Source organism: Flavobacterium sp. N2550, from assembly GCF_025947265.1.
Taxonomy (GTDB): domain Bacteria; phylum Bacteroidota; class Bacteroidia; order Flavobacteriales; family Flavobacteriaceae; genus Flavobacterium; species Flavobacterium endophyticum.
The window spans coordinates 1,672,474-1,729,412 of sequence record NZ_CP110007.1; the positions used below are offsets into that span (position 1 = coordinate 1,672,474).

The 56,939-nt window shown below is 39.2% G+C and carries 60 protein-coding genes (2 of these 60 only partly in view); 33 read left to right on the plus strand and 27 right to left on the minus strand.

Annotated elements, in window-relative coordinates; all coding sequences use genetic code 11:
- From OLM56_RS07270 to OLM56_RS07350, 17 genes are all read left to right on the plus strand, one after another.
- Positions 1-77, plus strand: the 3' end of a protein-coding gene (locus tag OLM56_RS07270; protein ID WP_264528820.1) for a polysaccharide pyruvyl transferase family protein. The gene continues 742 nt to the left of window position 1, outside the view; only the last 77 of its 819 coding nucleotides appear in the window; its start codon lies beyond the left edge, outside the window; its stop codon occupies positions 75-77.
- A 5-nt stretch (positions 78-82) separates the two neighbouring features.
- Positions 83-1,177 carry a glycosyltransferase family 4 protein gene (locus OLM56_RS07275; RefSeq protein WP_264528821.1) on the plus strand — a complete coding sequence of 365 codons (1,095 nt, stop codon included), beginning with the start codon at positions 83-85 and terminating at the stop codon, positions 1,175-1,177.
- Positions 1,174-1,836, plus strand: a complete 663-nt coding sequence (locus OLM56_RS07280; protein WP_264528822.1) for a cytidylyltransferase domain-containing protein — start codon at positions 1,174-1,176, stop codon at positions 1,834-1,836. The genes OLM56_RS07275 and OLM56_RS07280 overlap by 4 nt, the downstream gene beginning before the upstream one ends.
- Before the next feature lie 29 nt (positions 1,837-1,865).
- Complete coding sequence (gene neuB, locus OLM56_RS07285; protein WP_264528823.1) at positions 1,866-2,906, plus strand: N-acetylneuraminate synthase; 1,041 nt, start codon at positions 1,866-1,868, stop codon at positions 2,904-2,906.
- 3 nt (positions 2,907-2,909) lie between these two features.
- The gene (neuC, locus tag OLM56_RS07290; protein WP_264528824.1) at positions 2,910-4,031 is read left to right on the plus strand and encodes a UDP-N-acetylglucosamine 2-epimerase; all 1,122 of its coding nucleotides are present in this window, start codon (positions 2,910-2,912) and stop codon (positions 4,029-4,031) included.
- 71 nt (positions 4,032-4,102) lie between these two features.
- Entirely contained in the window at positions 4,103-4,990 is an 888-nt protein-coding gene (locus OLM56_RS07295) for a hypothetical protein (protein ID WP_264528825.1), read from the plus strand.
- Entirely contained in the window at positions 4,980-6,371 is a 1,392-nt protein-coding gene (locus tag OLM56_RS07300) for a UDP-glycosyltransferase (RefSeq protein WP_264528826.1), read from the plus strand. The genes OLM56_RS07295 and OLM56_RS07300 overlap by 11 nt, the downstream gene beginning before the upstream one ends.
- Before the next feature lie 3 nt (positions 6,372-6,374).
- Positions 6,375-7,808, plus strand: a complete 1,434-nt coding sequence (locus tag OLM56_RS07305; RefSeq protein ID WP_264528827.1) for an MBOAT family O-acyltransferase — start codon at positions 6,375-6,377, stop codon at positions 7,806-7,808.
- Positions 7,809-8,768, plus strand: coding sequence for a hypothetical protein (locus tag OLM56_RS07310; protein WP_264528828.1), 960 nt, complete (start codon positions 7,809-7,811; stop codon positions 8,766-8,768). It begins immediately after the preceding gene.
- A 24-nt stretch (positions 8,769-8,792) separates the two neighbouring features.
- Complete coding sequence (locus OLM56_RS07315) at positions 8,793-9,665, plus strand: hypothetical protein (protein ID WP_264528829.1); 873 nt, start codon at positions 8,793-8,795, stop codon at positions 9,663-9,665.
- Positions 9,662-10,807: a glycosyltransferase family 4 protein gene (locus OLM56_RS07320; protein ID WP_319800583.1), complete on the plus strand. Its 1,146-nt coding sequence runs from the start codon at positions 9,662-9,664 to the stop codon at positions 10,805-10,807. The genes OLM56_RS07315 and OLM56_RS07320 overlap by 4 nt, the downstream gene beginning before the upstream one ends.
- Entirely contained in the window at positions 10,804-12,348 is a 1,545-nt protein-coding gene (locus OLM56_RS07325; protein ID WP_264528830.1) for a glycosyltransferase family 2 protein, read from the plus strand. The genes OLM56_RS07320 and OLM56_RS07325 overlap by 4 nt, the downstream gene beginning before the upstream one ends.
- 108 nt (positions 12,349-12,456) lie before the next feature.
- Positions 12,457-14,430: a tetratricopeptide repeat protein gene (locus OLM56_RS07330; protein WP_264528831.1), complete on the plus strand. Its 1,974-nt coding sequence runs from the start codon at positions 12,457-12,459 to the stop codon at positions 14,428-14,430.
- 182 nt (positions 14,431-14,612) lie between these two features.
- A complete protein-coding gene (locus OLM56_RS07335; protein WP_264528832.1) occupies positions 14,613-15,422 on the plus strand; it encodes an SDR family oxidoreductase in 810 nt (269 codons plus the stop codon).
- Between the two features lie 4 nt (positions 15,423-15,426).
- Entirely contained in the window at positions 15,427-16,344 is a 918-nt protein-coding gene (locus tag OLM56_RS07340) for a helix-turn-helix domain-containing protein (protein WP_264528833.1), read from the plus strand.
- Between the two features lie 15 nt (positions 16,345-16,359).
- The gene (locus tag OLM56_RS07345) at positions 16,360-16,692 is read left to right on the plus strand and encodes a nuclear transport factor 2 family protein (RefSeq protein ID WP_264528834.1); all 333 of its coding nucleotides are present in this window, start codon (positions 16,360-16,362) and stop codon (positions 16,690-16,692) included.
- A 12-nt stretch (positions 16,693-16,704) separates the two neighbouring features.
- The gene (locus tag OLM56_RS07350; RefSeq protein WP_264528835.1) at positions 16,705-17,025 is read left to right on the plus strand and encodes a MazG-like protein; all 321 of its coding nucleotides are present in this window, start codon (positions 16,705-16,707) and stop codon (positions 17,023-17,025) included.
- A gap of 82 nt (positions 17,026-17,107) precedes the next feature.
- On the opposite strand, the gene OLM56_RS07355 is transcribed toward OLM56_RS07350, so the two are convergent.
- Entirely contained in the window at positions 17,108-18,718 is a 1,611-nt protein-coding gene (locus OLM56_RS07355; protein WP_264528836.1) for a T9SS type A sorting domain-containing protein, read from the minus strand.
- Between the two features lie 4 nt (positions 18,719-18,722).
- Positions 18,723-19,532 (minus strand): hypothetical protein, encoded by an 810-nt coding sequence (locus tag OLM56_RS07360; RefSeq protein WP_264528837.1) that lies wholly within the window; start codon positions 19,530-19,532, stop codon positions 18,723-18,725.
- 105 nt (positions 19,533-19,637) lie between these two features.
- On the opposite strand from OLM56_RS07360, the gene OLM56_RS07365 reads away from it, so the two are divergent.
- Positions 19,638-19,973 carry a winged helix-turn-helix transcriptional regulator gene (locus tag OLM56_RS07365; protein ID WP_264528838.1) on the plus strand — a complete coding sequence of 112 codons (336 nt, stop codon included), beginning with the start codon at positions 19,638-19,640 and terminating at the stop codon, positions 19,971-19,973.
- 138 nt (positions 19,974-20,111) lie between these two features.
- On the opposite strand, the gene OLM56_RS07370 is transcribed toward OLM56_RS07365, so the two are convergent.
- Together OLM56_RS07370 and OLM56_RS07375 are read right to left on the minus strand one after the other, a co-directional pair.
- Complete coding sequence (locus OLM56_RS07370) at positions 20,112-20,627, minus strand: hypothetical protein (RefSeq protein ID WP_264528839.1); 516 nt, start codon at positions 20,625-20,627, stop codon at positions 20,112-20,114.
- A gap of 468 nt (positions 20,628-21,095) precedes the next feature.
- Positions 21,096-21,449 carry a winged helix-turn-helix transcriptional regulator gene (locus tag OLM56_RS07375; protein WP_264528840.1) on the minus strand — a complete coding sequence of 118 codons (354 nt, stop codon included), beginning with the start codon at positions 21,447-21,449 and terminating at the stop codon, positions 21,096-21,098.
- 78 nt (positions 21,450-21,527) lie between these two features.
- Here OLM56_RS07375 and OLM56_RS07380 point away from each other — a divergent pair, with 78 nt between their 5' ends.
- The 8 genes from OLM56_RS07380 (at position 21,528) to OLM56_RS07415 (ending at position 30,466) form a co-directional block, all read left to right on the plus strand.
- Positions 21,528-22,268, plus strand: a complete 741-nt coding sequence (locus tag OLM56_RS07380) for an SDR family NAD(P)-dependent oxidoreductase (RefSeq protein WP_264528841.1) — start codon at positions 21,528-21,530, stop codon at positions 22,266-22,268.
- A 197-nt stretch (positions 22,269-22,465) separates the two neighbouring features.
- Positions 22,466-23,461 carry a glycosyltransferase family 2 protein gene (locus tag OLM56_RS07385; protein WP_264528842.1) on the plus strand — a complete coding sequence of 332 codons (996 nt, stop codon included), beginning with the start codon at positions 22,466-22,468 and terminating at the stop codon, positions 23,459-23,461.
- Positions 23,458-24,486: an ATPase gene (locus OLM56_RS07390; protein ID WP_264528843.1), complete on the plus strand. Its 1,029-nt coding sequence runs from the start codon at positions 23,458-23,460 to the stop codon at positions 24,484-24,486. Before OLM56_RS07385 ends, OLM56_RS07390 begins: the two co-directional genes overlap by 4 nt.
- Before the next feature lie 2 nt (positions 24,487-24,488).
- Positions 24,489-25,610: a glycosyltransferase family 4 protein gene (locus tag OLM56_RS07395; protein WP_264528844.1), complete on the plus strand. Its 1,122-nt coding sequence runs from the start codon at positions 24,489-24,491 to the stop codon at positions 25,608-25,610.
- Positions 25,607-26,692: a glycosyltransferase gene (locus OLM56_RS07400; protein ID WP_264528845.1), complete on the plus strand. Its 1,086-nt coding sequence runs from the start codon at positions 25,607-25,609 to the stop codon at positions 26,690-26,692. Before OLM56_RS07395 ends, OLM56_RS07400 begins: the two co-directional genes overlap by 4 nt.
- Entirely contained in the window at positions 26,682-28,031 is a 1,350-nt protein-coding gene (locus tag OLM56_RS07405) for an O-antigen ligase family protein (RefSeq protein WP_264528846.1), read from the plus strand. Before OLM56_RS07400 ends, OLM56_RS07405 begins: the two co-directional genes overlap by 11 nt.
- The gene (locus tag OLM56_RS07410) at positions 28,003-29,019 is read left to right on the plus strand and encodes a glycosyltransferase family 4 protein (protein WP_264528847.1); all 1,017 of its coding nucleotides are present in this window, start codon (positions 28,003-28,005) and stop codon (positions 29,017-29,019) included. The genes OLM56_RS07405 and OLM56_RS07410 overlap by 29 nt, the downstream gene beginning before the upstream one ends.
- Before the next feature lie 52 nt (positions 29,020-29,071).
- Complete coding sequence (locus OLM56_RS07415; protein WP_182494091.1) at positions 29,072-30,466, plus strand: sugar transferase; 1,395 nt, start codon at positions 29,072-29,074, stop codon at positions 30,464-30,466.
- Here the strand turns inward: OLM56_RS07415 and OLM56_RS07420 are convergent, their stop codons facing one another.
- Entirely contained in the window at positions 30,467-31,600 is a 1,134-nt protein-coding gene (locus OLM56_RS07420; protein WP_264528848.1) for a DUF4105 domain-containing protein, read from the minus strand.
- Between the two features lie 90 nt (positions 31,601-31,690).
- Positions 31,691-32,677, minus strand: a complete 987-nt coding sequence (locus OLM56_RS07425) for a PorV/PorQ family protein (RefSeq protein WP_121376731.1) — start codon at positions 32,675-32,677, stop codon at positions 31,691-31,693.
- A gap of 284 nt (positions 32,678-32,961) precedes the next feature.
- Here OLM56_RS07425 and OLM56_RS07430 point away from each other — a divergent pair, with 284 nt between their 5' ends.
- Together OLM56_RS07430 and OLM56_RS07435 are read left to right on the plus strand one after the other, a co-directional pair.
- Entirely contained in the window at positions 32,962-33,678 is a 717-nt protein-coding gene (locus tag OLM56_RS07430; protein ID WP_182494277.1) for a CDP-alcohol phosphatidyltransferase family protein, read from the plus strand.
- A gap of 90 nt (positions 33,679-33,768) precedes the next feature.
- Complete coding sequence (locus OLM56_RS07435; RefSeq protein WP_264528849.1) at positions 33,769-34,626, plus strand: glycoside hydrolase family 25 protein; 858 nt, start codon at positions 33,769-33,771, stop codon at positions 34,624-34,626.
- Positions 34,627-34,702: 76 nt separating this feature from the next.
- On the opposite strand, the gene lptB is transcribed toward OLM56_RS07435, so the two are convergent.
- The 4 genes from lptB to OLM56_RS07455 form a co-directional block, all read right to left on the minus strand.
- Positions 34,703-35,443, minus strand: coding sequence for an LPS export ABC transporter ATP-binding protein (lptB, locus tag OLM56_RS07440; RefSeq protein ID WP_121376728.1), 741 nt, complete (start codon positions 35,441-35,443; stop codon positions 34,703-34,705).
- Positions 35,444-35,513: 70 nt separating this feature from the next.
- Positions 35,514-35,861: a carboxymuconolactone decarboxylase family protein gene (locus OLM56_RS07445; protein ID WP_182494088.1), complete on the minus strand. Its 348-nt coding sequence runs from the start codon at positions 35,859-35,861 to the stop codon at positions 35,514-35,516.
- Positions 35,845-36,672, minus strand: coding sequence for a twin-arginine translocase subunit TatC (gene tatC, locus OLM56_RS07450; RefSeq protein ID WP_182494087.1), 828 nt, complete (start codon positions 36,670-36,672; stop codon positions 35,845-35,847). Before tatC ends, OLM56_RS07445 begins: the two co-directional genes overlap by 17 nt.
- Position 36,673: 1 nt before the next feature.
- Complete coding sequence (locus OLM56_RS07455) at positions 36,674-37,639, minus strand: KpsF/GutQ family sugar-phosphate isomerase (RefSeq protein WP_170148794.1); 966 nt, start codon at positions 37,637-37,639, stop codon at positions 36,674-36,676.
- A gap of 86 nt (positions 37,640-37,725) precedes the next feature.
- On the opposite strand from OLM56_RS07455, the gene recQ reads away from it, so the two are divergent.
- On the plus strand, positions 37,726-39,921 hold the full coding sequence (gene recQ, locus OLM56_RS07460) for a DNA helicase RecQ (protein WP_121376725.1): 2,196 nt from the start codon (positions 37,726-37,728) through the stop codon (positions 39,919-39,921).
- 176 nt (positions 39,922-40,097) lie between these two features.
- Here the strand turns inward: recQ and OLM56_RS07465 are convergent, their stop codons facing one another.
- A complete protein-coding gene (locus OLM56_RS07465) occupies positions 40,098-40,337 on the minus strand; it encodes a hypothetical protein (RefSeq protein ID WP_264528850.1) in 240 nt (79 codons plus the stop codon).
- 103 nt (positions 40,338-40,440) lie between these two features.
- On the opposite strand from OLM56_RS07465, the gene OLM56_RS07470 reads away from it, so the two are divergent.
- The 3 genes from OLM56_RS07470 (at position 40,441) to OLM56_RS07480 (ending at position 44,764) form a co-directional block, all read left to right on the plus strand.
- On the plus strand, positions 40,441-41,493 hold the full coding sequence (locus OLM56_RS07470; protein ID WP_264528851.1) for a DUF2891 domain-containing protein: 1,053 nt from the start codon (positions 40,441-40,443) through the stop codon (positions 41,491-41,493).
- 45 nt (positions 41,494-41,538) lie between these two features.
- Complete coding sequence (locus OLM56_RS07475) at positions 41,539-43,074, plus strand: T9SS type A sorting domain-containing protein (protein ID WP_264528852.1); 1,536 nt, start codon at positions 41,539-41,541, stop codon at positions 43,072-43,074.
- Positions 43,075-43,195: 121 nt separating this feature from the next.
- Positions 43,196-44,764, plus strand: a complete 1,569-nt coding sequence (locus tag OLM56_RS07480; protein ID WP_264529001.1) for an NAD(P)/FAD-dependent oxidoreductase — start codon at positions 43,196-43,198, stop codon at positions 44,762-44,764.
- Here the strand turns inward: OLM56_RS07480 and OLM56_RS07485 are convergent.
- Together OLM56_RS07485 and OLM56_RS07490 are read right to left on the minus strand one after the other, a co-directional pair.
- A complete protein-coding gene (locus OLM56_RS07485) occupies positions 44,761-45,018 on the minus strand; it encodes a hypothetical protein (protein ID WP_264528853.1) in 258 nt (85 codons plus the stop codon). The two genes, OLM56_RS07480 and OLM56_RS07485, sit on opposite strands and share 4 nt — an antisense overlap.
- Before the next feature lie 121 nt (positions 45,019-45,139).
- The gene (locus OLM56_RS07490) at positions 45,140-45,493 is read right to left on the minus strand and encodes a hypothetical protein (protein WP_264528854.1); all 354 of its coding nucleotides are present in this window, start codon (positions 45,491-45,493) and stop codon (positions 45,140-45,142) included.
- A 450-nt stretch (positions 45,494-45,943) separates the two neighbouring features.
- On the opposite strand from OLM56_RS07490, the gene OLM56_RS07495 reads away from it, so the two are divergent.
- Complete coding sequence (locus OLM56_RS07495) at positions 45,944-46,216, plus strand: hypothetical protein (protein WP_264528855.1); 273 nt, start codon at positions 45,944-45,946, stop codon at positions 46,214-46,216.
- Positions 46,217-46,243: 27 nt separating this feature from the next.
- Here the strand turns inward: OLM56_RS07495 and OLM56_RS07500 are convergent, their stop codons facing one another.
- The 14 genes from OLM56_RS07500 to arr all read right to left on the minus strand — a co-directional run.
- The gene (locus tag OLM56_RS07500; RefSeq protein ID WP_264528856.1) at positions 46,244-47,035 is read right to left on the minus strand and encodes a hypothetical protein; all 792 of its coding nucleotides are present in this window, start codon (positions 47,033-47,035) and stop codon (positions 46,244-46,246) included.
- Positions 47,036-47,102: 67 nt separating this feature from the next.
- Positions 47,103-48,209, minus strand: a complete 1,107-nt coding sequence (locus tag OLM56_RS07505; protein WP_264528857.1) for a hypothetical protein — start codon at positions 48,207-48,209, stop codon at positions 47,103-47,105.
- 457 nt (positions 48,210-48,666) lie between these two features.
- The gene (locus OLM56_RS07510; protein WP_264528858.1) at positions 48,667-49,539 is read right to left on the minus strand and encodes a DUF4145 domain-containing protein; all 873 of its coding nucleotides are present in this window, start codon (positions 49,537-49,539) and stop codon (positions 48,667-48,669) included.
- A 51-nt stretch (positions 49,540-49,590) separates the two neighbouring features.
- The gene (locus OLM56_RS07515; protein WP_264528859.1) at positions 49,591-50,343 is read right to left on the minus strand and encodes a hypothetical protein; all 753 of its coding nucleotides are present in this window, start codon (positions 50,341-50,343) and stop codon (positions 49,591-49,593) included.
- Positions 50,344-50,453: 110 nt separating this feature from the next.
- The gene (locus OLM56_RS07520; protein ID WP_264528860.1) at positions 50,454-51,320 is read right to left on the minus strand and encodes a hypothetical protein; all 867 of its coding nucleotides are present in this window, start codon (positions 51,318-51,320) and stop codon (positions 50,454-50,456) included.
- Positions 51,321-51,519: 199 nt separating this feature from the next.
- Positions 51,520-52,266, minus strand: a complete 747-nt coding sequence (locus OLM56_RS07525; RefSeq protein WP_264528861.1) for a nuclease-related domain-containing protein — start codon at positions 52,264-52,266, stop codon at positions 51,520-51,522.
- Positions 52,267-52,432: 166 nt separating this feature from the next.
- Positions 52,433-53,095, minus strand: coding sequence for a hypothetical protein (locus tag OLM56_RS07530; protein WP_264528862.1), 663 nt, complete (start codon positions 53,093-53,095; stop codon positions 52,433-52,435).
- 109 nt (positions 53,096-53,204) lie between these two features.
- Positions 53,205-53,642: a hypothetical protein gene (locus OLM56_RS07535; protein ID WP_264528863.1), complete on the minus strand. Its 438-nt coding sequence runs from the start codon at positions 53,640-53,642 to the stop codon at positions 53,205-53,207.
- A gap of 41 nt (positions 53,643-53,683) precedes the next feature.
- Positions 53,684-54,112, minus strand: a complete 429-nt coding sequence (locus tag OLM56_RS07540) for a hypothetical protein (RefSeq protein ID WP_264528864.1) — start codon at positions 54,110-54,112, stop codon at positions 53,684-53,686.
- A gap of 35 nt (positions 54,113-54,147) precedes the next feature.
- A complete protein-coding gene (locus tag OLM56_RS07545) occupies positions 54,148-54,621 on the minus strand; it encodes a biopolymer transporter ExbD (protein ID WP_264528865.1) in 474 nt (157 codons plus the stop codon).
- A gap of 79 nt (positions 54,622-54,700) precedes the next feature.
- Positions 54,701-55,105 carry a hypothetical protein gene (locus OLM56_RS07550; RefSeq protein WP_264528866.1) on the minus strand — a complete coding sequence of 135 codons (405 nt, stop codon included), beginning with the start codon at positions 55,103-55,105 and terminating at the stop codon, positions 54,701-54,703.
- A 14-nt stretch (positions 55,106-55,119) separates the two neighbouring features.
- The gene (locus OLM56_RS07555; RefSeq protein WP_264528867.1) at positions 55,120-55,950 is read right to left on the minus strand and encodes an alpha/beta fold hydrolase; all 831 of its coding nucleotides are present in this window, start codon (positions 55,948-55,950) and stop codon (positions 55,120-55,122) included.
- A 67-nt stretch (positions 55,951-56,017) separates the two neighbouring features.
- Positions 56,018-56,404: a VOC family protein gene (locus tag OLM56_RS07560; RefSeq protein WP_264528868.1), complete on the minus strand. Its 387-nt coding sequence runs from the start codon at positions 56,402-56,404 to the stop codon at positions 56,018-56,020.
- A gap of 200 nt (positions 56,405-56,604) precedes the next feature.
- Positions 56,605-56,939: the 3' portion of an NAD(+)--rifampin ADP-ribosyltransferase gene (gene arr / locus OLM56_RS07565; RefSeq protein WP_264528869.1), read on the minus strand. The gene runs 76 nt beyond the window's last position; only the last 335 of its 411 coding nucleotides appear in the window; its start codon lies beyond the right edge, outside the window; its stop codon occupies positions 56,605-56,607.

Consider the following 56,939-nt stretch of genomic DNA (forward strand, 5'->3'; position numbering starts at 1 on the left):
CCGTCCAATCGACTGCCACACCAGAAAAAATTAAAGAAATACAGGATGGCCTGATGGAAACCTGTCCGTTTAAATAATAGTTATGGCTAAAGTAATTTTGATATCCCAATTCCCGCTACCGTATTCCAAGATTGGAAGCTGGACTACTTTGTACCAAAACTACCTAGAATGCAAGCACTCCATCGACTATATCATTTGCGAGCAGCCCGAAACCCGATTCCCAAACATACACTATGAAATCGTAGGGCAGACGCTGACACTCAAGCTTAAGAAAAAATACCATAAAAATAATTATATCGGCTATCTAGAAGCGCTTGAAAAGATTCTGGCAACTGGAGAAAAGCATATTATTCAGGTTGTTGATAATTTTGGAATCATCAAGCCGCTACAGGAATTTCTAACCTCCAAAGGATTGAAAAACCGATGCTACATACAGTTTTTTTATCATGGCTTCGCGCCCTTTTATGGCAATCTAGACAGCCGAAATTTCTACGAGTTTATTGATGAAATGGTACTCTTGACTTACGATAGCTATAAAGCACATAAAGAATATTATACGATATTGCCGTGCCGATTTTCGGTATTGCACAACGGAATTGATACCGACAAATTTTACAAAATAACTCCTGAGAAAAAGAAAGCGCTTAGAGAGAAACTAGGATTTACCTCCGAAAAAATCTTTATCTGGTGCTCGCAGGACCGACCTAAAAAAGGACTGGATCTGGTGCTGGATGTATGGAATCGCATACAGGAAAAGCATGACAACTGTACATTGCTTGTCATAGGAACCAATAGAAAAGAGACTATAAAAGGCGTTGTTTTTTTAGGGAAAATCCCTAATAGCGAGCTTCCTGACTATTACCAAGCTGCCGATGCCTATCTGTTTCCGACACTATGGCACGAAGGATTTGGCCTGAGCTTGATTGAAGCCCTGCATTGCGGGTGCTATTGCATTGCTTCCGCTTTGGGCGGTGTTCCAGAAGTACTACAGCATGGTAAATTAGGCAGACTGATTGAAAACCCGCATTTTATTTCAGAATGGATAGAGGCAATTGAAGAATTTCTGTCAGAAAGCAGTAGTTATCCTTCTATACCCAAAGAACTTTATTCCAAAGAAACATGGAGCCAAGGTATGGAAGAAAGAATCTTTGATGCTAAAAAAAGCCTAGAACGATGAAGACGATAGCCATTATTCCAGCGAGAGGTGGATCTAAAAGACTGCCAGGAAAAAACAGAATGCTGTTGGGCGGTATCCCGCTCGTGGCACACAGCATTTTATATGCCCAAGCGGACAGTCGTATTGATGCTGTATATGTCAGCACAGACGATACCGAGATTAAAAAAATAGCTATAGCCTATGGTGCGCAAGTAATTGATAGACCACAACATTTGGCAGGAGATTTAGAACCGACAGTAACTGCCTTAAAGCATGTACTGGAATCATTAGAATCGAAACCTGAAACGGTAGTGTTGCTGCAACCGACCAATCCGCTTCGGCCTAAAAATTTGCTGCAGAATGCTCTTGAGATTTATGAAAAAGGAAGATACGAAAGCCTTTTTACTGTAACCCAAAGCCACCAAAAACTAGGCAAAATTAAAGAGGATAAATTTATACCATTCAATTACGAACCGGGACAACGAAGCCAAGACCTAGAGCCTTTGTATTTTGAAAACGGATTATTGTATATCTGCAAATCGGAACTAATCCTTAACGATACGATTATAAGTGGAGAAGCCTATCCAATGTTAATCGACCATGCTTTTGGCAGTGTCGATATCGATACCTTAGAAGATTTTGACTATGCGGTTTACCTGCATAAAAAACATACCCTATAAAACATAGTAAAACCCCTGAACATACAATAATGAACCCATACATAGAAATTGCAGGAAGAAAAATCGGACCTGATTATCCGCCGCTGGTAATTGCAGAAATAGGCATCAATCATGAAGGTTCTCTGGACGTTGCAAAAGAAATGGTAGACGCTGCACATCGAGCGGGCGCAGAAGTGGTAAAACACCAGACGCATATCGTAGAAGATGAAATGAGCGGAGCCGCCAAAAAGGTAGTGCCGGGCAATGCCACGGTTTCTATATATGAAATCATGGAACGTTGCGCTTTGAACGAAGCAGATGAGCGGGAACTCAAAGAATACGTCGAAAGCAAAGGCATGATCTTTATCTCGACACCTTTTTCTCGTGCTGCAGCCGAACGCTTGAAACAATTTGATATTCCAGCCTATAAGATCGGTTCCGGCGAATGCAATAATTATCCGTTGCTCGAACATATTGCCAGCTTTGGAAAGCCGGTCATCTTAAGTACCGGAATGAATACCATCGAAAGCGTCAGTAAAGCAGTTGCTATTTTTGACAAACACAATATTCCCGTAGCGCTTCTGCATACGACCAACTTATATCCGACACCGATTCATTTGGTACGTTATGGTGCCATGACGCAACTGCATGACGCATTTCCGAATAAGGTTTTCGGTCTAAGCGACCATACGCTGAACAACAATGCCTGTCTGGGTGCCGTGGCCTTAGGCGCTTCCATCTTAGAAAGGCATTTTACGGATCATATGAACCGAACAGGACCCGATATCATCTGCAGTATGGATGAGACGGCTTGCCAAGAACTGATAGCAGGCAGCCATGAGATCTGGCAGATGCGAGGAGGCAGCAAAGAACCGGCAAAAGAAGAACAGGTTACTATCGACTTTGCTTTTGCTACGGTCTGCTCTATCCGACCTATAGCAGAAGGGGAGGTTTTTACAAAAGAAAATATTTGGGTAAAGCGCCCTGGAACCGGAAAGATTCTTGCCGAGCATTTCAATAATATTCTTGGAAAAAAGGCAACAAGAGCCATAGAAAATGATGAACAGCTAATTTGGAACGATATTCAGTAAGCCGTGAAAAAAATACTTTTCCTTACCGGAACCCGAGCTGATTTCGGGAAAATCAAATCCCTGATCCAAATATTGGAAAAAGACTCAGGATTTGTGCCCTATATTGCCGTGACCGGAATGCACCTGCAGGAAGAATACGGTTATACGCTTATTGAAATCGAGCGCTGTGGCTTCCAGAATATCCATACGTTCTCTAACCATACAGACGAGACGACGATGGATCTGACTCTCGCAAAAACTATCGAAGGATTGTCTGCCTACGTAAAAGTATGCCAGCCCGATCTGATTGTTGTTCATGGCGACAGAGTAGAAACCTTAGCAGGAGCTATCGTAGGTTCTCTCAATAACATTTTGGTGGCACATATCGAAGGAGGAGAAATTTCGGGAACTGTTGACGAACTGATCCGCCATAGTGTCAGCAAGCTGTGCCACGTGCATTTTGTATCTAATGAACAGGCCGCCAAAAGGCTGATTCAGATGGGAGAGATGGCTTCTTCTGTCTTTATCATCGGTTCTCCTGATGTTGATATTATGTTTTCTAAAAATCTTCCTGAGTTGGAGATCGCGAAAAGTTACTACGGAATCGGGTTTGACGATTTTGCCATCGCGATGTTCCATCCCGTAACGACCGAAGCAACACACATGATTCAGTATTCGGATAACTTTACCCAAGCTTTGCTCAACGACCATCATAACTATGTCGTTATCTATCCGAACAACGACTTGGGAAGCAAGGCTATCCTAAATTCTTATGAAAAATTGAAAGGACATCCAAGGTTCAGGATATTTCCGTCCTTGCGTTTTGAATATTTCCTTACGCTGCTCAAGAACAGCCAATTCATCATAGGAAACAGCAGCGCTGGAATTCGGGAAGCGCCGTATTATGGCATCCCGATTATCAATATAGGCACGCGTCAGCAGAATAGGGCCGTGCATTCTGATATTATAAATACAGATTACAGCATTGAAAGTATAAGCGAAGCGCTCAAAATTGTCGACAGCCATCAAGTACAGCTGCAGCAAGAAGATTTTGGTGCAGGGAATAGTGCCGAATTGTTCCTTGATTCCCTAAAAAATCAAGATATTTGGCAATTGAACCATCAGAAACAATTTAGAGATTTATAGATGATATTGGATTCGCCCAAAAACACATTTTTACGATCTGCAAAAGATAATGTCTTTTATCTTCCATCCTGATGCAGCAATTTATAAGAAAAATAGGTGTTATCCTGCTGACAACCGTGCTGTTGCTTTGTCTTTTTGACTGGGCCTACACAGAAGTATACACACGTTCAATTCCGCGAAACAAAACAAAATATGTGCTGGGCCTAAAGGACCAGAAAATCGATTATGTCTTTTTAGGATCTTCAAGAGTTGAAAACCATATAGATACTCAACTTATCAAAACATTGACCTCGAAGAAAGTCTTGAATTTAGGGATACAGGGTGCCAAATTAGATGACAATTATCTTTTGCTGCAGTTGCTTATTCATAACAATGTGAAAATAGGAAAACTTTTCCTGCAGGTCGATTATATTTTTAATACAGAATCTATATCGACTATCGTAAGTTCGGAATCGCTTCCCTATATCCGAAAAAACGAAATAATCCGCAATCACCTCGAAAAAAGCAACCCCGATTACTTGGCTTACTATTACCTTCCGTTTTATCGTTATCAGGTGAATGATTATAAGATAGGCTTCCGCGAATTCTTTTCTTCGGTGATAGGCAAAAAAAGCAAGACTGATTTTACAGACGGTTTTGTCCCAAAGCAGGTCAAGTTCATAAAAAACAACAATTTCAAGCTGCCCGATAGCATTATTGCCCAAAACAAGGTTTTTAATCAGATCGATCAGCTTTGCAAAGATAAAAACATCGAAGTTGTTTATTTTTGTGCTCCGTTTTGTTCTACTGTGCGGCAATCGGATTATATTGATAAGCTCAAGCGCAAGATCCCCAGCCTGAAAGATTATTCTAAAACGCTCGATGATACGCTTTTTTATAATTGCGGACACCTCAATGAGGAGGGCGCCAAAGTTTTCACAAGAATGCTAGTCAAAGATTGTATGCAACATGAAAAATAAGATTTTTATATTGTTACCCGACGGGATAGGATTGCGCAATTTTGCCTATTCTCATTTTTATGAATTAGGATTGGAAGAGGGTTTTGAGCCTGTCTTTTGGAACAATACGCCTTTTGACTTGACTGCCGAAGGCTATCAGGAAGTAAAAATACGACATGCGAAAACACATCCGTTGACCGACATCTATAAAAATGCGCGGAAGCATATCGAGCTGAGCTTGAATATCCAAAAAAGCAATGACAAGGTATATGACGATTATCGTTTTCCTTTTTCGTATAAGAATATAAAAAGCGCCATCAAGAGCAGTGCGACACGTCTACTGATAGCAACACATACTTCAAAAAGCGGACTGGAAAGGGTACGCGAAAAAATAAAAAAACTGGAACGGACCACTCCGTTTTACCAGCATTCGCTTGAAACGCTGCAAAAAGAAAAGCCAGCTATGGTGTTTTGCACCAACCAGCGTCCGGTATTGGCCATTGCTCCACTTTTGGCCGCAAAGGAATTAGGTATCCCAACGGCTTCCTTTATCTTTTCTTGGGATAATCTTCCGAAGGCCACGATGGTGGTAGAAACGGATTATTATTTTGTCTGGAGCGAGCACATGAAAAAAGAACTTTTGTATTATTATGACTATATCCGACCAGAGCAGGTTTTTGTGACAGGGACTCCTCAGTTTGAACTTCATGCTGACCGAAATGGCTTGCAGTCAAGAGAAGCGTTTTTTGAGACCAACGGATTGGACATTGCCAAAAAATACATCTGCTATTCGGGAGATGACATTACGACGTCGCCAGACGATCAACAATACTTGTCGGATACAGCCAAAGCCGTTCGGCAATTGAATGCTGAAGGATATAATCTAGGCATTATTTTCAGACGCTGTCCGGTAGATTTTTCAGCTCGTTATGATGCTGTTTTAGAAGAAAACAAAGACCTTATCACCAGTTTATCGCCGCTTTGGAAAAAAATAGGCGAAGGCTGGAATACCATATTGCCAACAAAAGAAGATATCTTGTTGCAGCAGCATACGATCTTCCATACAGAAATGGTAGTGAACTTGGGTTCCTCTATGGTTTTTGATTATGCGTGCTATGACAAGCCGTGCAGTTTTGTCAATTATGATACAGCCCGTACGGCGAATACGAACTCTTCGGTCAAGAAAATTTATAATTATGTACATTTTCGTTCCATGCCAGCTCCTGAAGCCGTAGTCTGGCTACATTCGCCTGAAGCAATCGCGGACCAAATCCGAACAACATTGCAAAACCCAAAATCTAACATTTCTCATGCGAAAGAATGGTTTGAGGTCATCAACCAGCAGCCGTTCCAAGATGCGTCCGTAAGAATCTGGAATGCCATTCGCAACATAATCCACTAATCTATGTTTTTTAACTCCTTATCCTTTGCGATATTTCTCCCTATAGTTTTCTTTCTGTACTGGTTTGTCTTTAACTCGTCGAAGAAGGCACAAAATACACTGCTGATTATTGCCAGCTATTATTTCTATTCTTGCTGGGACTGGAGGTTCTTGTTCTTGCTGGTCTTTTCGACCGGGCTAGATTATTTCACGGCATTGAAAATAGAAAACAGTCGCTCTAAAGCGGAAAGGAAGACTTGGTTCTGGATCAGCGTAGGTGTCAACCTAGGGTTTCTGGGCGTCTTTAAATATTATGACTTTTTTGCGGTATCATTTTCCAGACTGATTGAGGGTTTTGGCATGCAGGCAAATCCGTTTCTGCTTAACCTGGTCTTGCCAGTAGGTATTTCGTTTTATACTTTCCACGGACTTTCTTATATCATCGATATTTATAAGGAACGAATCAAGGCAGAGCGTAATTTTATTGATTATGCACTTTTCGTAAGTTATTTTCCGCTATTGGTCGCAGGTCCTATTGAGCGGGCCACGCATTTGCTGCCACAGGTCAAAGTCAAACGCAATTTTGACTATCAGCAGGCCAAAGAAGGAATCCACCAGATCTTGTGGGGATTGGTCAAAAAAATAGTGATTGCCGACAGCTGTGCGCAATATGCCAATGCTGTTTTTGACAATTATGAGAGCATGAACAGCCTGTCTTTGGTTTTAGGGGCGGTTTATTTTGCGTTCCAGATTTATGGCGATTTCTCGGGCTATTCGGATATTGCTTTGGGCACGTCTAAGCTATTCGGTATCAACCTGCTTAAGAATTTCGATTATCCTTATTTTTCGAGGGATATTGCCGAATTTTGGCGCCGCTGGCATATTTCGCTTTCGTCATGGTTCCGCGATTATCTTTATATTCCGCTAGGAGGAAGCCAAGGAGGCATGTGGATGAAGATTCGAAATACGTTTATCATTTTTCTAGTCAGCGGCTTCTGGCATGGTGCCAACTGGACTTTTTTGGCTTGGGGATTCTTAAATGCATTGTATTTCCTGCCACTGCTCTTGAGCAATAAGAACAGAACGCATACCGGAAATATTGAGCGTGTAGGCTTTATCCAAGGCATGAAACTGATTCCACAAATCGGGCTGACTTTTGCGCTGACCTGTTTAGCTTGGATCTTTTTCAGAGCCCGAACAATCACAGATGCTTTCGGCTATATCAAGAGAATGTTTTCTAACTTGCAATTCAAGCCGCAATATTTCAATATCGAGCGGTATAACTTTGAGCTGGTCTTGATGCTAGTCTTGTTTGTAGGTTTTGAATGGTTTAACCGTTATAAGATCGAGCCGATTTCAGGAAAATACAGCTATCCTAAAATCTGTTTGGCCATCATGGTACTGCTGCTGTTTGGCGTCTATTCGGAATATAAAAGCTTTATTTATTTCCAGTTTTAGATGAAACAGTTCCTGCTTTATATCGTACAGATTCTTGTCGGCTCTTTCCTGCTCTCTTATGCGGTACAGCTGGCGGCTGATTCTGGATTAAAGAAAATGAAGAACACACTGTTTTCAGAATGGAATGCTATCTTAAAAGGCACCATTAATGCAGACATGGTAATCTTAGGGTCTTCGAGAGGCGTGGTTTCTTATGATCCAGACTTGCTTTCTGCGGCTTCAAATAACAAAGTGCATAACCTTTCTTTTAACGCAGGTTCTTATAATCTGCAAGAATTGAAATATAACCTGTATGCAGAACACAATAAAAAACCTAAAATAATCTTGCAAAATGTCGACTTGGCTCATTTTACTCCTTCTGCTCAGCTTCCAGAAGAACATCAATTCTTGCCCTATCTAGACGATCAAGGCCTTAAAAAAGGATTAGGTTTATTTGATAGCCGTTATTTGTGGGTAGATCGCATTCCGTTGCTGAAATACAATACCCAAAAAAGGTTTCTTGGGATTGGTTTAGGGTCTTTTTTGGGAAAGAAGTTTAAAAACAAGGATGCTGTAACTGACGGGTTTTCTCCAAAATCCATTGCCTTTAAAAGGGACGTCCATAATCTCAAAAGACTTTCGGATCCTGCTTTTAAAAGGTCTTATGAAAAAGACTTGGCACAGATGAAATCGTTCGTGAAGGCAAGGATTAAAGATTCTATTGCAGTTATATTGGTTTGGGCACCAGAATATAAAGAGAGACTAGCAGTTGGCAGACGTCTGACACAGCCATTAAAACAGGCGCTGGCTGATTTTGCTAAAGAACAAAAGGGAGTTTGCTTTTTGGATATGTCTGAGGATTCCCTATCGCAGTCTTCGGATTATTTTTATGACACCTTTCACCTGAATACCAAAGGGGCTCATTTGTTTTCCGCTACATTAGCGCAGAAGATTAAGGATTTGGAACGTAATGCATATTAATTTGAGACCCAGGCTTTTCTATTCATGAAAAAATTTGTCTATTATCTTTTAGGTTTGTTGCTCGCCATTTTGCTGGCCGCTTACTTGCTGGATTATACTTTTACTGCATTTTATGCCAACAGCAAGCCTCGAAATAAGATTGCCTTGGCGTATACTGGTACTGCACAGGAATATGATGTAATTTTCTTGGGTTCGTCGAGAGCGAATAATCATTTTGTACCGCAATTGTTTATCGACAGAGGACTTACGGCTTATAATTTCGGAATGAGCGGCTCGCGGCTGGAAGAAAGTGCGTTGCTGTTGCAGCTGCTCTTGGCAAAAGGCGCAAAAATAAAGAGCCTTATCGTTGAGGTAGACCTCAATATTAATTCCAACGGTTATTCTGAAGGAACACGGGCTAATTTTTATCCTTATCTGAACCAATCAGACTTGATCAGTAGCTATTATAAAAATATAGCTGATTTTGACAAATTGTACTACCTGCCTTTTTACCGCTATCTGAAATATGACGCAAAAATAGGGATGCGGGAATTATTTTTTACGGTTGCCGAACGGCCTTCTAAAAATTTACAGCATTATGGATTTTATCCTTTAAAAAATACAGGAAACAACATGAAGTATGACCTTTCGAAGCATTATCCAAAAAAGAATCGAGCCTATGAGACAATCAAAAAAATATGCAGCGAAAACCATATCCGATTGATTGCCGTAACGACGCCTATGTGCGAGAACGTAAAAAATATCGCTTATTTTGAAGAAGTAGTGCAATTGTATCCAGAAGTTCATAATTTTGAGGATGTCGTGACGGACGAAGATTGTTTTTCTTCTTGCGGACACATGAACGAAAAAGGAGCTACGGTATTTACCCAATTTCTACTAGATAAATTTTTTAAATGATGCACATCGCCTTTCTTACTCCCGAATATCCACATGAAAAAGTCTTGCATGCTGCCGGAATCGGAACTAGCATCAAGAACCTGGCTACGGCATTGGTACAGGAAGGAGTTGCTGTCTCGGTTTTTGTCTATTCTCAAAAAACAGATACTGTTTTTGTAGAGGATGGCATAAAAATACATTTGATACGGCACAAGAAGTATCGCTATTTTGGGTGGTTTTTCTATCGTAAATACCTACAGGATTATCTGAACCGATTTGTTTCTCTTGATAAAATTGACCTTGTCGAAGCTCCCGATTGGACAGGTATTGTTGCTTTTATGAACTTGAAGGTACCTCTGGTTATTCGTTTTCATGGAAGCGATACCTATTTCTGCCACTTAGAAAACAGGAAACAGAAACTAAAAAATTTATGGTTTGAAAAGCTTGGAATGGCCAAAGCGAAAGCGTTTATTGCTCCTACACAATTTGCAGGGGCGCTTACGCAACAGCTCTTCGGAATCAAGGACAAAGCGATACGAGTTCTGCATTACGGAATCTTGCTTTCTGATTTTGCCAACGAAACTCCCGAAGATTTTGAACCGGGACTGGTGGTATACGTAGGGACACTTATCCGTAAAAAGGGCGTGCTGGAGCTTCCTGCTATTTTAGAGAAAGCAGCCGAAACCTATCCAAACATAAAGCTGGTCTTGATTGGTGCTGATTCTTTTGACATCCAGACAGGATCACCTTCTACATGGCAACTGTTATATTCCATGTTGGACGAATCGCTAAAAAACAAAGTCAGCTATCTAGGCAAGGTACCTTATGCTCAAGTAAAGGGCTACATGCAAAAAGCCAATGTATGCGTCTTTCCGACTTTTGCAGAAACACAAGGCATGGTTACCATTGAATCTATGGCCATGCAGAAAGCGGTTGTCAATAGCAATATTGGCTGGGCACAGGAGCTTATCATAGACGGTGAAAGCGGATTTCTCGTGCATCCGAAGGATCATGTTCTGTATGCTTCCAAAATCACGGCACTGCTGGCAGATAAAGAGCTTGCGCTACAAATAGGTCGTAATGCCCGAGTGCGTACCGAGCAGGTTTTCGACATACGAAAAACAGTCTTGCAGCATATTGAATTTTATCAGCAGCAGCTATGATCATCCTCTATCATAAAAATAATAAGGTGACAGAGGCTTGGAATGATTCGGATTCTAAGGCGGTGCTTATAGAGGCAGTTTCTATTGCTAAAGCGCTTTTTGAGATTGCATCTACGTTTCCTGATTCTTTGGTGCTTTGGTGTCACGAGTCGCAAAGAGAGCATCTCAATAAGAAACATCTTTCGGAAGTATTTCATCATAAAAAAATAATGGCTTCGTACGCTCCGTCGTCTGGAAAGTATCTTCCAGAAAGTATTGGATATGCGGACGAAAGTCTTTTTGCTAACTCAAACTTTAATTCGACCTTTGCCAGCTGGCGGATGAGTTCTATGGTTGGAGGGCTGCATAGCAGCGTACTGCTGTGTCTTGAAAAACACATAGTGCCTGATCGGGATTTTGATTATTTCTTGCATTCTCTTGCAAAACTTGCTATGCCTCTAGGGCTATTGTGCTATTCTGAACCTCGGCTGCTCGCGAATGGGAGTGCTGCTTTTGAAATAGCACCGACAGGCAAGGCGACTCTGTTTCGATTTGTAAGGCAGCATTACCGGCTGAGGTGGATCTTTTTGTTGCGGCTTAATTTTGTAGTGCATGAAAAGAAACTGCCGCTGTTTTCTTTTTTTAAGAGCTTTTTTTATCAAAAAAGAAGGCTGCCGAGCACTATTTTTGATCAGATTCCCGTGCAATCTTCCAAAGAAATCATGAAATCAACGACTTTTGATGTAGTGATTCCTACCATCGGGAGGGAAAAATACTTGTATGATTTTTTGCGGGACTTATCGGAGCAAACGCTGCTGCCGCAACGAGTCATTATCGTAGAACAGAACCCTGAAGCGGAGAGCCAAAGCGGACTGGCGTATCTGCAGTCTGAGTCTTGGCCTTTTTTGGTTTTGCATACATTTACGCACCAAGCGGGGGCGTGCAATGCAAGGAATTTAGCTTTGGCCCAAGTAGAAAGCGAATGGGTCTTTCTGGCCGATGATGATATTCGCATCAGTAATGATTTCTTAGAGCAAGCGGCTGTCGAGATACGGCAGTATGGGAATAGCGCGTATACATTGCAATGTTTGCAGGCGGGCGAAAAGGCCGTTTTTGACAAGGTATTTCAATGGAAGACTTTTGGTTCGGGATGCAGCATCGTCAAGAGGAGTGCCTTAGAAGGTCTTCAATTTGACATGCGTTTTGAATTTGGTTTTGGCGAGGATGCTGATTTTGGAATGCAGCTACGAAAAAGAGGACATGATATCTTGTATCTCCCGCACCCGCAAATAATGCACCTCAAGGCACCGATAGGTGGCTTTAGAACAAAACCGAAATTAGCTTGGAAGGATGATAAGCTATTGCCTAAACCATCGCCCACGGTCATGCTCTACAAGCTGCTGCATGAAACGCCATGGCAATTAGACGGTTATAAGACAGTTTCTTTTTTTAAGTTCTATAAGCACCAGCCCATACGCAATCCTTTTGCCTATTTTAAAAACTTCAAAGCCCGATGGGCAGCCAGTTTGCACTGGGCCAATAAGCTGCGCGACAAAAAATAGCTTCGACGGAGTGCATTGTTGGCGCAAACCTAACATTCCATGCCAGTAGCTATTCTTTTAATTTTTTATATTTGAGGCTCAATTTAATAACCGTATCTATTTTCCTCCATGCATAGAACAACCAAACGAACTGCATTAGTAGTACTCTTATTTGCATTTTCTGTTTCCTATTCCCAAGACAAGATTATCGATTCGATAAAGACTCTAGTAAACAATCCCAAGCTTCACGATACGACTAAACTAAGGGCAGTATCGGATGCCATGGATTACTATAGTGAACACGATAAGAATTATTATGTCTTGAATGCTATGCTGGGAAAGATTGCGGTAAAGAATTATAAAAAAAGCAATCCTCCCGAACTGAAGAAAAAATACACCATGTGGCTCTCCGGCTACTATTCTACTGTAGGAACAGAGTACTCTTTTACAAAAGAACGCGAAAAAGGATTAGCGTATCACGACAAGAGCATTGCCCTTCTTAAATCGGTAAAAGCCTATGATGAGATGTACAGCGAAATGATCGTAAAAGCATCACTTTATGTGCGGATGAACCAAGACGATAAGGCAATACCGCTGATATTTTCGGCAATCAAATATTTTGAAAAAGATAAAGAATATTATGTAGATGATATGGCCTATGCGTATTCTGCTTTGGGACAGATTTATATCGGCCAGAAGCAGCATCAAAAAGCGATAGCCTATAATGAAAAAGCCATTCTGTATTATGAAGATTCGTATGCACAAGAGCCAAATGACCACACCAGCTATCTTAAATGCTTGGCTTATGGTAATATAGCCTATTCCTATTCATCGCTCCATCAGTTCGAAGAAGCAATAGACTATTGCAATAAGGCATTGCAAATATCCAGAAAAATAAAAAACCATACTATTACGGGCCTTCTTTTATCTCGATTGGGAAATGCCAAAATGCATCTCAATAAGCTTGACGAAGCAGAAAAAATATTTAACGAGATTTTGTCTATAAAAGAGCTGGCAGAGGCAACAAACGATGCCGCTTTAGCCAGTGCTCATTTCGGACTTGCTAGTTTATATATCAAAAAAGGAAATCTGACCCAAGCGGGTCTTGCTGCAGAGAAAGGTTTTGCGCTAAGCAAGAAAACAGGAAGCAAAGACCTTCAAGAGCAAGGTGCCCATCTTATTTATGATATCAGCAAAGCGACTAAAAATTTTGAAAGAGCGCTTGAAATGTACCAATTTCATGAGAAGATAGTCGATTCCAGTCAGATTCAAGCCTCTAAAAATGAGCTGGAACAACAGCTTCTTAAATACGATTTCGAGAAAAAAGAACTGAACTACAAGTTGGCTTCGCAAAAGAAAACCGCAGCCAAAAACAATTGGCTCATCGGGCTTTCCGGAGCACTTCTGGCATTGCTATTAGGAGGTTATTTTTATTACAGAAATACCAAACAAAAGCAGGCGATTGCCGGATTGGAGAAAAACCAGATCAAGCAAAAGCTGCTCATCACGCAGATGAATCCGCACTTTATTTTTAATTCGATTAGTAACATCCAAGCATTGATCCGTGATAAAAAAGACGAAGATGCTATAAACTACCTGAATAAATTTTCAGTATTGACCAGACAGATTCTGGAGAATTCAAACGAAAATTATATTTCGTTAGCCGAAGAAGTGGGAATGATGGAAAATTATTTGCTCATCCAGCAGCTCTTATACAGCAACAAGTTTGGCTTTACGATTGCAATCGAAGAAGGAATCGATACCGAATCGCTGTTTTTACCGCCAATGCTGACACAGCCGTTTATTGAAAATGCCATAAAACATGGCTTGGCAGACAAAGACCAAAATGGTACCATTGCCATCCGTTTTTACCTAATAGATGCCAAACTGTTTTTTGAAATCTTGGATAACGGGAAAGGATTTGACAGCTCAAAAACAATAAGCAATCACAAATCGCTAGCCATGACCATTACCAAAGAAAGATTGATTAATTACACCAAAAACCAAAATTTTGTCGTGCAGACCGATACTATAAAAGACCAAGACGAGAAGGTTGTAGGGGCCAAGGTTGTTTTTGAAATACCTTACATTTACGAGGAGTAAGATTATCCGCAAAACAAAAGCCCGACATGAAAGTGTCGGGTTTTTTTATAGAAGTTTTTTGATTTTTATTATAGCTAGTGCTTAGGGACATCCGTCATTTTGGCTACTACAAATGGAATTATGGCAACATGGGTGCGATGGCTTCTGCTGAACTTTGTCCTATAACTTTTAAACAACAAAAAATGCAAAAGACAATTTTTATTACAGGAGCATCATCAGGATTAGGCAAAGGAGTGGCCAAATTATTTCAAAGCAAAGGCTGGAACGTTATTGCTACCATGCGAAATCCTGACAAGGAAACAGAACTGAATTTGCTAGAGAATGTTACGCTCTTGCCCTTGGATGTTACGAATGTAGCCAACATCCAAGAAACCGTTAAGATAGCGACGCAACAACATGCTATTGATGTAGTGTTTAACAATGCGGGCTATGGGCTTATCGGAGCACTGGAAGCTTTGTCTGATGAGCAGCTGGTACGTCAGATTGATACGAATTTGTTAGGAGTTATCCGAGTGACTCAGGTTTTTGTTCCGTATTTCAGAGAAAAAAAGGAAGGCTTGTTTATTACTACGACTTCTATCGGCGGATTGCTGACATTTCCTTTGGATTCTATCTATCATGCGACAAAATGGGCACTAGAAGGTTGGAGCGAAGGCATGTCATATGAGCTAGGACTTCATAACATCGGAATCAAAACAATTGCTCCTGGAGGCATCAAGACTAATTTTGCAGGAAATGCCTTGGATGTGGCCCGACACCCTGCATATGAGGCGGGTCTGGAGAAACTGTTCGGATTGATGAATCCGTCTAATTTTGAACCCGTAGAATGGATTGCTGATGTAGTGTATGAAGCGGCTACCGACGGCAAGAACCAGCTGCGTTATGTTGCCGGAGAATTTGCCAACGAATTGTATGCAAGAAGGCTAGAAATCGGTGCCGAATTAGCGGTGAAAGAAATGAACGCGATGGTATTCGGGGATTTAGTAAATTAGCTATATGAAAAAAGAGCCTAACAGTCCGGTAAAAATAAATTCAATTTCGGAGCTGCACCAAATGCTCGGATTGCCGAAACCACTGCATCCGCTGGTCAGCCTGGTTGATAATACCAAGATGGTATTGGACAGGTCGTATCTTAAAAGTTCTTTTTTGTTTAACTTCTATAAGATTTCCTATAAGAAAACGCTGAAAGGAGTTATCGGCTACGGACAAGGATATTATGATTTTGATGAAGGCGGTATGGTCTTTACGGCTCCAAACCAGTTGATCTCAATCATCGGCGATGATACGGAGTATAAGGGATATTCGTTATTGATGCATCCTGATTTTATCAGGAATTATCCTTTAGGAAAGAACATCAAATCCTACGGTTTTTTCTCGTATGAAGCCAATGAAGCCTTGCATTTATCAGACAAGGAAAGGACGATTATCCTTGGAGTACTGGATAGCATAGAGCAGGAACTGAACGGAACGATAGATGATTTTAGCCAAGACCTGATGATTTCGTATATCGAAGTACTACTGAATTATGGCAATCGCTTTTATAAAAGGCAGTTTATTACGCGCAAAGCGGTAAATCACGACTTGCTGGCCCAGATGGAAGAAGTGCTAGAGTCCTATTTTGAACAAGAGGAGCCTTTGAAAAACGGACTGATAACGGTAGACTATCTGGCGCAGCACCTAAATGTATCGCCAAGATATCTGAGCGATATGCTGCGTTCGTTGACGGGACAGAATGCGCAGCAGCACATCCATGAAAAGCTGATCGAAAAGGCGAAGGAATACCTTTCTACTTCCCAGCTGTCGGTAGCAGAAGTAGCATACCAACTGGGTTTCGAGCATCCGCAGTCGTTCAGCAAAGTCTTTAAAAAGAAGACGAATGTAACGCCTTTAGAATTCAGGGCTTCTTTTAACTAATACACAACTACAGGAATGGATATCACATCGTTTGTTTCAGATTGGATCAATAAAGGCAATGCTTACGATACCGAAGGCTATCTGGAAAGTTATTGGGAAGATGCCGTACTAGACGACCCGTCTGTCGGGAGAACGTTTAAGGGTCATGCCGGAATTCGGGAGTATTTTACGAGCTATTTTATAGGATACCAGACACAGACCCGACTCGTCAAGTTGGACATTCAGGATAACAAAGCGTATCTGGAAGTGGAATTTACCGGAACGTTTCCCGAAGGAAAAATAGGAGGACTGTTTGACCTGACCTTTCGCGAGGGAAAAATAGCAACAGCAAAAGCAGATTTACTTTAATATATTTAAAAAATGGAAGAGAACAATCTTGACACTATCATAGCGCGCTCTTTGGCGTTACGAAAAAAATATCATGAGCTGGAAGTAAAGCATCATGGGAGCGAATGGACCGTAGAAGAAGATGCTTTGGCATTCTTGACCGATGCGGGTCTAGTGGGCCGCAATACGATGTCACAGCAAGGCCGCTGGCCAAAAGGAGATACGGCTACCGAACTGGAACACAAATTGGGCGAAAGTATCTGGTGGCTTATTGTTTTGGCGGATAGGATGGATGTCGATATCAAAAAATCGCTGGATACTTTTTTAACCGAGACGGAAGGACTTTTAAAATAAGAGATTATTCTGCTAGCTATAAAATAAAAATCCTGATAGTACTATCAGGATTTTTTTTAGGCTTATAATTCTCTACAATTAGTTAGTTTACACTGACGATTTTTGAGAGCTGTTTCGTACCTAGATTTACTTTTAGTATGTAATTTGCTTTTGATAGCTGTTGCACGTTGACTTGCGGAGTGCTTTCTTTTAAGATCAGCCTTCCAAATAAATCATAGAGTTCCCAAGAGACTAATTTTTCCTTGCCGGTATCTATGTTAAAATAGGAATGTGCTGGATTCGGGTATATTTTTATATCGGTAACGAACATTTTATCCTCGACTGCCTTTTGGTTTCTCATCGCGATTTCACCTAGTGGCGCTTTAAAGGCTGGCAAGACGCTATTGCTTGTATAAGCATAAAAATAACCATTGTCTATAAGAGTATTGGGTTTGATCAGCAGGTCGCCAGTTCCTTCAATCTTGATACCGTTCCAATTTTCATTGTCTGCAGAGCTGATGTTTCCCGATTCTATGATATAATGGCTGTCGTTCTTGACAATGACGCGGCTTTCGGCAGGCATGATCATGTTGCAGGTGCTCTTGAGTGTCGCGCCATTTTCTACCTGTACGTTGGAATAGATTCTGAAATTCAAGTCCCAAGTTTCATCGGAGTTGACCTTAAATACATCGTGGGTATAGGAGTCTTCCGTAAAATATTGCCTTACGCTAGAGATAGAAGCGTATCGGTACATCTTTCCGATCTCATCCTTACTGATGTAATTGTGGTTGGTATTCCACTGGGCATTCATCACGTGATCGTTGCAACCTTGATGGTATAACATGAGGCTGTGTCCGAGTTCATGCACAAAGCTAGAATAACCTACTCCCACATACCAGCCTCTTACATCGCTCCAAGGATAACCTTGCTGGGTGACGCAGTGTTTCATAGACAAGTACTTGGTATACATATCCGGCCAAAACTGCCTTGATTTTTGGCTCAGGTTGTACTCGCTAGGAAATTCTGAAGCGGCCCAGCCTGTTTCTGCAATGCCCGATGCACAGTTGCCTTGTGCCAGCTGTTCGTAAAGCTCACCGTTATTGGCGAATACGACATTGATGCCTTCGCGGATAGTCGGGTCGTTGTCGTAATAGGAGTAATAATAATTATAGCCCGGTATCAGGATACTATTATTGCTGTAAGGACCTTCAGAAGGAACGTAGCCTGTCACCAGAAAATTCCATGCCGGATCGACCTTCCAGACTCTGTTGACAATTACCCTTATCCTCGAATCATAGACATGGTTTGCCGGATTGGGATCGTAATTGTAGCAGGTCACGTCTTGCGGAATTTCGATATGGCCCAGCCTATAATTCATATTGGCAATAATATCATCCCAGACCAGCTGGTGCTCAAGGTTGTTTTCTTCAAAGTTGCCGGTTCCATCTGGTTTGGTCAAGAAGATAAAGTTCAGCTTGATGTAGATGATGTCCTGGGTAGGCTTTGGGACATAAAGGCTGTTCTGGCTGTAGTATTGGGAAGTGTTTCCGCAATAAGAAAAAGGCGTGTTTTTCTTCTCCAACAAATTGTTGCTGTCAAGATGTTCGTGATCTGCTTTATCGGATATGCATTGCATCCTCAGCAGATTTTCTGGCGGGTTTTGCGCCCAAGCCGCACAAGAGCAGAAGAATAAAAAAAGTTTTATTTTTTTCATACTGCTATTGTTTAGAAGCGTTGTTTTCTAAGTTTTTGATCTTGGCATTGCTTTCTTCCAAGTCTTTGTCTAGCTTGATGACATAAAGCGTAAGCTCTTCTATCTTTTTTAATAGCAGAGCGTTGAATTCTTTCAGTTCCAGTCCATTGTCTACGACTTCTTTGGCAGTAGGGACTTCCGGCAGGTGTTTGTTTTCGTTTACGAAAGCTTCGAGTTTTTTAAGGTCCATCAATTCGTAGTCTTTTTCGAATACATAATCGGCCCAGCCATGCTGGTCTGCAAATTCTACTTTTATTTTTTCAGTCTTGATTCCTTCTTTGACAAAAAGACGGTAGCCGGTACATTCGGCGCAGTCTACATTAATAGTACCAAGACCTAATTTGCCGTTGGCTTTTAGCGTAAAGAACTGCTCATATTGCGTAGGGCTTGTCATGCCAGAAACATCTAGCACGCCAGGGTTTTCTGGCTGATATTGGGTGTATCGCAAAAAGAGAAGCGACATTCCGTTGCCGATGTTTGTAGCATTGTTTCCGATGTAAAATGCATCGCTGTTGACGTCGGCAACAACTTGAGTTCTGCCGCCTACTTTAAAAGAAATAGTAGGATCGGGTGCTGTGGCTACACCAATGCTTCCGTTGGCGGCTACGCGAAATCTTTCTTTGTTGGCGGTTTTGACTACCAGATCGGTAGCATCGCTAGTTCCTACATATTCTGAAGTAGGGTTTGTGCCAGAGTTTCCGGTCAGTTTCCAAGATTGGGCAAGAGCAACATTAGCTGCGATCAAAGCGCCCACGATAAATAGTTTTTTTTTCATTTGGTATGATTTAGGGTTGTTGTTCCTACTCTGTTAAGGCTTTTCGGATACCGCCTAGAATTGATTTATTTTTCCTAAATTTCCGTTAAAAAAAAATACAGTGCAATGAGTCAAAAAAAACTGACTACCGAAAAGTTGCTGAATACCATAGAGATATGTCCGGCGCAAGGGCTTCTGCGAATGCTTTCGGGCAAATGGAAACCTGAAATATTTTATCTGGCGATTGAGTCGGATTTGCGATTTAATAGTTTGCTGCGTATGATAGAGGGTTCTAATAAGCAGTCGCTGGCAGTGGCTCTAAAAGAGCTGGTAGAAGCAGAGCTGCTCGAAAAGGTGGTCGTCAAGCAGAAGCCGTTGCATATTGAGTATTTTTTGACGGAAAGAGGAAAATCGCTGATTCCGGTGTTTCGGCAATTGGAACGTATTGCTGTGGAGCGGTAGGTATGGGTTTGTAGTTTTTTTTGTAGTGGCATCTTATGCCTTGTTTTTCAACACCTTAAAAATGCCAAGTTAGATTAAAGAATAAAAAATTATAGCGATGCAGATATTAAAAATAAGACCGTTTTATTATACCTAATGTTATTTACAAATTGGAAAAACAATCTTATAAAAATCTAAATTTCTTTTCTTTGAAAAATTAGTTTTTTTATGGTTTGGAGATAAATTCTTTTCATTGTAGAAATCTAGTCTCACAAAACAAAGCAAGAAACTATTTACTGAGGCATTTAATTTTCTAATGATTATATTCTCAGAATATTCTTCATTAGAGATAAAAGGACAATCATTATAAATAGGTTTCATTTCTAATTCTTTAAGACTTAAAAACCGATAGAATTCATCACTGTAAACATAAGCTCTGCCTTCGTCTATCATTTTTTGAATATCTAAGTTTTTTTTATTTCTAATATAGTTTTCATTTATTAAAAACATGCCATCGGTATTTTTAAATGAAATTATGACAGGGCTATCAAGTACTATGGTATCTCTCGTAATAAAAAAGTTTTTATTCTCTTGGGCATTCACATTATTAAAAAGTAGTAAGCCTAGTAATAGTATATATTTATTTAATTGCTCCATCTTAATATCTGTTGGCATTTGTGGTCATTGTAAATCTACATTATATGCTTTCTTTATTATAAATAGCGTGGATTTACTATCCGTGCTCTTAAAAGAAGATTACTGTAATTTAGTTTTGTTGACATGATTAATAGTATAAAAACAAATCTACAGTTTTTATGGTTGTACTTTTGTTTTTTTCTACCCTTGTGGCACACATTGCAAATCTGCGTTATTGGGGGCTGTCAACTCTGTTAGAAAGGTTGTTTCAAGTTGAAAGAAGCCGTCAACTCTGTTAGACAGGCTGTTTCGAGTTGAAAGAAGCCGTCAACTCTGTTAGACGAGCTGTTTCGAGTTGAAAGAAGCTATCAACTCTGTTAGACGGGCTGTTTCAAGTTGAAAGAAGCTGTCTAACCAGTTAGACAGGTTAAAGCAAAGCTGCTTTAAGCTGTTGAACGTGGTGGATAAGTTGTGTAAGTTGCAAATCTTGCTATCGAATATATTGGCTTACTTAAAAAGTATCCCAGTATCCCCTTCAATTATTTTTTTTCTGTGTTCTCTGCCCCAGTCAATCATCGTCAAGATAATGGTGCCAAAAGTCCTGCAATATTCCGTCGGCTCATATTCGATAAGGACAGGCGTATCGTTATAAACTGTCCTTTTGACCAGCTTGTTCATTTCCATGTCTTTTAATTCTTTAGACAGCATGCGGGTAGTAATGCCGGGAATACTGCGCTCAATTTCGCGGAAACGCTTATTGCCATTGCAGATGGAGTTGATAATAGGCAGGCGCCATTTTCCGCCTATGACATAGAGCGTATCTTGCAATGCTCGAAGTTCTTCTTGCTGGTTTCTTTCCATTCTTTATTGGTATACTCTGTGATACTGATTACAAATGTATATCAATATGAAATACCTTTGGCAAAAAATACAAACAAAATGAATTTAAAAAACAAAGTAGCCATAGTAACAGGCGGGAACAGTGGAATTGGACTTGCCGCAGCAAAAGAACTTATAGCACAAGGCGCTACCGTAATTATTACAGGCAGAAGAAAAGAGGCGATTAACAAAGCGGCGAGCGAAATCGGAGCCATTCCATTTGTAGCAGACCAGTCTAACCTGCACGATATTGACCTGCTTGGAGAGACGGTTGAAAAACAATTTGGCAAAGCAGATATTCTGTTTATCAATGCAGGAATTACGGGTACGCCAGATCTAATAGAGGAAGCAAACGAAGCAAATTTTGACAGTGTGATGAATATCAATTTCCGTGGAGCGTATTTTACGTTGAGCAGGTTTATTCCTTTGCTGAATGATGGCGCGTCGGTTGTTTTCCTGTCTTCCAACACGGCAACCCTGCACAGTCCGAAAAGCTCTATTTATCAAGCCAGCAAGGCGGCTATAAATTCTATAGCCAAAACAGCGGCAGCAGAACTGGCACCGAGAAAAATCAGGGTCAATACCATAAGTCCGGGCCCTACAAGGACCGATGTGCTGAACAAATCGTATGGCGAAGAAACAGCAGCTTCTATCTGGGACCATCTTGCCGACGTAGTGCCGCTTAAAAAAGTAGGAGTGCCTGAGGATGTTGCCAAAATGGTAGCGTATTTATGTGGCGAAGGAGCTTCGTATATTACGGGTGCCGATTTTGTAATGGATGGCGGAATGACCTTGAATTGATAAGGGATTTTAAAAAAGATACTATCTGGTTTTTTAGTTACTGGCGCGAGCAAAAGCTTGCGCCTTTTTTTATTCTATTTATTATCGCTTTCCACCGTAGCTATTTACAGGAAAAGGCGGATGACGGTATTATAGAATCATGCGTTGCAGATTTTGGCTTCTAAATTTCTATATTTGTTCCATCTCAACGGAACCGCATGAAATTTTCACTTGTTATCTGTACGTATAAAAGGGCGATGCCCTTGCTGACTCTTTTGGATTCAGTACAAAGGCAGACCCGCTATCCGAATGAGATCTTGATCGTAGATGGAAGCCCAGATGGTTATACCGAGCAAGCACTAGCAAAGAAAACCTATGAGTCGCTTTTTTATCATAAAGTAGCTCCTGAGGACAGAGGCTTGACCCGCCAGCGCAATTATGGAATCGACAGGGTTGCCAGCGACACGGAGATAATCTGTTTCCTAGATGATGATACTGTGTTGGAACCCGATTATTTTGAAGCAATCCTTAACGTATATAAAGAGTATCCCGAAGCACTTGGTGTTGGAGGCTATATTGTTAACGAGACAGCTTGGCTGCCTGTTGGTGAAAATTATCAGCCTAAAACAAATGAATTTGTTTATGACGGATGGAAACGCAAGGATGGATCCCGTTTTGCGGCGAGAAAAAAACTAGGATTAGACAGCAATGTGCCGCCCGGTTTTGCGCCAGAGTACTCGCATGGACGGAGTATCGGCTTTTTGCCTCCTTCGGGCAAGGTATATGAAACACAGCAGTTGATGGGTGGTGTTTCTTCTTTTCGCAAAGATGTCTTTGGCCGACTGCGGTTTTCGACCTATTTTGAAGGATATGGATTGTATGAGGATGCCGATTTTACACTAAGGCTCTCAAATACCGGCAAATTGTATGTCAATACCAACGCTAAGCTGGCGCATTATCACGATGCTTCAGGAAGACCCAATGCCTATCGGTATGGCAAGATGGTCGTAAGGAACGGTTGGTATGTATGGCGGGCAAAATATCCGAAACCTTCTGTTGAGGCCCGGATGAAATGGCATAGCATTACGCTGCTGCTCACCCTGATTCGATTGAGCAATGTCTTTACTTCCAAAGACAAGAAACAAGCCTTTATGGAATCTCTGGGAAGAACTATGGGTTGGTGGAGCTTAATTTTTTATAAACCAAAAGCATGAGCCTCCTTTTAAAAAAAATACGAAAGAAAGTCAAAGAGTTTAAGGGATCTTATTCTGAGGTTCGATATTATGGGGCGGAAGCACCTGTGCTTTATATTGACTTAAAGCCAAATACAAAGGTCAGGAGCTATCTGAATTTGATTTTTTTACTGAAGCAATCGTACTCGCAGCCTATCGTGATCCGATTTTCGCTATTCCACCTTTTTATCCTTTCAAAATGGTTTGGCAAGATAGACAATCTCTATTTCTCAAAACCTTTTAAAAAGACCAAGGTTTTTAGAAAGTTCTCGCATAAAAAGAGTGCTGATTTTAGGATGGATTATGAGTACCAGCGTGTTTATGAAGCGACAGACTATATTCCTAATGTGATTCCGTATATCATGCATCCGCAGAATTACATCAGCAGGCTAGAGACTATCGACAGCAAGCATGTTGGTATCATCATCAGCGGTAATTTTGAGCGAAAAATTTATGATAATCCTACATTGATGGAGAAGTTCGGTGTACTGAACCGTTCTGTGATCTACGATAAACTAATTTCACTACCAGAATGCCGCATGATTACAGGCGACGAGCTGGTAAATAAGTATAAAACAAATGAATATCTAGACAAGCTGGTACTGATGAAATGGCAGTCTGGAGCTATTCCTTCGGCAAAATGGCGCTACTATCTGTCTACGGCAAAATTTATCTTTTGCGCTCCAGGCATGACGATGCCGTTGTGCCATAATGTTATCGAAGCCTTGTCGGTAGGAGTAGTTCCGATCTTGAATTATAAAGATTGGCTTAATCCTAGCCTCACTGATGGGGTTAATTGCTTTACGTATGACGACCTTGATTCTGTAGAAAGCGTCGTCAGAAAAGCACTTGCGCTAGACAGCCAAGCCTATGAGGCTTTGAGAAAGTCGTGTATGGAGTATTATACGGCCTATTATTCTAAATTTGATTTCGAAAAGTTCCGAAACGGCCGACTGACTCTAGTAAACGAAGATAAAAGGAACCTGCCCAAATCTAAATCCGTCTAACCATGAAATTCGCGATAATCACGCACGTGCCACACTTGAAAGAAGACCATCGGCTGTATGCCTATGCTCCCTATGTGCGTGAAATGAATCTATGGAACCGTTATGCTGATGAAGTGCTTTTGGTAGCTCCGCTGACGCATATAAAACCAAATCCGATTCATTTGGCGTACGATCATACAGCCATTACGTTTTTAGAAGTACCTAATTTTACAGCTATCGGATTAAAAGCAAAAGCGCTGGCGTTTGTAAAGATGCCTAAAATTTTATGGACCATATACAGCGCTATGAAGGAAGCCGACCATATCCATCTGCGCTGTCCGGGCAATATGGGACTGTTGGGTTGTTTGGTGCAAATCTTTTTTCCGAAGACTTCCAAGACTGCAAAATATGCAGGAAACTGGGATCCGAAATCAAAGCAGCCGCTGAGCTACAGACTGCAAAAATGGATTTTGAGCAATACGTTTTTAACTAAAAACATGCAAGTATTGGTATATGGCGAATGGCCGCAACAGAGTAAAAATATCAAGCCTTTCTTTACGGCAACCTATCAGGATAACGACAAAAAGCCTGTCGTTGCAAGAAACTTGGACGGCAAAATAAAACTTTTATTCGCAGGGACATTGGCCAAAGGCAAAAGGCCTTTGTATGCCGTGCAACTGGCAGAAAAGCTATTTCGCAACGGACAGGACGTGCAATTGGATTTTTTTGGAGATGGTGCAGAAAGAGCCTCCTTGCAGCAATATATTGTAGATAACCGATTGGAAGACATCATCTTCTTGCGTGGTAACCAGACAAGAGAACAGCTCCAAGAAGCTTATGAAAAGAGCAATTTTTTGATATTGCCTTCGCAAAGCGAAGGATGGCCGAAAGTTGTTGCGGAAGCCATGTTTTGGGGCTGCGTGCCGGTTTCTAGTGCCGTGTCTTGCGTGCCGAATATGCTTGATGAAGAAGCAAGAGGAGTGCTGTTAGAGATGGACATTGAAAGAGACAGCCAAAAGATAATCAACTTGATACAACAGCCGGAAGTATATCAGAGGAAAGCAGAAAAAGCCGTATTTTGGTCAAGAAAGTATACGTTGGACTATTTTGAAAATGAAATCAAGCAGCTGCTAAAAAGACCATGAAGATTCTTCAACTCATAGATTCGCTTGAAGCGGGCGGTGCAGAGCGCATGGCTGTAAATTATGCCAACAGCTTGGGTTCAAGAATTGAATTTTCGGCATTGGCGGCTACGCGAAAGGAAGGGCCTTTAAAAGAACGGCTGAATGAAAACGTTTCGTATTTGTTTTTAGAGCGCAAGCGTACCTTCGACCTCAAAGCAGTTTCCAAGCTAAAGAAATTTATAAAAGAACAGCAGATACAAATCATTCATGCGCACGGAACTTCTTTTTTCTTGGCAGTATTGCTAAAATTGACCTATCCGAAGATCAAGATTGTTTGGCACGATCATCATGGAGGAAGGGCAGCGCAAAGCATCTATAAAAATAAAATGCTTAAAAGCTGTTCTCGATTCTTCGATGCAGTGGTTGTCGTCAATATGGAATTAAAAAGCTGGGCCATGGCGAATCTGATGGTCAAAAATATTCTGTATCTGCCGAATTTTGCCGTCAAAGAGGGAAACGAAGAAAAACGTACGATCCTGAAAGGTGAGGACGGAAAGAGAATCGTCTGCCTTTCAAATCTTAGGAACCCGAAAAACCATATAGCACTTTTGGAAGCCTTTTTCAAACTAGGGTTGAAAAACAAAGGATGGAGCCTGCATTTTATCGGGAAAGAGTATAACGATGATTATTCTTTGCAGCTGAAGCAATTCATTAAAAACAATGATGTAGAAGAAGCCGTTTTTATTTACGGTAGCGCTCCTGATGTCTACAATATTTTAGAGCAAGGGTCTATAGGCGTACTGGCATCATTGTATGAAGGATTTCCGGTAACTTTGCTAGAATATGGACTTTCTGATTTGGCAGTGGTATCTACAAATGTGGGCTATTGCTCAGAAATAATACAAGACGAAAAGACCGGACTTGTTTTTGACCCTACGGATAGAAAAAAACTAGAGATCCAATTGGACAGGTTGGTTCGCGATAAAGAATTCAGGACAGAGATGGCTGCTGCTTTGAGCGAATCAATACAATTAAAATATTCTGAGGAAATAGTAATGAATGCTTTAATATTGCAATATCAAAGAATTGTAGATGCAGAGTAGCGGAAAACAGATAACGTATATCGGGCTGATCGGATTGCATATTGCGATTGGTTTTGCCGTATACCTATTTCCGTTTTTGTCTAAAGTTTATGGCCTGCTTGCCGTATTGACGGGTTTTTTGATTGTTTTAAAAACATCCAATAAGCATAACGAAGTACTGTATATTTCCGGATACATGGTTGGAATAGAGGTATTGCTCCGAATGACGGGCGGTAATTTCCTGAACGAGTTTTCGAAGTATTCCATTACCTTTTTCATGACTTTGGGAATCCTTTATAGCAGTTTTTCTAGAAGTTCTATTCCTTATTGGATCTATCTCTTAATTCTGATTCCCGGAGTCGTAGTTTCTACAACAACTCTGGATATAGGAACAGATGTCCGAAAAGCCATAGCCTTTAATATCACAGGGCCTGTGTGTTTGGGGGTCAGTGCAATTTATGCCTACAGGCGAAGAATTTCTTTGGAAGAATTGTCTAATGTATTGCTTGCCGTCGTCTTGCCTATTCTCTCTACTGTCTGCTATTTGTTTTTTTATACGCCCGATGTAAAAGATGTGGTTACAGGAACTTCTTCCAATTTTGAAACTTCGGGAGGCTTTGGGCCCAATCAGGTTTCGACTATTCTAGGGCTAGGATTTTTTATCTTTTTTGCCAGAATGCTCCTAAATTCATCGAACAAAAGATACTTGTTTATCAATCTGTTTTTTGCATTGGTAATTACCTTTAGAGCGATTGTTACTTTCTCACGCGGAGGCGTGATTACCGGAATAGCAATGATTGTAGTGCTTTTGGGGACACTCTATTTGCTGGCGAATGTACAGACCAAATTAAAACTGAATATTGTGATTATCCTGACAGTCTTGGCAGGAATGGGAGTCTGGGCGTACAGCTCCTTACAAACCAGCGGTCTGATTGATAAACGATATGCCAACCAAGATGCGGCCGGAAGAGAAAAAACAGACCGGCTCGGAGGAAGAGAGCAGATCGCATCGACCGAACTCCAGATGTTTTTAGATAATCCTATTTTAGGAATCGGAGTCGGAAAAAACAAAGAATATCGCGAAGAAACGACCGGAATAAAGGCAGCCTCGCATAACGAGCTGACCCGCATGCTGGCAGAACATGGTTCTTTGGGTATTTTCGCAATCCTGATTCTTTTCTTTACGCCGCTTGTGCTGTATGTCGACAACAGGCAGCATTTCTATCTCCTGTCCCTTTTTATCTTTTGGCTACTGACCATCAACCATGCGGCCATGCGGCTCGCAGCCCCCGCTTTTATCTATTCGCTAACCCTATTAAAAGTATATTCTGTTGAAAAACCTGCTGTACATAGGGAATAAGCTGTCAGGTCATGGTTTTTCGGTAACCTCTATCGAAACGCTGGGGCCGCTTTTGGAAAGCGAAGGCTATGATCTGGTATATGCTTCTTCAAAAAAGAACAAGATGGCAAGGCTGCTCGATATGCTGTCGGCAACAATCCGATTGCGAAACATGGCCGACTTTGTGCTTATCGATACCTATAGTACCTCAAACTTTTGGTATGCCTTCTTGGTCAGCCAGCTGGCGAGGATTTTGGGTGTAAAGTATATAACGATGCTTCGAGGAGGCGACCTGCCAAAAAGACTAGCAAATCACCCAAGATTGTGCGCTATGATTTTTAATCATGCGTATAAAAACGTAGCGCCTTCTGGTTATCTTCTGGACCACTTTCAGAAGCAAGGTTTTAGGAACATGGCTTACATTCCAAATACAATAGAAATTGATAACTATCCTTTTAAGAAAAGAGCGATCGAGCAGCCAAAGCTTTTATGGGTCAGGGCTTTTGCGTCAATTTACAATCCGTTTATGGCTGTTGAGGTGTTTAAGGTTATAAAAGAACAGTTTCCGGAAGCAACATTGTGCATGGTCGGTCCGGACAAAGATGGTTCTCTGGAGAAAACAAAAAAGCTGGCTTCGGCATACGGACTCGATATTAAATTTACAGGAAAGCTATCAAAAGCCGACTGGATACGCCTTTCGGAAGGCTATGATCTTTTTTTGAATACGACCCATTTTGATAACACGCCTATCAGCGTTATCGAAGCCATGGCTTTAGGACTTCCTGTTGTCAGCACGAATGTCGGAGGCATTCCCTTTCTGCTCGAAAACAACAAGACGGCACTCTTGATCAATGATGGAAATATAGAGGCCATGGCTGAGGCAATCAAAGCCATCGTAAAAGACAAAAATACCGCAGACTCTCTAGCCCAGAATGCTCGCCTGAAAGCGGAAAGTTTTGATTGGCAGGAAGTAAAGTTATTTTGGAAAGAAATTTTGCATGAGCAATAGATTTATATTTCTAAAATAATGTTAAATTGCATGCTTTCCCAAACCTATAATAATGCCTCCTTTAAAGAAAATACACTTTGAGATTTCTGAAAGAAAGCTCCTGCTACGGTTATTTGATGTTTTGACAGTTGTTGGAGCGCTTTATGTTGTTGGATTACTCTTCAAGTTTGACTATTTTAGTATTTCTAAGGCTAATTTTTATTGGACAATTGTTTTAGGATTATACCTGAATATCTTGGGGACAGTTTTTGAAATGTACAATCTCCAAACGGCAAGTAACCAATACCAGGTTATCAAGAGCATACTGCTCACGTCTTCTACAACGGTTTTGTTCTTTCTGCTGACGCCTATATTCACGCCTGTACTTCCTTCAAACAGGCTCCAGATTATCTATTTTTTCTTGGCGATTACCTTGGCGCTATTTGGATGGAGGATTTTTTATCAGTCCTTTCTGGCTTCCCACAGATTTCTAAAAAGAGTAGTCATGGTCTGCGACAAGAACCAGCTGGAAGAACTCGTGATGTCATTGGTAAAAGTAGATCCGCATTACAAAATACTCGGATTTGTCAATACCGATTCTAAAGGCGAAATCGTATCTGACTTGCCAGACATTGAAAATATAGAAATTCCAAAACTGAATGACTTTATAAAGAAGAATGCTATCTCTGAAATCGTCATAGCTTCGCAAAAGACAGATGGGATAACGGTTGATTTGTATAATGACCTTTTGATGCTTCTTGAAAAAGGGTTTGTCATCAGAGAATATACGCAAGTATACGAGATGATAACACAAAGGATTCCCGTGCAATATGTTGATAGGGATTTTTACCGTTATTTTCCATTCAGTCGCAGCAACCATAACAAGCTGTATCTGCTGCTGGTCAGGCTGCTGGAGATTATAGTATCGTTGTTTGGAATTGCAATCGGACTGTATCTGCTGCCTTTTATTTATGTGGCCAATTTTATAGGAAACAAAGGTTCGCTGATTTATATTCAGGAACGAGTCGGCAAAAACGGAAAGGTGTTCAAGATTTATAAATTTAGGACGATGGTAAAGAATGCAGAAACAGATAAGGCTGTTTTTGCAACCCAAAATGATAGAAGGATTACAGCTTTCGGGAAGTTTTTAAGAAAGTCAAGAATCGACGAATTTCCTCAATTTATAAACGTCTTGAAAGGCGACATGGCTGTCATCGGACCGAGACCCGAAAGACCTTTTTTTGTGGAGCAGATTGCTAGCCAGATGCCATTCTATCAGACAAGACACGTTATAAAACCTGGATTAACGGGCTGGGCTCAGGTCAATTATTCGTATGGAGATTCGATTAAGGATAGCCTGATCAAGCTGCAATATGACTTGTACTATATCAAGCATCGAAGCGTCTTTCTGGATATCAATATCACGATCAAGACGATCAGTACGATTCTCTTCTATCGCGGGCAATAGCTAGCCGTTTACCGGTTTTATCTTTCTGTTTTTTCTTGCAAATCGAGCCAAGCCAATGGTTGAGGTAATCAATAGTGCCATGAATAATAGCAATTGTGCCTTATTGATAATAATGACGAGGTAGATGGCGATGCAAGCCAAGTTAAATAAAGATAGGTTGGAGATCCACTTACGATTTTTCTTTTTGTAGAAATACAGCAATACGAGCAACGTAGGGTTAAATAGCAAGACGTTGTAGTTCCAGCGCACTTCTTCATGCAGGGAATAAAAACCGACTAGCGATAGGAAAACGCCCAGCAATCCTAAAATCGCAAAATAAAAAGCATACACCTTGTTGTTTTTCAGTACGACAACCAAAAGAATCAAGGCAGAAAAGAAATAAATGTTGTTCCAGAAAGAAAAAGCCTTTTCGGGCTTGGCTTCAAAAATCGTCTTCGTTTCAGAAACTAACGGCTTGCCTTCATAAGTAGTAGTCTTTAAGACATTCATCAATTCCAGAGGCAAAAAAAGAGCCTCCGCTTTTTTGTCGGTTTTCGGTCCAAAAATAATATTGATGCCTAATTTCTGAAAAAAACTGTTTTCTAAATAAGGATTAAGTATTTCTCTGTAGGTTATCGTGACAGGCTTTTTCGTGGTAATGACTTTGCTTCCCAATACATCATTGACCTTGTCGATAACCATAGTAGTACAATTCTTGTCGATAAACTTGTAGGTATAGAAACGCTCATCAGAATACAAAGTCTTGTTCAGCTCATCCAACAATTTCTGCTTTTGGATAGTCGTCAGGTTAAGTACCTGCTCATAAATAGAGCGATTTTCCTGTCTGTAATTGTACTCAAAGCCCGGATAAGCATCTGTCGCTACAAAATATTGAAGGTCGCCTTTTACGAATTTTGCCAGAAAATAAGGCGTATCAAAATCAAAGTAGCCAAAATTATAAATGTTGTCCAATCCGCGCTGTGCATCAAAAATGCGTATGGCAGTATGTCCGTATAGAGTATGCGATTCGTTCGCCGTGCCGATAGTCAGTATGCTTACTTTAGAAGAATCCGATAAGATAGCGCTTTGAGAAAAACCTTTGAATAGGGGACAGGCTAAGGATAAGAAGAGGATAACAAGTCTAATTCTTGACATAGGATAAAAATTAAAACACAAATATCCGCAAAACAAACCAATAATTTAGGCTGTCAGGCAAGCTTTTATAAATTCTTAAAGACAAAGAAATTATCTTCTGAAGATGCCCAAATCTACTTTTACAGAAAAGATATTCGAATATAAAGCCACACTCTGGTCGCCGATATCCGTCAGCGCATAATCAACTTGGATGCCTTTGTATTTGAATCCGAGGCCTATGTTAGGCTGGAATCCTACTTTTTCGCTTCCGTCTAGTTGTTTTACATTCTGGAAGTTTCCGACACCGCCTCTCAAAAAGACCAAGTCGGTATAGCCAAATTCAAATCCGACAGCAGGATCGATACTTACGACGTCGGTAGAAATTATATCATTTGTTCTGGCAAAGCTCATGTTCAAGTTTGCCGCGGCCATAATGCTATAATCGTATCGGATGATGAATTTCTTAGACAATCCTAGTTGTGCTTTTGGCAGGGTAATTTCGGAGTCTTCTGGCAATTCTTGGTTTTCACCCGGAATGGCATCCTTGATTTTATTGTAGGCTTCTTCGTCGATGTTCCAGATGTTATAAGTAGTCGTGATGTCTCGCACCATAAGCCCGAATTTCCAGTCGTTTCTTTCAAACTGAAGCCCTACGTCAAAACCAAATCCCCAAGAATTGGCAAAATCACCGATAACCCTTCTGATTACCTTAGCATTCACACCATATTGAAATCCAGGAATCTTTAATTTTCGGGCATATGAAAAAGTTACGCCATAATCTGCAGTAGAAAACAAGCTGATTCGGTTGTAGTCGATATTTCCTTCGCTGTCGATCAATTCGGTCGTGTTCAAGATATCATCTACTCCAAAACGAATTACAGACAATCCCCAAGCGCTGTCATCATCAATCGGCATGGCAAATCCGGCATAATCGTACTGAGCAATGTTGGCAAAATAGCTGGCATGCATCAGAGAAGCCTGTTTGTCCTCCAAATGAATCAATCCGGCCGGATTCCAATATCCAGAATTGACATCGCCTGTGCTGGCAGTCACGGCATTCGACATACCTAAAGCGGCTGCATCGACACCGATATTCATAAATTCATTGGAATATTTTCTAACCGCTTGGCTGTAAGCGAAAGAGCATACTAAAAGGAAAGAGGCTATAAGGGGTTTTTTCAAAGCAAATTGTTTTTACAAACCGAAATCTGTATTCTTAAATTATCGTCCAAAAATATAAATTTTTATTGAGCTTCCTTCTTCGGCATCAACAATAAATCCGAGCAAAGCAATATCAAGTAAAAATCTGTAATAAGAAACGCACTGCACTATAAACTTATTGTGCTAAATTTGCAGTCTTGCCAACTAAAAAACAACAAGACATGCGAATTAAGGCTCAAGTTCCGAACATCATCACATTGCTCAATCTTTTTTCAGGATGCATTGCATTGATTTTTGCTTTCCATCAAGATTTTAAACTTGCCTTTTTCTTTGTCTGCCTTGGTATCTTTTTAGATTTCTTCGATGGCTTTTTTGCCAGGTTATTTAAAGTTTCAAGTCCGCTAGGTTTGCAATTAGATTCGTTGGCCGATATGGTAACCAGCGGTGTTGTTCCCGGACTTGTGATGTATCAGCTGATGAACCAGGCTTTGGGCTTTCCTTCTTCCGATTTGCCTATGATGTTCTTTCCGTTTTTAGGCTTTATCATTACACTCGGTTCTTGCTATCGTTTGGCGAATTTCAATATCGATACGCGCCAGACGGATTCTTTTATCGGACTTCCAACACCTGCTAATGCATTGTTCATACTGAGTCTTCCGATTATCTTGCTTGATAATAACTATGAATTTGTTTCACAGGCTTTGGGCAATGAGTGGGTTTTACTCGTGATTTCTTTGCTAAGTGCTTTTATGCTGAATGCCGAGATTCCGTTATTTTCATTAAAAGTAAAAAGTGCCAGTTTTGCCAAAAACAAGCTTCAAATTATTTTTCTAGCCGTATCGCTTCTACTTTTGCTGTTTTTTAAAGCACTAGGAATTCCGTTGCTGATTATTTTCTATATCCTATTGTCGATCGTGACAAATAAGAAAAAGGCTTAAAATTCGTTTTCTTCTTTTTTAATGATGGAAGGACTGTTTTAATTTTCGGTCCGAAGTCTGACAATTCCCAAAAACGTTTATTTTTACTGAATGAAGAAACCAGCTCCAAGAAGAAAACCTTCGACAGTACGCAAGTCCAAAAAGAAAAAAAGCTTCTTTTCTGGAAACGTATTGAAGTTTTCTATTTGGGCTTTTTTTATTCTTTTGGTTGCCGGAACCGCTTATCATTATCGAGAAGGACTGGCGTATTATTTCAGTTTTAAGACCGACAAGAAACTTTCTGACGAAGAAAAGCGAATTGCAGATGTCAGAATCTACCAAGTCCTCAGCAAGCACGAAAATAAAGTATATGGCTTTGATGTGTCAGAATACCAAGGCAAGGTAGATTGGGAAAAGACAACTGCTATCGAAGAGACTTTTCCGTTGGGATTTGTCTTTATACGGGCGACTGCCGGAAAAAATAGGGTGGATGCCACCTTTAAGGAAAATTGGAAAGAAGCCAAAAAGCACAAGCTTATTCGAGGCGCCTATCATTATTACCGTCCGAATGAAAATTCTATAGCACAGGCCGAAAATTTTATCAAGAATGTAAAGTTGCGCAAAGGCGACCTGCCGCCTGTTTTGGATATCGAGAAATTACCCAAAGAACAGTCGATTGACAGTTTGAAAATAGGATTGAAAAGATGGCTGAAAAAGGTAGAAAAGCATTACAACGTAAGGCCGATTATCTATTCTGGCGAAAGTTATTACAATGATTTCTTGAAAGAAGAATTTGAAGGTTATACGTTTTGGATTGCCAACTACAATTTTTTTGAAGAAACCATCAAAGACGAATGGACGTTCTGGCAGTTTACCGAAAAAGCAACCGTTCCCGGTATTGAAGGAACTGTAGATGTCAATATCTATAACGGAACACCCAAGCAGCTACAGTATTTCACCATCAACTAAAAATAGAAAAACCCAAAAGTGATTTTAAACTTCTGGGTTTTGTATTATCTGCAATCTAAAATCTTAAATCTGCGATCTAAAACTCCAATTTCTTCTTACGAAGCTCAAAATTCTGTCCAAGATATACTCTTCGAACCATTTCATCTTGAACTAATTCTTCTGGAATACCCGCTTTTAAGATTCCTCCTTCAAACATTAGGTAGGTTTTGTCGGTAATAGCAAGCGTTTCCTGAACGTTGTGGTCGGTAATCAGGATACCGATATTTTTGTTTTTTAGCTGTGCTACGATTCTCTGGATGTCTTCTACTGCAACAGGATCGACACCTGCGAAAGGCTCATCCAATAAGATAAATTTCGGGTCTGTTGCTAAGGCACGTGCGATTTCAGTACGTCGTCTTTCACCACCCGAAAGCAAATCGCCGCGGTTGGTACGGATGTGTCCCAAGCTGAATTCAGCTATAAGACTTTCCATTTTAGCTTCCTGTTCTTGTTTGGAAAGATTGGTCAGTTGTAGTACGCTTAAGATGTTATCCTCAATGCTCAATTTTCTGAAAACCGAAGCTTCTTGAGCCAAATATCCGATACCGTTTTGCGCTCTTTTATACATCGGATAATCTGTAATTTCAGTATTGTCCAAATAGATTTTACCACTATTTGGCTTGACCAAGCCTACGATCATGTAAAAAGAAGTCGTTTTTCCGGCACCGTTTGGTCCTAAAAGACCAACGATTTCGCCTTGATTTACTTCTACCGAAATGCCTTTTACGACACTTCTTCCTTTGTATGTTTTGACCAGATTATCAGCTCTTAAGATCATATTCCAATGTATTGTAAATTACCCGAACAAATAAACAACTATTCGGAGTAACGTTCCTACTAATTAACAATTATTTATTTTCTTCTAGGGCTTCCCAAAACTCGTAAGCTCTTCTCAAATGCGGGATTACTATGGTACCGCCGACCAAAGTCGCGATGCTCATGGCTTCCATCATTTCTTCTTTGGAGATGCCTTCTTTGTAGCAGGTTTCTAGGTGGTACTTGACGCAGTCGTCGCAACGCAATACCGCAGAAGCTACAAGTCCTAGTAATTCTTTGGTCTTGACGTTTAAAGCACCGTCCATATAGGCGTTGGTGTCAAGATTGAAGATTCTTTTGATGACTTTATTATTATCGTTAAGCAATTTTTCATTCATCACTTGACGGTAATCGTTGAATTCTTTAACTAGATTGCTCATCTTTTAATTTGTTTTTTTGTACCCAGCCCGAAATAAAGATGCTGAGCTCGTATAATATTAATAATGGAATCGTAACAATGATCTGGCTTACCACATCTGGCGGCGTCACGATGGCCGCAATGATCAAGATAATAACAATAGCATACTTCCTATATTTTCTCAAGAATACAGGGGTTACCAAGCCTAATTTGGAAAGGAAGAACATGACGATCGGCAATTCAAAAACCAATCCGCAAGACAGCGTCGTGCTTCGTATTAATGAAATATAAGAATCAAGGTCAATGTCATTATGAATCTGCGTACTCACCTGATAGCCCGCCAAGAAGTTGATGGAAAGCGGCGTGATGATAAAATAGCCGAACAATACGCCCAAGAAAAACAAGAAAGAAGCAATTGCTAAAAATAACTTGGCGTTCTTTTTCTCTTTGTCATACAGCGCAGGGCTTATGAATTTCCAACATTCCCAAAGAATAAAAGGGAAAGCAATGATAAAACCAGCCGTAACGGATGTCCATAAATGCGCATTAAACTGCCCAGACATGACACGGCTTTGTACGTCGAAATTAATTTTGTAATCACAAAAACCATCGCCGTCGCTACCAAAAAACTTACTGACTTCACAGAACCAACGGTAGGTAATGAAATTAGGATTTTTTGGTCCGAATATAATCTCATCAAAGATAAAATCACTGAAAAAGAATGCGACGGTCGCAGCGATTATTATAGCCAATGTGCTTCTGATCAATAACCATCGGAGTTCTTCCAGATGGTCGAGAAACGACATCTCATTTACGTTTTTCTTTCTTGCCATGTTATACGATTCCCTCTTTTAAAATATCGTGAAGGTGAATTACTCCTAAATAATTGCCGTCGTCAACAACGACCAACTGTGTTATTGAAAAATCTTCTAAGATGTTTAAAGCGTCAACAACCATGTCGTTGGATTTAATCACTTTAGGATTCTTGGTCATGATGTCTTTTGCCGTTAGGTCACTGAAAGTATCTCGGTCGTTTAGCATTCTTCGGATGTCTCCGTCAGTAATGATACCGATTACCTTTTCGTTTTCTACAACCGCTGTAACGCCCAGTCTTTTTTCAGAAATCTCAACAATCACTTTCTTGATGCTGGAATCTGGAGAAACGACCGGTTTGTGCGTCGTATCTAGCATATCCTTTACGCGAAGCAAAAGCTTTTTGCCCAATGCGCCGCCAGGATGGTACTTAGCAAAATCCTCGCTTTTGAAATCGCGAAGCTCCATCAATGCAACAGCCAAAGCATCGCCAATAACAAGCTGTGCCGTGGTACTGTTTGTCGGTGCAAGATTTATAGGATCGCACTCTGATTCAACATACGCATTTAAGACATAATCGGATTCTTTTCCGAGGAAAGAAGTTAAATTTCCAGTTATCGCAATTAAAATGTTTCCGAAACGTTTTAGCAAAGGAACCAAGACTTTGATTTCGGGACTGTTGCCGCTTTTTGAAATGCAGATGACCACGTCGTCTTTCTGTACCATTCCCAAATCGCCATGAATGGCTTCGGAGGCATGCAAGAACATTGACGGAGTTCCAGTAGAATTAAGCGTTGCCACAATTTTTTGGGCGATGATGGCGCTTTTTCCGATTCCGGTAACAATCAATCGTCCTTTTGACTTGAAAATGATTTCTACGGCTTCGGCAAAATCGTTGGTGAGGAGCTCTGAAAGATTTGCAATTGCTTTACTTTCAGCTAATATTGTTTTTTTGGCAGAGGCCAATATTGCTTCTTTTTCTATCAAAACAGATTTTTTATAAAATTTGTGGTTATAAAAGAAAGTTGTATCTTTATGTTGTGCAAATTTATGTAAAATACCATTAAAAAAGAATGAATTCAAACGAAATTGACATCCACAAAGAATTAAAAAAATATTTTGGCTTTGGCCAATTTAAAGGATTGCAAGAACAAGTTGTCAAGAGTATCATAACCCAAAATAATACATTCGTTATTATGCCCACGGGTGGCGGAAAATCCCTCTGCTACCAGCTGCCTGCCCTGATCAAGGATGGAACAGCAATCGTAGTTTCCCCGCTAATCGCACTTATGAAAAATCAGGTCGATGCTATCAGGAGTCTTTCTTCTGAAAACGGAATCGCCCACGTTTTGAATTCATCACTTACCAAGACCGAAATTGCCCAAGTCAAAAAGGATATCGTTTCGGGAATCACCAAATTATTATACGTAGCGCCTGAGTCGCTTACTAAAGAAGAATACATACAGTTCTTGAGAAGCGTGCCGCTTTCGTTTGTGGCTATAGACGAAGCACACTGTATTTCGGAATGGGGACATGATTTCCGTCCGGAATATAGAAACCTGCGAACCATCATAAAGCAGCTGGGCGACATTCCTGTCATAGGATTGACTGCTACGGCTACGCCAAAAGTGCAAGAGGATATCTTGAAGAATTTGGATATGGTGAACGCCAATACGTTCAAGGCGTCTTTTAACAGACCAAACCTGTTTTATGAAGTACGTACAAAAACTAAAAATATAGAATCGGATATCATCCGTTTTATCAAACAACATAAAGGAAAATCGGGAATTATTTATTGCCTGAGCCGTAAAAAGGTAGAGGAAATTGCGCAGGTATTGCAAGTGAATGGTATCAGTGCGGTTCCGTATCACGCAGGATTGGACGCTAAAACACGTGCCAAACACCAAGATATGTTCTTGATGGAAGATGTGGATGTCGTTGTAGCAACGATTGCCTTTGGTATGGGAATCGACAAGCCAGACGTTCGTTTTGTGATCCACCATGACATTCCGAAATCATTAGAAAGTTATTACCAAGAAACGGGCAGGGCAGGACGTGACGGTGGCGAAGGTCATTGTTTGGCCTACTATTCGTATAAAGATGTAGAAAAATTAGAAAAGTTCATGTCAGGTAAGCCAGTAGCTGAACAAGAAATTGGTTTTGCGTTGTTGCAGGAAGTCGTTGCTTATGCTGAAACTTCGATGTCGAGACGTAAATTCTTGCTGCACTATTTTGGTGAAGAATTCGACAGCGAGACTGGCGAAGGAGCCGATATGGATGACAATGTTAGAAATCCGAAGAAGAAAGTGGAAGCAAAAGACCAAGTGGTCAAATTGCTGAAAGTGGTTCGCGATACCAAACATTTATACAAATCAAAAGAGATTATTTTTACGCTGATAGGCAAGATTAATGCTACGATAAAAGCGCATAAGACCGATACGCAGAAGTTCTTTGGTAGCGGTTCTGATTTTGAGGAACGTTATTGGATGGCTTTAATCCGTCAGGTTTTGGTAGATGGCTATCTGTCAAAAGATATTGAGACGTATGGCATATTAAAACTTACCGAAAAAGGCGCTGCCTTTATCCAGAATCCGACTTCATTTATGATGTCGGAAGACCATGAATATAACGAGACGGAAGACGAGGCTATCGTTACGGCGGCAAAATCATCAGGCACTGCTGATGAGGCTTTGATGGGCATGTTGCGTGACTTGCGTAAAAAAGTAGCTAAAAAGCTAGGTGTTCCTCCTTTCGTGGTTTTCCAAGATCCGTCTTTAGAAGATATGGCTTTGAAATATCCTATTTCTATTGAAGAATTGGGAAGCGTTCATGGCGTTGGGGAAGGAAAGGCTAAAAAATATGGAAAAGACTTTGTCGAGCTGATTGCCCGTTATGTGGAAGACAACGATATTATCCGTCCGGATGATTTGGTAGTGAAATCTACAGGAGCGAACTCGGCGTTGAAATTATATATTATCCAGAACGTTGATCGAAAACTTTCTTTAAACGATATTGCCAAAGCCAAAGGATTGGATATGGATGTCTTGCTGAAAGAAATGGAGCAGATCGTGTATTCTGGAACGAAATTGAATATCAAATATTGGATTGACGACATTTTGGATGAAGACCAGCAGGAAGAAATCCATGAATATTTTATGGAGTCACATTCAGACAATATAAAAGATGCGTTGAAAGAGTTTGATGGCGATTATGACATTGAAGAACTTCGATTGATGCGGATTAAGTTTATTAGCGAAGTAGCGAATTAACTTGGGATTTTTGATATAAGATTTTAGATTTATGGCTTAAGATATGAGATTTCAGGAAGTAGTGCTTTCTGAAATCTTTTTTTTGGTTCAATTCGAAATCAAAAGTCATAGAATATGAAATACCCTATCAAAAAGTACAAGCCCGAAATCAAAAATCAAAAATCATAAATCCAAAATTATTCCTCCCAAACTTCTCCACGGTGCGGTTTCAAAGCATCACGAACGGCAATCATATTTTCTTCGGCAACGACCATATAGGCAATGGCGTGCATGTCGTTGAGGGCTTCGAATCCGGTGATATTTAGCGGTAGTTTTTCGGCTTGGATGAATTCTTTAAGATGGATTTCGTGATGCTCTGCTGTTTTAGCGCCCGCAGGTCCTCTGAAATCCCAGATGAGTTTTATTTTTCTTGACATGGGTGTGTTCTGTTTAGGAATGCAAATTTACAAACTTAAAATGGCTTGTTCTTTTTTTGCGGCAAATTAGCCGTAAAAGTTTATTTTTGGGAAAAGATGCACCATGAAATTATCTTACTACTTTTTTCTTCTTTGTTTCCAATTCGGGTTTTCGCAGGAACTGACGTTAGAAAAGGCGAACCATCTGGCTACACTGCCCATCAAGTGTTTGCAACAGGAATATCCGAACAAATTAGGTCAGTTGTTGCAAGACAGTACCGAATTGCAGTCGCCTAAAGCATTGCATCCTGCATTTTACGGTTGTTTTGACTGGCATTCGTCGGTACATGGGCATTGGAGCTTGGTGTATTTGTTGAAGAAGTTTCCGAATCTGGCAAAGAAGGAGGAAATCATCAGCAAGCTGCGTACTAATCTTTCAAAAGAAAATATCCAAAAGGAAATCGATTATGTTTCTAAGGCGCATGAAAAGTCGTTTGAGCGTACGTATGGCTGGACATGGCTGTTGAAACTGCAGTTGGAGCTAGAAACTTCTTCGGAACCGTTTGCCAAAGAATTGGCAGGCAACTTAAAGCCTTTGTCTGACCTTATTATTCAAAGGTATATCGAATTCTTGCCTAAACTATTGTATCCGGTGAGGGCGGGAACGCATTCGAACACGGCTTTCGGGCTTAATTTTGCTTGGGATTATGCAGTGTATTCTAAGAATGCGGCGTTGCAGAAAAGCATCAAGGAGAATGCCATCAGGTTGTTCCAAAAGGATAGGGAATGTCCTTTTAATTGGGAACCGAGCGGGACGGATTTTCTTTCGCCTTGCTTGGAAGAGATTGGAACCATGCAGCGCATTCTGCCTAAAGCGGAATTTTTAAAATGGTTAAAGGATTTTTCTAAGCCACTTTTCGACAAAAAGTTTACTTGGGACGTAGCACGGGTTTCGGACAGAACCGACGGACATTTGGTGCATTTGGACGGCTTAAACTTTAGCCGTGCTTGGAATTTGTATTACCTAATCAACCAATATCCTAAGGAGTTTTCGCATTTGAAAGCGCTGGCAGACCATCATCTTGATTTTTCGCTTCCTTCTGTCGTAGATGGCAATTATGAGGGCGAGCATTGGCTGGCTTCGTTTGCGTTGAGGGCTTATGAAGAAAAAAAATAATTACTGTAAGGTTTTTTATATATTTGAGCGAAAAACAATAATTATATGAAACATAATTACTTAGGAAAAAATTTATTTTACATAGTACTTCCTTTACTATTGATTTCTGTAAAAGGAAGCGCCCAGTATACGGTAACTTCGATACCGCATCAGGCTTATACTATGACAGCAGCAACTCCATTGTCTAATATAGATGATCGTAATTCGCCAATTATAACGCTGCCTTTTAGCTTTACTTTTTTCGGGACTACTTATAATCAAATAGTTGTATCTGCCAATGGATACATCGATTTTAGACTAAATCTTCCGAACGAAAATGGGCCTTGGCAGTTTTCGGGTCCTATTCCAAATGTAAACTTTCCTGTAAAGAATTCTATCTTGGCTTGCTATCACGACTTGAATAACACTAACGGAACGGGATCCATTACCTATTCGGTTGTAGGGGCTGCTCCTTACAGAAAATTTATATTGATGTATAACAATCAGCCTCATTACGGCGGTTGTTCCAATGTAAAAAGTACATTTCAGGCGGTACTTTATGAAACATTGAATACTATAGATGTGCAGATCGTAAGCAAGCCTCTTTGTGCTTCATGGAATAGCGGCAATGCTGTAACTGGAATTATCAATACTACTGGAGCGATTGCCTATACGCCTCCGGGAAGAAATACAGGGTCTTGGACAGCGACGCAAGAAGGATGGAGGTTCAGTCTTCCGATGGAAACCAATACATATAAATATACTAAATGTGATCCGAACTTAAATGGTCTTGAAACTTTTAATCTTCAAGTGGTTAAAGATGATTTGATGGCTCCCGATATGGTGTTTTATGAAACCTTATTGAATTTGCAAGATCAAGCTTTTCCGATGCCATTAGTCTATGATAATATTATTCCTAATGAGCAAGTTCTTTATGGTGATAATAATGGACAGGTTACAAAAGTAATTCTTAGAGCCATCAATTGTAATGTGGATTATGATTTAGATACGGTAGCCACGGCTTTGGAAGATGCCAATGGTGACGGAAATCTAGAAAATGATGATACGGATGGAGACGGTATTCCAAATTTTTTGGATAATGATGATGATGGCGATATGGTCTTGACTTCTTTTGAATATGTCTTTAATTCTGGAAGAAATTCAAATGAGACGAATTCTATTATGGATACAGATAACGACGGAATCTTGAACTATTTAGATAATGATGATGACGGTGACGGTGTGTTGACCATTAACGAAGATTATAACGGAAACAATAATCCTGGTGATGATGACACGAATGCGAATGGCATTCCTGACTTCTTGGAATCTTCAGTAGCTTTAGGTGTTGACGGGCCTGCTCTTAACAGCTTGATTTCGTTGTACCCGAATCCGGTTTCTAATATGTTGACTATTGATAACAGAACGAACGACGTTATTTCGGACATTTCTATATTCTCGATTAACGGAATGTTGGTGAAACAGGTTTCGAATGCTGGAAATAGTACTTCTATTCCTGTTTCTGAACTGCAAACAGGCATGTATTTTGTGAAAATGCAGGTAGGCAATCAGGTTATGAACTACAAGTTTATCAAAAAATAAAACTTTTATTTACGTCTTTTAAAAAGGTTTGGCAAAAGCTGAACCTTTTTTTATGCGATCTCTAATTTATGAAAAGCCATTAATTGATGGCAAGAAAATAATCTTTTTCTACCTTTGCGCCATGCCAAGAGAATTTCAAATACAGGTGACGCCAGAGGTGGCTGCCAATCCGCAATTATTGACCGAACATGTTGCCAAGCTGATGCAGGTAAAACCTGCAGAGATCAGGCATGTTGCTATCATCAAGCGTTCTATTGACGCGCGCCAAAAGGCAATCAAAATCAATCTTAAGATTCAGGCGTACTGGAACGAGGCGTATGAGGAAACTAAAATTGGATTGCCTGATTATAAAGACGTGTCTGGAAAGCAGGAGGTGATTGTGATCGGCGCGGGGCCTGCGGGCTTGTTTGCGGCGTTGCAACTGATTGAGCTGGGACTAAGGCCTATCGTGCTGGAACGTGGCAAGGACGTGCAGGAACGCCGTCGAGATTTGAAGGCAATTAATAGGGATCATATCGTAAATGAGGATTCTAACTATTGTTATGGTGAGGGAGGCGCTGGAACGTATTCTGACGGCAAATTATACACGCGTTCTAAGAAGCGAGGCGATGTGGACCGTATCTTGGAATTGTTTGTAGGCTTTGGAGCTTCGGAAGAGATCTTGATAGAGGCGCATCCGCATATCGGGACGAATAAGTTGCCGAAGATTATCAAGGCGATGCGCGAAAAGATTATTGAGTTTGGCGGCGTGGTGTTGTTTGATACGCGCGTGACGGATATTTTGGTGAAAGGGGATGCTGTTGAAGGTGTGCAGACACAAAAAGGCGACGTTATCAAAGCGGAGAAGATGATTTTGGCAACAGGACATTCGGCACGCGACATTTTTGAACTGCTGGATCGAAAGAAAATATATATAGAGGCCAAGCCTTTTGCCTTGGGCGTTCGTGCGGAACATCCGCAGACGCTGATTGACAGCATACAGTATAGTTGCGATTATAGGGGAGACTATCTTCCGCCGGCGCCTTATTCGATTGTGAAGCAGGTGAATGGAAGGGGAATGTATTCTTTTTGTATGTGCCCGGGCGGGGTGATTGCGCCTTGTGCTACAAGCCCTGGTGAAGTGGTGACGAATGGCTGGTCTCCGTCTAAACGAGATCAGGAAACGGCCAACTCGGGTATTGTGGTGGAGCTAAAACTGGAAGATTTTAAGCCTTTTGCTAAGTTTGGGGCTTTGGCAGGAATGGAATTCCAAAAAAGTATCGAACAAAGGGCTTGGCATCTGGCGGGAGAGACGCAACGGGTTCCGGCACAGCGTATGGTAGATTTTACGCAGGGCAAGGTTTCGGCGGATATCCCGAAGACTTCGTATGTTCCGGGGACGACTCCTGTGGAACTGGGGCAGGTTTTTCCGGGCTTCTTGACACAGATTTTGCGCGAGGGGTTTGTTCAGTTTGGGAAGTCGATGCGAGGGTATATGACGAACGAGGCTATTTTGCATGCGCCTGAATCGAGAACTTCGTCGCCGGTGCGGATTCCGAGGGATGCTTATTCTTTGGAGCATGTGCAATTGAAAGGCTTGTATCCGTGCGGAGAGGGTGCGGGTTATGCGGGCGGTATTATTTCGGCCGCTATTGATGGCGAGAAATGTGCGTTAAAGATTGCGGAAAGCTTGGGCATTGCTACGGCCTAGGCCAATTGGGCTTCGGAAGGCATGAAAGAAGCTTCTAAAGGCGTGAAATGAATTTCTAAAGGCATGAAAAGAGTTTCTAAAGACGTGAAAGGAGTTTCTAAAGGCATGAAATGAATTTCTAAAGACGTGAAAGAAGTTTCTAAAGGCGTGAAAGGAGTTTCTAAAGGCGTGAAATGAATTTCTAAAGGCATGAAATGAATTTCTAAAGGCGTGAAAAGAGTTTCTAAAGGCGTGAAAGAAGCTTCTAAAGGCATGAAATGAATTTTTACTCACTATAAACTACTAGCAGGGCGCATTTTTCTTTTTTCGGCAGCCCTACACTAAAAAAGCCTCTATTGGATAGAGGCTTTTTTTGTTTATCACGTATTGTACTTATTATGGGCAAGGAGGGGCGGCACATTGCGCATTTAATGTTGATATGTTATCTCCTGCGATCAAAACTCCGGGACTGCCAACCGTAACCGTTACGACTGTAGCCGTTTTTGGGACATTAAAGATACGCCCGCCGGTGGCGGCAAGAACTCCGTCAAGATACCAATTGATGGTTCCTGGAGGCAGCGGGTCTCCTGCAATCTTTACCCTGATATGCGTTGTTGTACAGGATGCCACGCACAAGGAGTTGGCAAGCATCTTTTTGTGAGTAGCGGCTTCTTCTTTTTTAAGGTTACTGCTGGGTGATGTAAACCCGAACAGTAGTAAGGGGATTGCTAATAAAAGTAGTTTTTTCATAAATGGTAGTGTGTAAAGGTTAATATAAAGTTCAAAACAATCAAATATAACGGATTGATTTTTAGTATGCTTACGGGTTTCCGTAGGTTGCAAGAAAATAATTGTATTTACACTAATATTTATTGCTACCACGCATAAAAGCATTGTGCCTAGAAAGAAAATAGTTTTGAAATTAGGGAAAATGCTTTTAGATAAAAACAGTTTTTGTTTATTTTGTAAAGTATTGTAAATTAATTGGTTGATTTTGTTGCATTTTTAAATAAATATGTATGTTTGTGATGCAAACTTCATTTAATACTTATGCTACAAATTAAACAAACTCTGTTTAGGAAAAGACCTTGGAGAGGCAAACGGGTGAAAGTCCCGGGACGGATTATTGTGGCATTCGTGTTTAATAATTGAAGTTTGCGGTGACCTCTCCTTTTTATTAATTTATAATCCATACAGAAAATGCAAACTTCAAAACGTCAAGGTGAAGGCAAATCTACAGCCGACACAGCGAGTGATACACGAAACGTATCGAAAATAAAGGTGTGGTTAACACCGTCTCAATGTGAATTTATTGATTTTGTGCTGTTCTACGGGGCTTCGGAATTGTCGAAGTCTTTGCGGATCGTGCATGATTTGGCTTTATATCATTCTGATGTGCCTATTGGTGCGGAGGAAAAACGGGCACTTTTTGGAGTGAGGTGTTTGGGGAAGAAATTGAAAAAACCGCTGTGAGGCGGTTTTTGTTGTATTGGAGGTTGACTATTTTTCGTCAGAGTATATAGTTTTTAAAATTTCTGGTAGTTTATTTCGAGGGAATAACACGAAAATGCCTAAGATACAAAATGCAGTAGCAAATAAGAGCCAATAATTTTCTTTATAAAATACATAAAATAATGAGACGATTGTCATTACTAAATATAGAATCCAGCCTATTTTAAATATTATAAACATCATCGATATCGATAATAATGAATTATTAGTTGATTTATGTACTGCGAGATTCATAATAAAGCTAATATCATCTAAGACTTTAATCTGTCCTGCTCCTTTAATTTTTCCATCTATTAGAATATCTGATGATCCTTCACCTGTATGATAAATTTTTATTGAACAACCTTGATTTGGATCTATATAATCAAAAACAATTTCTATAAAATTCTCGTTTTTATCGATGATAAAATTATTAGTACTTTCTACTTGTGATAAGATTTCGACATCAAAAATTTCGACATTTTCAACCGATGAGATTTTTAGCTTATCTAACTCAACAATATCAGATTTATCTATTGTAATATTACCAGAATTCCAAATGGCGATTTTGCTAATGGTCAGATTTTTAAATTTTTTACCTTTATATATTACTTCTAACCCTTCTAAACTACTAATATCTTCATTTATCAAATTAAAACTGTGAATGAAATAATTAACTTTTTTTATGTTTTTAGCTTTAAAATAAAAAACAAAAGCCAAAATAAAACCTGCTAAGCCTATAATGAATGCGAATAAATTTAAATATTCTTCATTTTGATTTATAACCTCTTTTATATCCATATGATTTTACGTTAATTATTGATTGAAGTTGTTATAGACAATATTTGATTAATTTTAAAGTTAAATCTTAACTATTGTTAAATCTTGTTTGGTTTTTATCTACAATATAATCACGTATACGAACTTTATCTGGGTATAGAAAATCATTCTTGGTTACTTCGTCAATTTTCTCGACGTCAATATACGTCGGTTTAATGTCTATTTCGATAGTTCCTTCGCGATTAAAATCTCGGGCTCTTAATTCCCAACATGCCGTAACTTTAAATGTTTTGCGGTTAGGTAAAACTGAAACTTCAAAATATCTATTGTCTTTTTGAATTAGAGGTTTGTCATTGCTTGGTCTATAAGTGATACTTTTATTTTTATTATCAATAAAAGTTGTTAATGATAAATTTGAAATCAATAATGAGCTTTCATAAATTTTGCGAATCCCCCTTTTAAATTTAATTATAAAATACCAATCCTCAATAACTGCTAAACCATTATTCTCCATATTTATTTCAAAATTACACCAAGACTTATTAATTGAGTTGGAATAAAATGGGGAATTTATTAAAAAAGGTTTTAGTGAGGCTTCTAATTTAGACTGAAAAAAATCTCCGGGTAATCTCTCAACTAATACAGATTTCGTTGTTTGTCTTTCAAATATTGGATTTAGTATTAGGTCGTCTTGGAAGTCATTAAATGAAACTTTAAAATCAAATTTTGTTTTATGTGTACCCTTTAGGTAGAAATTTAAGATGTCTTGATTTTCTTCAAGTAAGTCAACAATATCTTCCCAACAAAATAAATGTATTTCAAATAAATTTTTGCTTTGATTTTCGAAGTTTTTTATTCTAATAAATTCTTCAATTTTAGAATCTTTATTCGCAGTTGTGGCAATAATATATACTGCTAAACTAGGCCGAAAGTTCGTTGCTTTTAAGATTTCATTTTCAATTTCATTTTGACTTAATTTTGCGTTAGAGTATTCATCCTTACCTTTGCATTGAATTCCCCAATAATTAGTTTCTCCTTTAGGAACACCATAAATATCTACACCGAATTGATTTTGACCTAGTCGACCATTTTTTTTTATTACGCTTGGAATACCCCAAATTTCACCCCATAGTTTCTTACACAGAGTTTCAAAGTCTTGCCAGTTTTCGGGTTTACTAATTGCTTTTTTCATCATAGAATAACACGTAACTCATGGATATACATGGGTTTCAATTGCAAATGTTTATAATGGTTTGAAATCAAATATATTGAAATATTTAATTCAGAGTAAATTCTTACGAAAGTATTTGATGAAGGGTAAGTTTTTGGCGATGAAATGTTTTGTTATGAACGATACACGAAACGTATCGAAAGTACAGGTGTGGTTAACACCGTCTCAATGTGAATTTATTGATTTTGTGCTGTTCTACGGGGCTTCGGAATTGTCGAAGTCTTTGCGGATCGTGCATGATTTGGCTTTATATCATTCTGATGTGCCCATTGGTGTTGAGGAAAAACGGGCTCTTTTTGGAGTGAGATGTTTGGGGAAGGAATTAAAAAAACCGCTGTGAGGCGGTTTTTATGTTTGATGGAAATCGTAACACAAATATTCGATTAGTACTGAAACCTCCATTTTGCAAAATGATGTACTGCTATACTTTTATAAAATGTTGAACTGGAGTAGTTTCAATAGTTGAATTTCTTATAGCACCAATTGTAAGTGCTGGAATAGTACCGTTGTTAATTTCATCAACTACTTGTTGAGTGAAATTTGAAATATAACTTGTTTCTATACGACGAAAGTCTTTGCCAAAAATTTCTTTAACAGATTTCTCATCACCAGAATTTGCTTTGAAAAATTTCCGCAAAAGTAAATTTTTAAAATCTTCAAAATTATTAATAATTGTATCAAGATGCTGATTCGCTTCAATATCTATAAGGTAAAGATTATTTAGTAAATGCTCTACAATATCTAATGCAATCCTAATTTTAGACTCTTTTGGAACTTCCATCTCGTGAACTGAATCATTTCCTAAAAAACGTATACTATGTAATCTATTTGCGTCTCGTTCCGTGATTAACTTATTACGCAGTAAATTGTTAATCTTTTGTTCGAGCGTTCTGCCTTGAATAGCTTGTTCTATTGCTACTGCTTCAATAACTGCTCTTAAGCCAACACCAGATAATAAATAACAATTTGATTTGATAGCTTCCAAAGATTCGAGATATACAATTCGTATTTTATCAGGAATGCTATAATAATTTTTAATTATATTGTGACCATTTATTGAGAGAGGATAATGCTTTTTATCTTCATAATAAGTTTCATATTCATCATAACCAGAAAACATGCTTTCATCGCCGTAAACTGTTCTGAACTGAATATTATCACATCCTTTACATTGAATAACATCATAATTACGATGCCAATGAAAGTCATCGTCATGCTCACTTCCAGTTTTTTTTGTATATAAAATTTCATGGTTAGTAGGTAATTCACAAATTGGGCAATAATCTTTGTTCATAATGTATGATTTTTAAACTTAAATTTGCTAAAAACAGCTGTTCAGATTGCGCTATAAGCCCATATTTATTAATTCATTACTATTTTTAATTGGCTTGCTTAATTTTTCTGGAAAGCCATGATTGTTGTTACAGCTCTCACACCAGTATTTGTCAATTTTATCTGGAAAATCTTTACTTATTCGAGGAAGAATTCTATATATAAATTGATGCTTTGTCAATGTCCAAAGTGTTTCTCTATCGTGAATTTTTGAATTTTTAATTTTTGTTAGTAAAATATCACATATTTCTACCATGCTTATGAGCTCAGTTATTTTAGGGTTATATCTTACATCATCGTCATCTTCATGATGATAATTACAAAAATAATCATCTATTAATTTAAAAATAGCTTCACTTCCTTTATAGGTGGGGAGGTTTTGATCTTCGATTGCATATAAATCAATGTTTTTATATTCAAAATTATCTAGACTACTTTTCAAATTGTTATAGTATTGATTGAGTTGTTGACTTTCTATATCGAGTTTTCTTTCTATTTCCTGTCTATCAATTTGATCTTGAATTAAAAGATTTGCATCTATTTGCGCCCTAAGAGCTAAAAATACCAAAATTGCCGCCATAACATTAATAAAAGGCGCGGTAGTGCCACCAATTGTATCGCCTATTGGGCCAGTAGTGTTAAAATTTATCCAATCCAATTGGGTACATGCAAATGGGGCAATAATACATATAGGGATGCCAATCCATAATAATCTATTTGCTCGCTTTAAAACTTTCTGTATCTGTTCTCTTTTATTTATTTGCATAATGTTGTGAATAATTATAAATATGAACAATTTCTATTGTAATACTTGTAACCTTTAAATCAAATATATTTTAAAAATTGATGATGAGCAGGACCTCTTTTACAAGTATCTTACAATTGTTTTTTTTCATATTTCTTTTTCAAATATTTCTTTTTAAGTTTATTATTATAATTTTCTAATTGTTTTATAAAAGCAAAAAACTCCTGAAGTTCTGAACTATATTCTTTCAAATTTGGAGTTTGCTTGTGAGGTATAACTATTATGAAAGTAGAAAATTTTGAATTTAAGATTTTATTTGTCTGATGTATAAGCTCGCTTTCTAAAAAGGGCATATATGTGAATATTTTATCAGTAAAAAACTTTATTCTTGTAACGCCATCTGTAATTATCATATTGCCGATATTTTTTTGATAATCTTGCGGTACCAGATTGATATCAACCTGAGAACAAAGGGTCTTGAAATCTTCCTTACTTAAAGAGTCAATATTAGTTTGAGAGTCTTTATTAGCTCCGATTAATAACCATTTTTTGACATTATTTCCATGAATAATTATAGAATCAATAAGGCCACAGATTACTGCGTATGCTTCCCTCTTTTTTATCTTATCAGTTGTCTTAGTAACTATTGTGTAAAAAATATAACTTCCTATAAATGCAAAGCATAATTTGGAAATTAAATCTTCAAGGTTTTTTTCATGTACGGTAATAAAAATATGATCAATAAAAAACTTAGTTGTGATAATTGTGCAAAAGCATATAATGAATAACAAATTCAATAGGCGGTTATAGTTTAGAAAAGGCTTTCTTTTGCGATGATAAAAGCTAATAGATGGCATGTATGGAAGAGAATGAATGGGGGCGTCTGTTCTCATTTCTATAAAATCATCTTCCGTTGTTTGTTTAGCGCCTTTTCCATATATACCTGGGCCTCCTTTGAATAAGTATGATACTGTTTTTTTTTGATTGTTGCTTGACATGTTATCTTTTTTAAGCTTACATTAGGTTTTGCAATATTTGCAATTTTCATGCATGATATTATAAAGTATGTAAACGATTGAAATCAAATGTACATTTTATAAATAAAAAGCAATATTTTTTATTAATTATTAGACAAAGTGCGTATATTTTACGTTAAAATAATCGCGATATGAAAATAATATAATTATCAAGTCATATCTAATTAAAGATTCTATCCTCACCCAACATATCTTTAATATTCTCGACATGCTGCCTTTGAACTTCATAGCTTTCGCCATTTTGTACGGCTTGTTTTAATACTCGAACAACATCGTTTTTATTGGTATAGGGTGCGGGCGTATTGGTTTCTGTAATGATTTGTAGGACTTCCAGAACTCTTTCTGCTTTTACAATATAGGTTCCTTCGGGTACGAAGGTGATGTCTTTTAGAGTACAGTCGCCATCGAACACGATAATGGAATAGAAAGGAATGTTTTGGAATTGCTGGAGCTGCTTTTTTAGGTCTGCAATATGCTTGTTGTTTTGCAGTATGGGGTTATAAAAGGAGTATTTCTGCTGGCCAAAGGCCAACACTTGTGTCCATCGTGTTTGATGTCCGTTTCCGAAAATCCAACCGCTGTAGTCTTTTATTTCGAAGACGAGTATGCCTACTTTGGTAGCTACGACGAGATCGATTTGGGAATATTTGTCTTTGTATTTTTTTAGGTATAGGTCGTGGAAAATGGTTTGTGCCGGGATTCCTGATTTTAGGAGTTTTGCTACCAAACGGCGTTCTGCTCTTGTGCCTCTATGGGATTGCGTTACGGGTTCTATTGTTTCTTTTTCTTGTATAGGAATATAGTAGCTGCGTTGCGGAACGTTGTTTTTTGCTTCAATATAATCTTTCATCTTATTAAAGATAATAATGAGGCCAACTATGATGAATAGGATAAAAACAATGTCCATATGAGTTGCTTTTATTTCTTGTTATTCGTAATTGTTTGAAATCAAATATATTGAAATGTTTTAGATAATGTAAATTCTTACTAAAACTTTTGATGATGGGTTTGTTTTTTACGATGAAGTGTTTGTGTTGATTATAAAAAAAACCGCTAGGAAGCGGTTGTTGGAGTTATCTTTCTCTTATCATTTTACGTTTTGGTTTGTCGAACTCATGATCGTCTATTTTTGTTTTTTCGACTTTAATCGCTTCAGTTATTGCCGTATACTCGGGCGTTCTGTATACCTGCTTGAGATAAACGGATTTCATGATTTGGGTTATTTTATTTCTATTCATGAAGCTATAGTCTTTAGTGTATTTTGGATCCATTTTTAGTTCGGGTGCAAAATAGTAGTCGATTTGCCCAAATTCGTCTTTGTAGATCAGCTTATTGCAGACGTAGCCCAAAATGGTATCTGCATTTTTGATGACTTTGGATGTGAAGTCTTTGTTGTCTGTTTTATCACATCGGTAAAAGAATAGGATTTCTGGTTGCGTTCTGTTGGTATAATATAATCGGTTTTCTTTTGGGAGAAATAACTGCTGAGTCATATAGTTGAAATCGTTGACTTGTTTGGTGGCTCCTTGTTTGACTATAAATATACTCTTGTCTCCAAATTCCTTTTTTAATTTTATTGTATCTACGTTTTTGTCGGGATTAGGGATAAACTTTAATCGGTATTCGATTCTTCCTTCGAAATCGGGAGCGTCTGTTTCTGCTTTTGCGGTTTCGTGTTTGTTACAGCTGTTTAAGAGTGTGAGTAGTAGTAGAAGGCAGATGGAGTTTTTTGTCATGGTAATGGTAAGTATGGGTTCTGAATTTTATACGCTAGTTTTCTTTTTTTGATAAATTTGATAGGCCAAACCAATCGCGGCTCCTATTTCGCCCCCTGCATATCCATAATTATGAATGGAGCCGACAATAAAAAAAACTTCTGCAATCTTGTACGTCATAAGGAAAACAGCTCGGGTCGGTTTCTCCGCTTAAGGCTTCAATAATTCCTCCGAATATTCCAAATATAATAGCTATACCTAATGTAATGAGTATGGCATTGAAGACGTATTTAAACATCAGCCTTGGGCTTTTGTGGATTAGTCCGACCAGACCTTGAACAATGCCAATGTAGAGGCCGACCCACCATGTTGCTAAAAAGCCGATGAGGGCGGTTGTTAAACGGGGATTGTTATTTCCCCAATCTTGGAAGCCAAATTGCTCAAATTTGAATACTGTAAAGTATTCTGATGAAATGGTATAGGTTATCTGGTCATGCATCGCTCCGTAGGTTCCGGCTAATAGGGTAGCGATTAGGATAGTGAGTAGTAGGATGCCTAGTTTTTTCATTAATTGTAGTTATTGTCAAATGTGCGTTGAAAGTTGTTTTTCTAATTATGTATAATAATCAAACGATAATTTTCTTTTCCTTTATCGCCATTAATTAAGCTACGATGTTTTAATGATAGTGAATATTGATCAATAATTTTGCCTTTATAAATAATTTCTCCAGTGATACCTTTTATCTTAAAATAGATGTTTTTGCCTTTAATTGTGTAATCACCTATTGAAACACTCTGCGATTGGATATTAAACCACTCTTTTAAATCTTCAGCTGTTGCATTACAATCTGTAGCCACACTAATTACTTTTCCGTTTGGATAAAACCTTAAATAGTCTTTGCTTCCTTCTTTATCATCATCGTCAAAGATGCATTTTGACTCATAAAAACCATCGAATTTTATCTTTTCGGTATTAGATTTTTGTCCGAAAGACAAATTTGACAGTTGTAAGCAAGTAAATAAAAATAATAATTTCATGATTTAATTATTTAAATCAAATGTATTGAATTGTTTTAAAGCTTTTTATATGGACAATTCTTTTTTAATTCTGAGTTAGAACCCGTCATAATCCAAATGTCGTAATCTTTGAGAATATAAGTTTGGGCTTTTTCAGTTTTACAAACATCGAGTATTTTAACTACTTCGCCGTATTTTGTTTTGGTGTTAAGTTTTATGTTGATACCATTTTTTGAATCATTGCTTTTCACTATATTTTTAATATCGGATTGAATCTGCTTAAATAGTAGAAGATTTTGGGTTTCGTTTGTAGTGAGCTGGTAGGATTTGAAAGTTCTAAAGCTTAGTATTTTTTCAAGAGAGCAACCGCAAGTTTCTTCATAAAAGTTTTTTGAAGGCAAATGGAGATTAAGCGAATATTCTTTTTTAAAGGTTTTGCTGTTTACTAAAAATAGAATGCAAAAAAGAATCAACAGGAATGTGAGTGTTGATGTAATGGAGAAGACAACCATTTTCTTTTTTGTAGTCATGATTTTGCTATTGATACTAAATCAGCTATTTATAATTATTTTAAATCAAATATATCTAATTGTCCTAAAATACCCGCAATCATAGAGAAGATTTGTTCGAAAGTCCTTTTTTAATTAAATCATATTCTTTTTTAAGCTTGCTCCAGTATTCTTTCTGCATCGATTTAAATAACCGATAATTTATTTTAATTTTTAAGGTGCTTACAAATGATTTTTTATTGATTCTTTTTGTTATTTCTTCGATTAACCACTCTTCATCAAACCCGGCCCATTCGTCAGCAATGCTTAAAAGATTGTTTTGTAGCACAGGAAATATCTCATGTTGGTTTATCTTTTTTACTTCTTCGAAAGTATAAGGACTTTCAATGATTTTAAAAGCGATATCTGTGAAATCGTTATCCTTTAATTCGGTATCGAGATAGAATTGAGAAAGTGAAATCCATATGGGTTTTCGTTCGCTTAATTTGTAGCTTGTTTTTTTCATAAGATGCCCAACGTTTAGTTGTTGCTCATAAATCGCTCAATAAGCTGTACTACTTCCTCAAAATTAGTTTCTAAAGCCATGTGTCCGCCTTCTAGAATATGGACTTCGGCTTTGGGCAAATCTTTTTTATAGCAATGGGCTTCGGCCACATCAAAAAAGACATCGTATTTGCCCCAAATAACAAGGGCTTTGGGCTGGTGCTTGCGAAAGTAGTCTTGGAAAGCGGGAAACATTTTGATGTTGGTCTGATAGGTGCAGTTGAGCTTAAACTGCATCGCGATGTTTCGGGGCCGGCTCATTCTTTGCCAATCGATGATCCACGATTCGGGGCTTACGTTTTGGTGTAGTTTTTTAGGCAATCCTGCAAAATATTGTTCTTTGGTTCCTTCTTTGCTTAAAAAGGCGGCTACTTTTTTCTTTTTTTCTGGAGTGGGATTTTTCCAATAGTCCTTGACTTCGTTCCATTGGGGGCCAAGACCTTCTTGGTAGGCATTGCCGTTTTGGACGATTATCTTTTCGATCTTTTCGGGATGCTGCAGACAGATACGCAGGCCTATCGGGCAGCCGTAATCGTGAAGGTAGATTGTAAAGGATTGGAGGCGGATGGCTTTGGTAAAGGCATTCATGCAGGATGCGATGTTATCGAAAGAATAGTCGAAATCTTTCATCAGAGGGAAATCGCTAAAGCCAAAGCCGGGATAGTCTGGCGCTATGAGATGGTAGCGGTCTGAAAGCACCGTCATGAGGTTCTTGAACATTAGGGATGAGGTGGGGAAGCCGTGCAGGAGCAGCAGGGACGGATTTTTTTTTGTCGCCTGCTTCTCTGTAAAAGATTTCGACTCCATCGACTTTTACGGTCTTATGGTATAGCTGCCTGCTCATTTTGTCTTGCGTTTGTGCTTCACGAAGTTCTTACATGTAAAAGACATTGAACTTATGTCCGTCGGGGTCTGCAAAAACAAAACCGTAATATCCTTCTCCGAATTCTTTGGGTTCGGAAATAATAGTTCCGCCTGCGTTTTCTACTTCTTTTGCCCAATTATATACCTGTTCTTTGCTTTCGGCAGAAAGGGTGAATATGATTTCGTTGGCGCTGTGGGAGTCGGCGATTTCGATGTTTGTATTGGTCTTGAGGATGTCTGGCAGGAAGAAGTGCATTATAAAATTGTCTTCACCGAAAAAAAAGCTTGTAAGGTCGTTAGAGCTTCCGTTGTGCTTAAATCCTAATTGGGTATAGAATTTAGTGGTCCGTTCTAGATTGCTTACGGCTACATTAGCCCACATTTTTTTTGGATTCATAATTTTTATGTTTTGATTGTTAGTATAAACTTTGCTTGCCTTTGTGGGGGTAGGTGGCAGGATGTCAGTTATATTAGTTGTAACTGTTTCTATCAAATATATTAAATTATTTTGTGGTGTAAAAGATTCTTGAGTAATGGTTTGTCTGCTATCATAGATGTTAAAATAACATCTATCTTGCGCCTAAGAACAACAAGCTGTTAGTCTTCTATAGCTTCAATGCCTTGCTGTTTTAGTTTTTCTAAATGGTCTTTCATGGTCTTGAGCTGTTCGGCAGTGTGCGGTTGCCATTCTTTTAATTCTCCGATAACGCGAAGCGGGTTTTGGGAACGGTATGACTTTGTAGGATTGCCAGGGAATTTCTTGTCGGTCAGGTTAGGGTCGTCTTCAAATGCGCCTGTCGGTTCTATGATGTAGATTCTTTCTGAACCTTCGCCAAGGGCAAGCTCGGCACCCCAAGTGGCCGCCTCGAGGGTTGCCGTAAAATAGATGTATTTTGCCTTGTTCTGTTTTCCGTAGTTGGAATTAAAACCGG

What these genes read in the sequence shown, in the direction of transcription:
- OLM56_RS07275 (WP_264528821.1), top strand. Translation starts at nt 83, where the DNA reads ATGGCTAAAGTAATTTTGATATCCCAATTCCCGCTACCGTATTCCAAG.
- OLM56_RS07280 (WP_264528822.1), top strand. Translation starts at nt 1,174, where the DNA reads ATGAAGACGATAGCCATTATTCCAGCGAGAGGTGGATCTAAAAGACTG.
- neuB (WP_264528823.1), top strand. Translation starts at nt 1,866, where the DNA reads ATGAACCCATACATAGAAATTGCAGGAAGAAAAATCGGACCTGATTAT.
- OLM56_RS07295 (WP_264528825.1), top strand. Translation starts at nt 4,103, where the DNA reads ATGCAGCAATTTATAAGAAAAATAGGTGTTATCCTGCTGACAACCGTG.
- OLM56_RS07300 (WP_264528826.1), top strand. Translation starts at nt 4,980, where the DNA reads ATGAAAAATAAGATTTTTATATTGTTACCCGACGGGATAGGATTGCGC.
- OLM56_RS07305 (WP_264528827.1), top strand. Translation starts at nt 6,375, where the DNA reads ATGTTTTTTAACTCCTTATCCTTTGCGATATTTCTCCCTATAGTTTTC.
- OLM56_RS07310 (WP_264528828.1), top strand. Translation starts at nt 7,809, where the DNA reads ATGAAACAGTTCCTGCTTTATATCGTACAGATTCTTGTCGGCTCTTTC.
- OLM56_RS07315 (WP_264528829.1), top strand. Translation starts at nt 8,793, where the DNA reads ATGAAAAAATTTGTCTATTATCTTTTAGGTTTGTTGCTCGCCATTTTG.
- OLM56_RS07320 (WP_319800583.1), top strand. Translation starts at nt 9,662, where the DNA reads ATGATGCACATCGCCTTTCTTACTCCCGAATATCCACATGAAAAAGTC.
- OLM56_RS07325 (WP_264528830.1), top strand. Translation starts at nt 10,804, where the DNA reads ATGATCATCCTCTATCATAAAAATAATAAGGTGACAGAGGCTTGGAAT.
- OLM56_RS07330 (WP_264528831.1), top strand. Translation starts at nt 12,457, where the DNA reads ATGCATAGAACAACCAAACGAACTGCATTAGTAGTACTCTTATTTGCA.
- OLM56_RS07335 (WP_264528832.1), top strand. Translation starts at nt 14,613, where the DNA reads ATGCAAAAGACAATTTTTATTACAGGAGCATCATCAGGATTAGGCAAA.
- OLM56_RS07340 (WP_264528833.1), top strand. Translation starts at nt 15,427, where the DNA reads ATGAAAAAAGAGCCTAACAGTCCGGTAAAAATAAATTCAATTTCGGAG.
- OLM56_RS07345 (WP_264528834.1), top strand. Translation starts at nt 16,360, where the DNA reads ATGGATATCACATCGTTTGTTTCAGATTGGATCAATAAAGGCAATGCT.
- OLM56_RS07350 (WP_264528835.1), top strand. Translation starts at nt 16,705, where the DNA reads ATGGAAGAGAACAATCTTGACACTATCATAGCGCGCTCTTTGGCGTTA.
- OLM56_RS07355 (WP_264528836.1), bottom strand. Translation starts at nt 18,718, where the DNA reads ATGAAAAAAATAAAACTTTTTTTATTCTTCTGCTCTTGTGCGGCTTGG.
- OLM56_RS07360 (WP_264528837.1), bottom strand. Translation starts at nt 19,532, where the DNA reads ATGAAAAAAAAACTATTTATCGTGGGCGCTTTGATCGCAGCTAATGTT.
- OLM56_RS07365 (WP_264528838.1), top strand. Translation starts at nt 19,638, where the DNA reads ATGAGTCAAAAAAAACTGACTACCGAAAAGTTGCTGAATACCATAGAG.
- OLM56_RS07370 (WP_264528839.1), bottom strand. Translation starts at nt 20,627, where the DNA reads ATGCCAACAGATATTAAGATGGAGCAATTAAATAAATATATACTATTA.
- OLM56_RS07375 (WP_264528840.1), bottom strand. Translation starts at nt 21,449, where the DNA reads ATGGAAAGAAACCAGCAAGAAGAACTTCGAGCATTGCAAGATACGCTC.
- OLM56_RS07380 (WP_264528841.1), top strand. Translation starts at nt 21,528, where the DNA reads ATGAATTTAAAAAACAAAGTAGCCATAGTAACAGGCGGGAACAGTGGA.
- OLM56_RS07385 (WP_264528842.1), top strand. Translation starts at nt 22,466, where the DNA reads ATGAAATTTTCACTTGTTATCTGTACGTATAAAAGGGCGATGCCCTTG.
- OLM56_RS07390 (WP_264528843.1), top strand. Translation starts at nt 23,458, where the DNA reads ATGAGCCTCCTTTTAAAAAAAATACGAAAGAAAGTCAAAGAGTTTAAG.
- OLM56_RS07395 (WP_264528844.1), top strand. Translation starts at nt 24,489, where the DNA reads ATGAAATTCGCGATAATCACGCACGTGCCACACTTGAAAGAAGACCAT.
- OLM56_RS07400 (WP_264528845.1), top strand. Translation starts at nt 25,607, where the DNA reads ATGAAGATTCTTCAACTCATAGATTCGCTTGAAGCGGGCGGTGCAGAG.
- OLM56_RS07405 (WP_264528846.1), top strand. Translation starts at nt 26,682, where the DNA reads ATGCAGAGTAGCGGAAAACAGATAACGTATATCGGGCTGATCGGATTG.
- OLM56_RS07415 (WP_182494091.1), top strand. Translation starts at nt 29,072, where the DNA reads ATGCCTCCTTTAAAGAAAATACACTTTGAGATTTCTGAAAGAAAGCTC.
- OLM56_RS07420 (WP_264528848.1), bottom strand. Translation starts at nt 31,600, where the DNA reads ATGTCAAGAATTAGACTTGTTATCCTCTTCTTATCCTTAGCCTGTCCC.
- OLM56_RS07425 (WP_121376731.1), bottom strand. Translation starts at nt 32,677, where the DNA reads ATGAATATCGGTGTCGATGCAGCCGCTTTAGGTATGTCGAATGCCGTG.
- OLM56_RS07430 (WP_182494277.1), top strand. Translation starts at nt 32,962, where the DNA reads ATGCGAATTAAGGCTCAAGTTCCGAACATCATCACATTGCTCAATCTT.
- OLM56_RS07435 (WP_264528849.1), top strand. Translation starts at nt 33,769, where the DNA reads ATGAAGAAACCAGCTCCAAGAAGAAAACCTTCGACAGTACGCAAGTCC.
- lptB (WP_121376728.1), bottom strand. Translation starts at nt 35,443, where the DNA reads ATGATCTTAAGAGCTGATAATCTGGTCAAAACATACAAAGGAAGAAGT.
- OLM56_RS07445 (WP_182494088.1), bottom strand. Translation starts at nt 35,861, where the DNA reads ATGAGCAATCTAGTTAAAGAATTCAACGATTACCGTCAAGTGATGAAT.
- tatC (WP_182494087.1), bottom strand. Translation starts at nt 36,672, where the DNA reads ATGGCAAGAAAGAAAAACGTAAATGAGATGTCGTTTCTCGACCATCTG.
- recQ (WP_121376725.1), top strand. Translation starts at nt 37,726, where the DNA reads ATGAATTCAAACGAAATTGACATCCACAAAGAATTAAAAAAATATTTT.
- OLM56_RS07465 (WP_264528850.1), bottom strand. Translation starts at nt 40,337, where the DNA reads ATGTCAAGAAAAATAAAACTCATCTGGGATTTCAGAGGACCTGCGGGC.
- OLM56_RS07470 (WP_264528851.1), top strand. Translation starts at nt 40,441, where the DNA reads ATGAAATTATCTTACTACTTTTTTCTTCTTTGTTTCCAATTCGGGTTT.
- OLM56_RS07475 (WP_264528852.1), top strand. Translation starts at nt 41,539, where the DNA reads ATGAAACATAATTACTTAGGAAAAAATTTATTTTACATAGTACTTCCT.
- OLM56_RS07480 (WP_264529001.1), top strand. Translation starts at nt 43,196, where the DNA reads ATGCCAAGAGAATTTCAAATACAGGTGACGCCAGAGGTGGCTGCCAAT.
- OLM56_RS07485 (WP_264528853.1), bottom strand. Translation starts at nt 45,018, where the DNA reads ATGCCTTTAGAAGCTTCTTTCACGCCTTTAGAAACTCTTTTCACGCCT.
- OLM56_RS07490 (WP_264528854.1), bottom strand. Translation starts at nt 45,493, where the DNA reads ATGAAAAAACTACTTTTATTAGCAATCCCCTTACTACTGTTCGGGTTT.
- OLM56_RS07495 (WP_264528855.1), top strand. Translation starts at nt 45,944, where the DNA reads ATGCAAACTTCAAAACGTCAAGGTGAAGGCAAATCTACAGCCGACACA.
- OLM56_RS07500 (WP_264528856.1), bottom strand. Translation starts at nt 47,035, where the DNA reads ATGGATATAAAAGAGGTTATAAATCAAAATGAAGAATATTTAAATTTA.
- OLM56_RS07505 (WP_264528857.1), bottom strand. Translation starts at nt 48,209, where the DNA reads ATGATGAAAAAAGCAATTAGTAAACCCGAAAACTGGCAAGACTTTGAA.
- OLM56_RS07510 (WP_264528858.1), bottom strand. Translation starts at nt 49,539, where the DNA reads ATGAACAAAGATTATTGCCCAATTTGTGAATTACCTACTAACCATGAA.
- OLM56_RS07515 (WP_264528859.1), bottom strand. Translation starts at nt 50,343, where the DNA reads ATGCAAATAAATAAAAGAGAACAGATACAGAAAGTTTTAAAGCGAGCA.
- OLM56_RS07520 (WP_264528860.1), bottom strand. Translation starts at nt 51,320, where the DNA reads ATGTCAAGCAACAATCAAAAAAAAACAGTATCATACTTATTCAAAGGA.
- OLM56_RS07525 (WP_264528861.1), bottom strand. Translation starts at nt 52,266, where the DNA reads ATGGACATTGTTTTTATCCTATTCATCATAGTTGGCCTCATTATTATC.
- OLM56_RS07530 (WP_264528862.1), bottom strand. Translation starts at nt 53,095, where the DNA reads ATGACAAAAAACTCCATCTGCCTTCTACTACTACTCACACTCTTAAAC.
- OLM56_RS07535 (WP_264528863.1), bottom strand. Translation starts at nt 53,642, where the DNA reads ATGAAAAAACTAGGCATCCTACTACTCACTATCCTAATCGCTACCCTA.
- OLM56_RS07540 (WP_264528864.1), bottom strand. Translation starts at nt 54,112, where the DNA reads ATGAAATTATTATTTTTATTTACTTGCTTACAACTGTCAAATTTGTCT.
- OLM56_RS07545 (WP_264528865.1), bottom strand. Translation starts at nt 54,621, where the DNA reads ATGACTACAAAAAAGAAAATGGTTGTCTTCTCCATTACATCAACACTC.
- OLM56_RS07550 (WP_264528866.1), bottom strand. Translation starts at nt 55,105, where the DNA reads ATGAAAAAAACAAGCTACAAATTAAGCGAACGAAAACCCATATGGATT.
- OLM56_RS07555 (WP_264528867.1), bottom strand. Translation starts at nt 55,950, where the DNA reads ATGGAGTCGAAATCTTTTACAGAGAAGCAGGCGACAAAAAAAAATCCG.
- OLM56_RS07560 (WP_264528868.1), bottom strand. Translation starts at nt 56,404, where the DNA reads ATGAATCCAAAAAAAATGTGGGCTAATGTAGCCGTAAGCAATCTAGAA.